Annotated in this window: 40 protein-coding genes, 2 pseudogenes and 1 CRISPR repeat array (1 of these 43 running past the window's edge); of the genes and pseudogenes, 17 read left to right on the forward strand and 25 right to left on the reverse strand. The window is 41.5% G+C overall.

The features are described from left to right. Positions 1–299: 299 nt before the first annotated feature. On the reverse strand, positions 300–1505 hold the full coding sequence (locus ACEYW6_RS25645) for a glutathione S-transferase family protein (RefSeq protein ID WP_412981971.1): 1206 nt from the start codon (positions 1503–1505) through the stop codon (positions 300–302). A gap of 351 nt (positions 1506–1856) precedes the next feature. Beyond that, positions 1857–3104 (reverse strand): alpha-L-fucosidase, encoded by a 1248-nt coding sequence (locus ACEYW6_RS25650; RefSeq protein ID WP_412981972.1) that lies wholly within the window; start codon positions 3102–3104, stop codon positions 1857–1859. A 338-nt stretch (positions 3105–3442) separates the two neighbouring features. On the opposite strand from ACEYW6_RS25650, the gene ACEYW6_RS25655 reads away from it, so the two are divergent. Continuing rightward, positions 3443–5782 carry a response regulator gene (locus ACEYW6_RS25655; protein ID WP_412981973.1) on the forward strand — a complete coding sequence of 780 codons (2340 nt, stop codon included), beginning with the start codon at positions 3443–3445 and terminating at the stop codon, positions 5780–5782. A 90-nt stretch (positions 5783–5872) separates the two neighbouring features. Beyond that, complete coding sequence (locus ACEYW6_RS25660; RefSeq protein ID WP_412981974.1) at positions 5873–6211, forward strand: hypothetical protein; 339 nt, start codon at positions 5873–5875, stop codon at positions 6209–6211. A 56-nt stretch (positions 6212–6267) separates the two neighbouring features. Here the strand turns inward: ACEYW6_RS25660 and ACEYW6_RS25665 are convergent, their stop codons facing one another. After that, positions 6268–9159, reverse strand: a complete 2892-nt coding sequence (locus ACEYW6_RS25665) for an NHLP bacteriocin export ABC transporter permease/ATPase subunit (RefSeq protein WP_412981975.1) — start codon at positions 9157–9159, stop codon at positions 6268–6270. Between the two features lie 7 nt (positions 9160–9166). Next, complete coding sequence (locus ACEYW6_RS25670; protein WP_412981976.1) at positions 9167–11413, reverse strand: NHLP family bacteriocin export ABC transporter peptidase/permease/ATPase subunit; 2247 nt, start codon at positions 11411–11413, stop codon at positions 9167–9169. Positions 11414–11425: 12 nt separating this feature from the next. On the opposite strand from ACEYW6_RS25670, the gene ACEYW6_RS25675 reads away from it, so the two are divergent. Beyond that, entirely contained in the window at positions 11426–11764 is a 339-nt protein-coding gene (locus ACEYW6_RS25675) for a hypothetical protein (protein ID WP_412981977.1), read from the forward strand. Here ACEYW6_RS25675 and ACEYW6_RS25680 read toward each other — a convergent pair. Further along, complete coding sequence (locus ACEYW6_RS25680; protein ID WP_412981978.1) at positions 11738–13177, reverse strand: NHLP bacteriocin system secretion protein; 1440 nt, start codon at positions 13175–13177, stop codon at positions 11738–11740. The two genes, ACEYW6_RS25675 and ACEYW6_RS25680, sit on opposite strands and share 27 nt — an antisense overlap. A 241-nt stretch (positions 13178–13418) precedes the next feature. Here ACEYW6_RS25680 and ACEYW6_RS25685 point away from each other — a divergent pair, with 241 nt between their 5' ends. After that, positions 13419–13874 (forward strand): hypothetical protein, encoded by a 456-nt coding sequence (locus ACEYW6_RS25685; protein WP_412981979.1) that lies wholly within the window; start codon positions 13419–13421, stop codon positions 13872–13874. Between the two features lie 94 nt (positions 13875–13968). Here ACEYW6_RS25685 and ACEYW6_RS25690 read toward each other — a convergent pair whose 3' ends face one another. The 4 genes from ACEYW6_RS25690 to ACEYW6_RS25705 all read right to left on the reverse strand — a co-directional run bounded on the left by ACEYW6_RS25690 (position 13969) and on the right by ACEYW6_RS25705 (position 18892). After that, a complete protein-coding gene (locus ACEYW6_RS25690; protein WP_412981980.1) occupies positions 13969–17277 on the reverse strand; it encodes a type 2 lanthipeptide synthetase LanM family protein in 3309 nt (1102 codons plus the stop codon). Positions 17278–17577: 300 nt separating this feature from the next. Continuing rightward, on the reverse strand, positions 17578–17868 hold the full coding sequence (locus ACEYW6_RS25695; RefSeq protein ID WP_229466911.1) for a Nif11-like leader peptide family natural product precursor: 291 nt from the start codon (positions 17866–17868) through the stop codon (positions 17578–17580). A gap of 237 nt (positions 17869–18105) precedes the next feature. Further along, a complete protein-coding gene (locus ACEYW6_RS25700) occupies positions 18106–18387 on the reverse strand; it encodes a Nif11-like leader peptide family RiPP precursor (RefSeq protein ID WP_190894266.1) in 282 nt (93 codons plus the stop codon). A gap of 214 nt (positions 18388–18601) precedes the next feature. Then, complete coding sequence (locus ACEYW6_RS25705) at positions 18602–18892, reverse strand: Nif11-like leader peptide family RiPP precursor (protein WP_412981981.1); 291 nt, start codon at positions 18890–18892, stop codon at positions 18602–18604. 337 nt (positions 18893–19229) lie between these two features. Here ACEYW6_RS25705 and ACEYW6_RS25710 point away from each other — a divergent pair, with 337 nt between their 5' ends. Further along, complete coding sequence (locus ACEYW6_RS25710; protein WP_412981982.1) at positions 19230–24785, forward strand: PAS domain S-box protein; 5556 nt, start codon at positions 19230–19232, stop codon at positions 24783–24785. A gap of 147 nt (positions 24786–24932) precedes the next feature. Here the strand turns inward: ACEYW6_RS25710 and ACEYW6_RS25715 are convergent, their stop codons facing one another. From ACEYW6_RS25715 to ACEYW6_RS25725, 3 genes are all read right to left on the reverse strand, one after another. After that, positions 24933–25415, reverse strand: a complete 483-nt coding sequence (locus ACEYW6_RS25715; protein WP_412981983.1) for a hypothetical protein — start codon at positions 25413–25415, stop codon at positions 24933–24935. A gap of 222 nt (positions 25416–25637) precedes the next feature. Further along, entirely contained in the window at positions 25638–26165 is a 528-nt protein-coding gene (locus ACEYW6_RS25720) for a hypothetical protein (protein WP_412981984.1), read from the reverse strand. Between the two features lie 166 nt (positions 26166–26331). Continuing rightward, a complete protein-coding gene (locus tag ACEYW6_RS25725) occupies positions 26332–26784 on the reverse strand; it encodes a cupin domain-containing protein (protein WP_412981985.1) in 453 nt (150 codons plus the stop codon). Positions 26785–26988: 204 nt separating this feature from the next. On the opposite strand from ACEYW6_RS25725, the gene ACEYW6_RS25730 reads away from it, so the two are divergent. From ACEYW6_RS25730 to nifH, 5 genes and pseudogenes are all read left to right on the forward strand, one after another. Then, a complete protein-coding gene (locus tag ACEYW6_RS25730) occupies positions 26989–28542 on the forward strand; it encodes an ATP-binding protein (RefSeq protein WP_412981986.1) in 1554 nt (517 codons plus the stop codon). A gap of 109 nt (positions 28543–28651) precedes the next feature. Beyond that, entirely contained in the window at positions 28652–29023 is a 372-nt protein-coding gene (locus ACEYW6_RS25735; protein ID WP_196510968.1) for a response regulator, read from the forward strand. Between the two features lie 55 nt (positions 29024–29078). Continuing rightward, a pseudogene (locus ACEYW6_RS25740) lies at positions 29079–29499 on the forward strand (IS1 family transposase); the annotation flags it as partial. Positions 29500–29928: 429 nt separating this feature from the next. Further along, a complete protein-coding gene (locus tag ACEYW6_RS25745) occupies positions 29929–31548 on the forward strand; it encodes an ArnT family glycosyltransferase (protein ID WP_412981987.1) in 1620 nt (539 codons plus the stop codon). Positions 31549–33395: 1847 nt separating this feature from the next. Then, positions 33396–34286, forward strand: a complete 891-nt coding sequence (nifH, locus tag ACEYW6_RS25750) for a nitrogenase iron protein (RefSeq protein WP_069074423.1) — start codon at positions 33396–33398, stop codon at positions 34284–34286. A 313-nt stretch (positions 34287–34599) separates the two neighbouring features. Continuing rightward, a CRISPR array of direct repeats spans positions 34600–35950; the repeat unit is 37 nt; unit sequence CTTTCAATCCCTAATAGGGATTTTGATGAATTGCAAT. A 268-nt stretch (positions 35951–36218) separates the two neighbouring features. Here nifH and cas2 read toward each other — a convergent pair. The 6 genes from cas2 to ACEYW6_RS25780 form a co-directional block, all read right to left on the reverse strand. Further along, a complete protein-coding gene (gene cas2 / locus ACEYW6_RS25755) occupies positions 36219–36506 on the reverse strand; it encodes a CRISPR-associated endonuclease Cas2 (protein ID WP_412981988.1) in 288 nt (95 codons plus the stop codon). 31 nt (positions 36507–36537) lie between these two features. Continuing rightward, positions 36538–37542, reverse strand: coding sequence for a type I-D CRISPR-associated endonuclease Cas1d (cas1d, locus tag ACEYW6_RS25760; protein WP_412981989.1), 1005 nt, complete (start codon positions 37540–37542; stop codon positions 36538–36540). 170 nt (positions 37543–37712) lie between these two features. Further along, a complete protein-coding gene (cas4, locus tag ACEYW6_RS25765; RefSeq protein ID WP_412981990.1) occupies positions 37713–38342 on the reverse strand; it encodes a CRISPR-associated protein Cas4 in 630 nt (209 codons plus the stop codon). Positions 38343–38350: 8 nt separating this feature from the next. Further along, positions 38351–38716, reverse strand: a complete 366-nt coding sequence (locus ACEYW6_RS25770; protein WP_412981991.1) for a four helix bundle protein — start codon at positions 38714–38716, stop codon at positions 38351–38353. A gap of 122 nt (positions 38717–38838) precedes the next feature. Further along, positions 38839–39720 (reverse strand): CRISPR-associated endoribonuclease Cas6, encoded by an 882-nt coding sequence (gene cas6, locus ACEYW6_RS25775; protein ID WP_412981992.1) that lies wholly within the window; start codon positions 39718–39720, stop codon positions 38839–38841. Then, positions 39710–40330 carry a 2OG-Fe(II) oxygenase gene (locus ACEYW6_RS25780; RefSeq protein ID WP_412981993.1) on the reverse strand — a complete coding sequence of 207 codons (621 nt, stop codon included), beginning with the start codon at positions 40328–40330 and terminating at the stop codon, positions 39710–39712. Before ACEYW6_RS25780 ends, cas6 begins: the two co-directional genes overlap by 11 nt. A 109-nt stretch (positions 40331–40439) precedes the next feature. On the opposite strand from ACEYW6_RS25780, the gene ACEYW6_RS25785 reads away from it, so the two are divergent. Beyond that, the gene (locus ACEYW6_RS25785) at positions 40440–40850 is read left to right on the forward strand and encodes a hypothetical protein (protein ID WP_412981994.1); all 411 of its coding nucleotides are present in this window, start codon (positions 40440–40442) and stop codon (positions 40848–40850) included. Here ACEYW6_RS25785 and cas5d read toward each other — a convergent pair whose 3' ends face one another. Genes cas5d through cas3 form a run of 5 tightly spaced genes read right to left on the reverse strand, consistent with a single transcriptional unit; the run spans position 40851 to position 48380 of the window. Beyond that, positions 40851–41558, reverse strand: a complete 708-nt coding sequence (cas5d, locus tag ACEYW6_RS25790) for a type I-D CRISPR-associated protein Cas5/Csc1 (protein ID WP_412981995.1) — start codon at positions 41556–41558, stop codon at positions 40851–40853. Beyond that, positions 41558–42628 (reverse strand): type I-D CRISPR-associated protein Cas7/Csc2, encoded by a 1071-nt coding sequence (gene cas7d, locus ACEYW6_RS25795; RefSeq protein ID WP_412982003.1) that lies wholly within the window; start codon positions 42626–42628, stop codon positions 41558–41560. Before cas7d ends, cas5d begins: the two co-directional genes overlap by 1 nt. A 47-nt stretch (positions 42629–42675) precedes the next feature. Continuing rightward, positions 42676–45960: a type I-D CRISPR-associated protein Cas10d/Csc3 gene (gene cas10d / locus ACEYW6_RS25800; protein ID WP_412981996.1), complete on the reverse strand. Its 3285-nt coding sequence runs from the start codon at positions 45958–45960 to the stop codon at positions 42676–42678. Between the two features lie 8 nt (positions 45961–45968). Next, a complete protein-coding gene (locus ACEYW6_RS25805; RefSeq protein WP_412981997.1) occupies positions 45969–46205 on the reverse strand; it encodes a DUF433 domain-containing protein in 237 nt (78 codons plus the stop codon). 36 nt (positions 46206–46241) lie between these two features. Continuing rightward, complete coding sequence (gene cas3, locus ACEYW6_RS25810; protein WP_412981998.1) at positions 46242–48380, reverse strand: type I-D CRISPR-associated helicase Cas3'; 2139 nt, start codon at positions 48378–48380, stop codon at positions 46242–46244. A 322-nt stretch (positions 48381–48702) separates the two neighbouring features. Between cas3 and ACEYW6_RS25815 the strand changes: the two genes are divergently transcribed. The 3 genes from ACEYW6_RS25815 to ACEYW6_RS25825 all read left to right on the forward strand — a co-directional run bounded on the left by ACEYW6_RS25815 (position 48703) and on the right by ACEYW6_RS25825 (position 52748). Next, a complete protein-coding gene (locus ACEYW6_RS25815; protein ID WP_412981999.1) occupies positions 48703–49569 on the forward strand; it encodes a WYL domain-containing protein in 867 nt (288 codons plus the stop codon). Between the two features lie 694 nt (positions 49570–50263). Continuing rightward, entirely contained in the window at positions 50264–51505 is a 1242-nt protein-coding gene (locus ACEYW6_RS25820; RefSeq protein WP_412982000.1) for a phosphotransferase family protein, read from the forward strand. A 154-nt stretch (positions 51506–51659) separates the two neighbouring features. Next, on the forward strand, positions 51660–52748 hold the full coding sequence (locus ACEYW6_RS25825) for a T3SS effector HopA1 family protein (protein ID WP_412982001.1): 1089 nt from the start codon (positions 51660–51662) through the stop codon (positions 52746–52748). Between the two features lie 40 nt (positions 52749–52788). Here ACEYW6_RS25825 and xth read toward each other — a convergent pair whose 3' ends face one another. Then, positions 52789–53571: an exodeoxyribonuclease III gene (xth, locus tag ACEYW6_RS25830; protein WP_196510982.1), complete on the reverse strand. Its 783-nt coding sequence runs from the start codon at positions 53569–53571 to the stop codon at positions 52789–52791. 455 nt (positions 53572–54026) lie between these two features. On the opposite strand from xth, the gene ACEYW6_RS25835 reads away from it, so the two are divergent. From ACEYW6_RS25835 to ACEYW6_RS25845, 3 genes are all read left to right on the forward strand, one after another. After that, positions 54027–55097 (forward strand): glycosyltransferase family 4 protein, encoded by a 1071-nt coding sequence (locus ACEYW6_RS25835; RefSeq protein WP_412982002.1) that lies wholly within the window; start codon positions 54027–54029, stop codon positions 55095–55097. 54 nt (positions 55098–55151) lie between these two features. Continuing rightward, positions 55152–55337 carry a hypothetical protein gene (locus tag ACEYW6_RS25840; protein WP_196510984.1) on the forward strand — a complete coding sequence of 62 codons (186 nt, stop codon included), beginning with the start codon at positions 55152–55154 and terminating at the stop codon, positions 55335–55337. A gap of 120 nt (positions 55338–55457) precedes the next feature. Continuing rightward, a complete protein-coding gene (locus tag ACEYW6_RS25845; protein ID WP_412982004.1) occupies positions 55458–56480 on the forward strand; it encodes a zinc-dependent alcohol dehydrogenase in 1023 nt (340 codons plus the stop codon). Positions 56481–56651: 171 nt separating this feature from the next. Here ACEYW6_RS25845 and ACEYW6_RS25850 read toward each other — a convergent pair. Further along, a pseudogene (locus ACEYW6_RS25850) lies at positions 56652–57671 on the reverse strand (chloride channel protein) (it continues 269 nt past the right edge of the window).

Raw genomic sequence — 57671 nt, forward strand, 5'->3', positions numbered from 1 at the left:
TCCACTAATGTATAAAATATCCTTTCCTAAATTTTACTCATCTCAATAATTTTTTTGCACTTGTGAGAAATCCGGGTAATAACCCATATCACTACTGTTTAAATATAAGGCGTTGCTCAACCAAGGGATGAAATTTTATGTAATGAAATCTAAACGGCAAATCATTTATTTATAAGGCTTTTGGGTGTCGGGTGTAGGGTTCTAGACTTGAATCGTGGTCTATAGCGGTTCTCGTTTACGTGAGGGTACACCCGTAGGGGCACGGGCACTGCCCGTGCCCCTAGGCTCATGCCTGAATCCTACTTGATGACAAAGTTAGACGGGTCTTGATCTCGTCGATGCTTAGTGGGAATGGGGGCTGGCTGCCCATCACCCGCAAGGGCTGCGGTTTTCTCCAGGGATTCCCTCAATCGCTTGGCTGCGTAGATGGACATGTCTCGCGGTACATTAATGCGATCGCGCAAATATCGGAGAGCGACATCAGATCCCGATGGAGGTACACAGTCTTCACCAGTCATCATGTGTGTTAAAGCACAACGTAGGGCTTGATCAAACAATTTATCATCTAAGGGGTTTACTCGGATAATATTGATGCGGTGCTCGATAGTTCGTTGAAGAGCTTCCATACGGGAGTTTTCCGGTTCTGGATAAGTAACATCTGGTAGCCCGAACCAAGGGCCGTTATCCACCCGCGCTTTATTGAGAAGCATCTGGGCTTCGCCGTTTTCCCAACAGCCCCCCATCTGGGGCGGCAAATCATGCACGTGGGTGTGAAAGTCGCTTTGGGTACCGCGGTAGGTCGGTCGGCTTTCCATTGCCGCAAACCATGCGCTCAAGCGAGGGTTTTCCGAACGCAGGGAGTAGCCCTTGTAGTAGTAAAGGCTCGCATTCATCCGTTCGAGATATGGCGTAAAAATCACATCGACGATGCCAAAGCTATCTAGAAAGTAAGGGCTTGGAGTGCGACCCAGAGCTTCCTCGACCTTAGCCACCACTCCGATAAATTGTTCTCGGTTGCGTTGTTCTTGTTGAGAGGAACCGGCTTTAGAGCACAGCCAAACGCACCAGGCTCTAAATAAAAGTCGTTCTAATTGACGTAGAGGAAGCACCGTGCCATCTTCCATCCCTTGGCTCAATGGAGCAAAAACTTTTTCCAAAGCGATCAAAATGTCATCGCTTTCCTTAATAATCCGTCCATCTAACTCGATCGCGGGGAGCATTCCTGATGGTACCTTACGTTTGTACCAACTTTCTTTCTCCCCGTAGCAGAACATTGTCACTTTTTCGATGCGGTAGGGGATCTGTTTTTCCTCTAGCCATAACCAAACTTTTTGACAGTAAGGACACCAAGCGTGGTTATCACGGTACAGCGTTACCCGCACATCAGATTCCGGCTGACCAAACAAGCGCAACCTGGCTCTAGCGTTGGTGAGACCATTAACGGTATCTATTTGATAGTCCGTGAGAGTTTCTAGTTCTTGCCAGCTTAAGGGTGCGGTAGTCATAGGGTGAGTTACGTAGGGCAATACTTAGGACTTTTCTTGACTCTACAATATTTTCAATTACATCAAGGCTTAATTTAACCAGTAGGTTGTTTAGGGTTATCGTATTTAAACACTTTTTCGCCCTCAGTAATGACTGCAAAGTGTTTCAACCCTAAGTCAATACCGTAAATTTTCCCTTCTGAGTTGACGTATTTTCTCCGTTAACTGTCGAATGAGATGATCGCTTTTCTGATTCGCATTAACCAGGAAACCGGGAAAAGAGGAGCAGAGAAGGACTGGGCATTAGATATGAGTTGTCAGATTGAGGCGCAAAGGATATCAATAATTTACGATTACTTAATTTATAATTACTCAAGAATTAATATCAATACAAATCACTGTAACATATGGATTAATTACTGATTCAGGTACATCAATTGTTAATTCTCCTAACGGATTAGAATTGAGAATAGAATCCATAATTGCACAGCGGCTTGTGTAGGTTAGTGCTCTGCCGTCAGCCAGAACAAACACCGATTTTACTCGTTTGATTGGTATACCCCTAACTGATATTGTTTCGTAAGGTTTCATTAATAGGTGTAGATAAATGCGATTACCCTTACGAGTTGAGGGGCCATAAAATTGCCACGGTTCTAATCCTGGGATTGTATCAAGGATACTTTCACTGTGACTCTCCATCCAATCTGCTATATCTTTGAGACGCTCTAACTGCTCAGGAGGGATTTGTCCATTACCCATTGGACTAACATTAAGCAAGAGGTTACCTCCTTTGCCTGCTACTTCGCAAAGGGTATGAATTAGCTGACGAGATGACTTAAAGCAATGGTCGTCTGAATTATATCCCCAACTTTCATTGATAGTCAGACAGGTTTCCCAACGATGAGTTGGTGGATGAGGAGGAATAAACTGTTCAGGAGTTTCAAAGTCTCCACAATTTGGAAGACGATCATTGATGAGAATATTCGGTTGTAAATCACGAATCATTTTTGCTAATTTTTGAGCCTGCCATTGCTCTGGAGTGCGTTCCCAACTTCCGTCAAACCAAATGATGTCAATTTGACCATAGTTAGTCAATAATTCTCGGATCTGATTGAACATAAATTGGATATATCGCTCCCACTGTTGCGCTGTAGGTTGAGGTAGCTGGTCAAAGCGATAAGGTTTATCTGCTTCTGTAAAAGCCGGATAGTCTGGATGATGCCAGTCACTAAGCGAAAAATAAAGACCAATACGCAATCCTACAGAGCGCATCGCTTCGATATATTCACGTATAATATCTTTTTTATAAGGTGCAGATGCAATTGAAAAGTTTGATTCTTGCGTATGGAATAGGGCAAAACCATTATGATGTTTAGCTGTTAATATGGCATATTTCATTCCTAGACTTTTTGCTAAATCTGCCCATTCTTGAGGATTGTACTGCTGTGGATTGAAAGTATTAGCTGTGTAGTGATATTTCTCAACTGGAATATCTTTGCAAAAAGGTAGGCTGAATACACCCCCAACTAACGGCCAAGATAACTCACATCCTTGTTGAGAACTATGTCCCCAATGAATAAACATCCCCAGTCGAGCTGTGTCAAACCAGTTATTCATCATGATGAAATTTGGCAATAATTTTGCTTAATAAAGGAGAAATAGCTCCCTTTGCATCTTAGTACATATACAGATTTTGGTTGTTATTAGTTATTGACTGAGGTGAAAATGCGTAGGCGTAGCCCGCCGCAGGCATCGCTATAAAGCGGGGCGTAGCCCATCGCCTCCCTTGCCTCCTTTCCCTAAGAACTAGAGATAAGCGTTTGCTTGTCGTGGGTATAGATAGCGTAGGGCGTTATGTAAAGATGTCAATACTTCTCGGTTAAGCATTTTTAACTCGGAATCGGGTTTGGGGTAAAGGGTAAAGGGTAAAAAAATAAATTTGTGTGGAGTAAGTTGCTATGAGAATCTTGCTGATTGAAGATGACGAAATTTTAGCGAGTGTTTTGTTGCAGTCTCTTACCCAACAACACTATGCTGTTGAAATCGCACGAGACGGACAAATTGGCTGGGAATATGCCCAAAGTACGAACTACGACTTGATATTAACAGATGTGGGACTGCCGAAAGTGGATGGCATTACTTTATGTCAGCGCTTACGCTCTAGTGGCTGTTCCACTCCTATTTTGTTGATCACAGCAAAAGATGAAACTAGCGATCGCATTCGTGGACTCGATGCTGGAGCAGATGATTATCTCATTAAACCTTTAAATTTGGGAGAATTCCAAGCAAGGGTACGTGCTTTGTTACGTCGCGGCGATAGTCCCCGTCCTCCAGTGCTAGAAGTTGGGGCATTGCGGTTAGATCCAAGTATTTGCGAGGTAACATACGACAATCAGGTTTTGGATTTAACACCCAAAGAATATAGTCTGCTGGAGTTACTACTACGGAATCCATTGCGAGTTTTTAGTCGGGGAGATATTATCGAACATCTCTGGACTTTTGACGATCCACCCCAAGAGGAAACTGTTAAGTCTCATATTAAGTGGTTGCGACACAAGTTGAAAGTAGTTGGAGCCGTTGACTGGATTGAAAATGTTTATGGTTTGGGATATCGCTTAAACTCCCAAAAAGCTACTAGTAGTGGAAATAGCGAAAAAAAAATAACTCAAAAAAATCCCGATCAAAATTCCTCCATACCCGATACTTCCTCATCCGTTGAACAGCAATTTAACCAAGCAATGAGTGGGTTGTGGAGTCAATACCAAGGGCTAATGACACAGCGAATGGAGGTACTGCAACAAGCAGCAACAGAACTCTCTAGCGGCACGCTAACTATAGAATTACGTAAATCGGCAGGACGGGAAGCGCACAAGCTAGCTGGTGTTTTGGGAATGTTTGAGCAAGAAACAGGTACTCAAATAGCGCGGGAAATCGAACAGATTTTAGACAAAGATGGTGAGTTATTACCAGCCCAAAAACGCCAGATAATATCGCTGATACAAGAGCTAGGCAATTTGTTAAACCTAATGAAGGTAGTTAATCAAACTGCTACCTCGATTGGGGAAGAGATAAATCCGAAGTTACTGCTAATTGACCATGATTTACAACTGGGTTCACAGTTGCAACAACTGGCATATTCTATGGAAATGCGTTGGCAACAAATAACAACCTTAGAAGCTGCAAAAAACTTCTTGCAAACCACATCACCAGATTTAGTAGTACTGAATGTAGATGAGATCGGGCAGCGAGAGGAAAGTTTAGCATTCATGTTGGACTTAGCAACACATACTCCTCCTGTACCTGTTTTGGCGCTGGCTGTCACTGATCAGCTAGTGGATCGCGTGACTTTGGCTCAGTCTGGGGCGCGGGGTTTTCTCCTCAAACCTGTCACAGCAAATCAAGTTTGGGAAACTGCGTCTCAAATATTGCAGTTTACCCGCTCTTTAACAGTAAATGTATTAGTAGTTGATGATGATCCACTGATTTTAGCGGCATTAGGCCCAATGTTAGAACCTTGGGGGATGCGAATTACTGCATTGGACAATCCCTTACGTTTCTGGGAGGTATTGCAATCTACTGTACCAGATTTGTTAATTTTGGATGTGGAAATGCCCCAAATCAGTGGTATAGAACTTTGTCAGGCAGTTCGCACAGATCCGCAATGGCAGGAATTGCCAATTGTATTTCTGACGGCTCACCGGGAGATGGAAACGGTGCAGCAGGTGTTTGCTGCTGGGGGAGATGATTATGTGGTTAAACCCGTTGTGGGGGCGGAACTGCTGGCAAGGATCACCCACCGCCTAGAACGCAGTCGCCTACTACAGTCACTCTCTACCAAAGACCCCTTAACCGGAATAGCAAATCAGTTACAGTCTAGCCGCGACTTACAGCACCTGATTGTTCAAGCCGAGAAAAATCAGCAATCGGTTTGCTTAATGATCTTGAATATCAGTGATTTACGTCAAATTAATATCCAGTATGGCCATGAGGCTGGTAATCAAGTATTGCAACGATGGAGCCGTCTATTCCAATCGGTTTTTTGCAGTGGCGAAATATTGGGCTATTGGGGTAACGGAGAATTTGTGATAGGAGTTTCTGGGTTGACTGAAACAGAACGGCTTGTCATCAAACATCGCCTCAGTGACATTTTAACCAAGCTCCGCCAGCAAGTCTTTACAGCTCCCAATGGCGATCGCTTCCAGGCAACTTGTAATTTTGCTGTGGTTGAGTATCCTAACGAGGGACTAAACATCCAATCTTTATACCAAGTTGCTAATTCTATGCTAAAGCAGAACTAAGGCAATACTTCTCGGATTTTGCATTTTTAACTCGGAATCGGGTTTGGGGTAAAGGGTAAAGGTTTTTTCTTTACTTTTACCCGAGAAGTATTGAGTAAAGTGCGTTATGGACACGCCGAAGTAACAAATGCGTTCGCCGAAATAACAAATGAGTTCGCCAAAATAACAAATGAGTTCGCCAAAATAACAAATGAGTTCGTCGAAGTAACAAATGAGTTCGTCAAAGTAACAAATGAGTTCGCCGAAGTAACAAATGAGTTCGCCGAAGTAACAAATTTGATCGCCGAAGTAACAAATGAGTTCGCCGAAGTAACAAATGCGATCGCCGAAATAACAAATGAGTTCGCCAAAGTAACAAATGCGATCGCATCGCCCAATACAGTTCGGATAAGCATTTTTCACTTTCCTTGTGGTCTGGGGAAAGGGTAAAGTAAAGGATGTATTCAAAACCTTTCCCCTTTAACCGAACCGTATTGCTTGCGCCCCTACTCGCCTTCTAACTGTTGGGCTACCAGTCTGGCAAACAACCCTGATTGGGCAATCAATTCCGAAAAATTACCTACCTGCACGACATCACCAGCGTCAATAACATAGATGCGATCGGCATTACGAATTGTGCTGAGGCGATGGGCAATCACTACTCTGGTAGCATTTAACTTCGCTAAACTTTCAGTCACAATTGCCTGGGTGCGGTTGTCTAAAGCACTGGTCGCCTCATCCATCAAGATAATTTTAGGCTTGGAAACAAGCGATCGCGCAATCAATAATCTTTGCCGTTGTCCACCGGAAAGATTACTACCACCCTCAGCGACGATCGTATGCATCCCCATTGGCATTTGCTTGATATCATCAGCAAAGCCTGCCATTTGTGCCGCTGACCAAGCTTCTTCTAGGGAAACTAAAGCCCCGGCGGTAATGTTATCAAAAACCGAGCCTGTACCGATTTTACCATTTTGCAGTACCACTCCTAACTGTCTTCGCACAGCCTGGAGTTCCATCTCTGCTAAATCTTTGCCATCATAATAGATGCTACCTGTCAATGGAGTTTCAAATCCTAATAACAACCTCAATATTGTTGATTTCCCACTTCCAGAAGACCCAACGATCGCAACAAATTCCCCTGGTTCGGCATGGAGGCTGACATCATTGAGGATTAAGCTGCCATTTTCTGAGTAGCGAAAGCTGACACGATTTAGGGCAATACGACCGTTTAATTGACCGGGGTTAACCTTAGTTGGGTCATATTCAGGGTGCGATCGCCAAATCGGTTTTGCTCGTTCCCATATTGGTACAATACTCCAAATTTCCGATACAGTATTGCTCAGGTCAATTACTCCTTTGATAAAAATAGTCAAAGCATAGTTGAAAGCAACAAATGTACCCAGTGTCAAGCGTGTCTCCATCAACAGCATGGCAGACCCAAACAGCAGTATAGAACTCACCAAAGGGAGTGCTTCGTTAAATACAGAAATACCATCTTTAATCTCTTGCCAACTTGCCTTCAACCGAATCTGCTGGCTGTACTTTTTTGCCCAAGCTGCAAATGCGCGTTCCTCTGCCATTGTCACTCGCAGTTTGGCAACACCGTTGATTAGTTGTACCGTGAGTCCCTGAATTGCACCATTGAGTTCTTGCTGTTTTTTCGATTTCTTCACTAACAGGAAACTAGCAACAGTCGTAACCATAGCGGCAAATATTGCTAAACCCACGCCCACAAGCGCTAATTGCCAACTGTAAATAAACATCAGCACTAAGTTGAATAAGGCAAAGACTCCACTCAACAATGTTCGTTGCGTAGCACCGCTGAGTTTTTGATGAATTTCCCTCACCGCCATAACGCGGTTGACTAAATCTCCAGAAGTGTACTGACGAAAAAAGCTAGGACTTAATCTGAGTAACCGATCCCAGATGGCTGGCTGTAATATGCTATCAGTGGCGCTTTCGACTCGTAGGGTAATAATGCTTTGGGCAACTTGAAAAGCTAACTGTGCAAAAGCAACTGCAAACATTACCAATCCGATCTGCCACAGCAAAGCGCGATCGCTATCGGGAATGGCATGATTGATTAAAATTGCTGTTGCTTGCGGTGCAACCATGCCCAATATTGTGCCTAGTAGTCCTACCACTAAAATACTAGCAATGTCTTTTTCATAACCCTTGATTCCAAATCGCACTAGGTCAATGGCGTTGAGCGCAACTTGGGGTAACGGTCGATACAGAATGTAGGCTAATGGTGACAGTGTTTTTGCTACTGATTCATTTACAGGTGTTCGAGTTCGGGCTACGGGGTCAAAGATCGTATAATCCCGATTATCTGTAGGTAACAATGCCACTGGGCGCTTTTCCAACTGAGTATAAGCTAACATCGCCCCTTGGTCTTGACGCCACCAGCCATCTGCTAAAGTTATCCGGCGGATACGAATTTGCGATGCTTGTGCGATCACGGCTACAGGGTCTTTAATAGAATTCAAATCCTCTGCTGGCGGACGAATCTCTATTCCCAGCGATCGCCCAACTGCCCCAAATGCTACCAATAAGGGCGGCCCTTCCTGAAAGGAAACCACCTCTTGCTGTGGCTGCAATATTGTTGCTAAGTCAGAGAGTGCCCCCTCTATTACTTGCTGATTAAATTGCTCACGTTCCTGAAACTGCCGAAATTCTGCTTCTGTTTCTTTGTTTGCCAGCAAACTGAAGTAGTGAAAGAAATAAGTATGTAAACTGGCTAAACCTGCCAGAAGTTCCTTGGAAATTTCTAAATCTGCCGTTGGTAACACTTGTCCAATAACTGCATCTTCTGCCTCCAGCCACATATCACTCGTGAGTGGAAACGCTGGTGAGGTCGAATTCAACGTTAATTCCTCAACTCCCATCCAATGAGTATTGCCTTGCTGCAACTTTACCCATAAGAGTGTTTGTTGTCTTCCCTGTAGCGTTTCACCAGACGATAATGAAAAATCTCGCTCTAATGTCTGCACAAGGTTTAATGGCGTTGTCAAAACTGTTTGCTGGGCGCTAAGAGATTGTCCTAAATGATTTACCCAACCTTCTAAAAGTTCTATACTTTGAGAGTCAGCCGCCCCAATTCCCTTAACCAAATCAACCATTGACATCTGGCATAATTGGGTGGGTTCAATTGCGATCGCTACAAAATTCCATTGGCTTTGTGTTATTACTTCCGGTAACAAGACTTCACCAGCGTTGACATGAAACAGATAGCGGCGATGCTCCTTTGGTAAACTGTTTTTAACTCTAGTGGCAAACACCGCCAATGTTCCAGACTGCACTATCCAGAATGTTTCTGAGTCATTCAACAGTACTGGTTCGTTTGCTTGAAAGGAGTACAGTTTAGAAGAAGAATTCACCTGCGGGCTACTCATTACTCAATTATGCCTCTGCCGCGTGAAGTAAGCGAACATAAGTTCCGCCTTGCTGCCATAATTCCTCATGGGTGCCACGCTGCACGATTTTACCTTGCTCTAGCACAATAATTTCATGGCAATCGCGGATTGTGCTGAGGCGGTGGGCTACTACAATACACGAACAACCACGCTGTTGCAAGTTGCGGTTAATAATCAACTCCGTTTCTGCATCCAGGGCGCTGGTTGCTTCATCCAGTACTAAGACTGTGGGATTTCTCACCAAAGCGCGGGCAATTTCTAAACGCTGGCGTTGTCCACCACTAATATTCATACCGCCTTCAATCAACTCAAAGTCATATTTTCCAGGCATAGATGCGATCGCATCATGAATCGCTGCATCTTGGCAAGCCTGCACCAAATCAGCTTCTGGCACAGTCGAATCCCAAAGAGTGATGTTTTCTCGGATAGTGCCGGCAAATAAAAAGATATCCTGTTCAACCATTGCCAACCAGTTAGCCAGAACAGAACGCTTAATTTGCGATCGCTCTACACCATCAAAGCAGATTTCCCCATCCCACGGTTGATAAAGACCGCAAATTAATTTGGCAACTGTAGATTTACCAGAACCACTTCCCCCCACAAGTGCTATTCTTTGCCCTGGCTTGACAGTCAAGCTCAAATTCTCAATCAACGGAGGTTCCACACGACTGTACCCAAAAGTGACATTCCGTAACTCAACATGACCCTGTAATTGCCACATTGGGCATTGGGCATTGGGCATGGGGACTACTTGTAATAAGTTCCCCTCTGCTCCTCTGCTCCTCTGCTCCTCTGCTCCCTTGCCTGGCTCCACTTCCAAATCGACGGGGTTTTGCAATACATCATCAAGCCGATTTAAATCAGCTTCTAAATCTTGGAGTGTACTGCCGAAATTAACGAGGCTATTGACTGGTTCTAAGAAGCTCAGTGTTAAACTTTGGTATGCAACTAGCATTCCAATGCTGAGATTGCCCTTCATTACCTGTAAACCACCAACCAGCAAAATAGAAGCTGTGGTTAGGGCTGTCAAAATTGTGGGTAATGTGGTGAGAATTTGAGTTTGTAAGCCTAATTGTTGTTGGGCGTTGAGTGCTTTAGCATAATAACCCGCAAACCGAGCAAATAAGTCTGACTCCAGCCCAGAAGCTTTGATAGTTTCTATGGTTTGGATGCCGCTAATCGTTACTCCACCCACCTTGCCATATTCCTGAGCTAGGCGCATATTTGTATCTACACGAGTTTGCGATAAAAATAGGAGGGCGAGAATGTTGATTAAAGCAAAACCGACTGCGATCGCACTCAGCAATGGGTCATACTGAATCATAATCAGCAGGTAAAATACCATCATCACCGCGTCAATTACTGTAGTTGCCAAAGGCCCTGAGAGTACTTCTGCCACCCGGTCATTCAGTTGCACCCGGCTACTAATTTCCCCAGCAAAGCGTTGGTCATAAAACCCAACAGGCAATCGCAGAATATGCCAGAGAAATTGTCCTGATGTGCTGACTGACAGCTTAACCATCAATCGCCGCAGATAGGTAAGCCGCAGTCTGGCAAGGAATGCCCGTAATAAAGTAGTTAACAGCATTCCTAACAGCAAAGGTCGTAGCCAATCTTGCCGATCTTGGATTAAAATCTCATCGATAAATACTTGAGCAAAGGCTGGCACAGCTAACCGAGGCAGTGTTAGCAATAACCCCGCTAGCAAGCAAAATAAGATAGTAACTCGTGAGTTTTGTAAGCGGCTACTTAAGGCTGAGACAATGTGATTTTTTGTGCCTCCCTTCTGAAAGTCTGCTCCTGGTTCCATTGTCAGCACAACACCCGTGTATGCGCGATCGAACTCTTCCCAACTCACTGTTCTGCGACCATTGGCAGGATCGTTGAGGTAGACGCGTTTTTTGCTATATCCTTCTACTACGAGAAAATGGTTAAAATTCCAAAAGGCAATGTAGGGTAGGTGGGTAGTTTTAACCTTTTCCAGAGACAGTTTTAAACCTTTAGCATTGAGTCCATAGTTTTTGGCAGCTTTGAGGATATTAAAAGCTTTACTCCCATCCCGCGAAACACCGCATTCTTCACGCAGTTTAGCCAGTGGCACAATCCGTCCGTAATAGCTCAGAATTATTCCTAAAGCAGCCGCACCACATTCGACCGCTTCCATTTGCAAAAGTGTTGAAGTGCGGACACGATTTGGTTTAAATTTTGGAATTGGGCATGGGGGATTGGGCATTGGTATTAGAACTTGAAAGTTGAGCCTCTGAAGGTGGAAGTTGAGCCTCTGAAGGTGAAAGTTGAGCTTCTGAAGGTGGAAGTTGAGCCTCTGAAGGTGAAAGTTGAGCTTCTGAAGGTGGAAGTTGAGCTTCTGAAGGTGGAAGTTGAGCCTCTGAAGGTGGAAGTTGAGCCTCTGAAGGTGAACGTTGAGCCTCTGAGGGTGAAAGTTGAGCTTCTGAAGGTGGAAGTTGAGCTTTTGAGGGTGAACGTTAAAGTTGTAACCATGCCCCATGCCCAATTTAATTACGAATTACGAATTACGAATTACGAATTACGAATTATTTTAATAAATCCCCGTCCAAGAGCGTAGCATAGGAATAATATAAGAAATCGGTGCTTTTTCGCCAACTTTTACTTGAACAGAGGTAGTTGTCCCAGAGGATATTTTTAAGGCTGGGCCATCAGAGGATGACCATTTGTAGCCACTTACTGATGTAGGGTTTTCTTTGAGTTGGACAAAAGCTTGCACCTGATTTTCACCTTTAGCGGCAAGGCTGGCGGCCATTTCTTTGTTACCAACGATCGCTGTAATATCTTGTGTACTTACCGGAAATGAAGAAATATCTGCGATCGTTCCGACAATGCCACCTTCGCGCTCACGTTTAGCAAAGCTGGGAGTCACCTGTACAGCCATCCCCGGCTTGATTTGCTTACCATCTTTATTCGCAAAGTAAACAAGACTCATAAGTTTTGAATTTGGCTGTTCAGCTTCAATTGAACCTAAGCGACTACCCGGATTCATCATTTGTCCAGGGACAGCGCTCAGTTCGAGAATGTGACCATTATATTTGCTAATAATTCTACTTTCTTGGGATAGTTGCAGTTCTAATTGAGCTATTCGCCGTTTAACTTCCCGAATTTGATTGGTTTTATCAATTGATTGCTTTAAGTCTTGTTCGCGTAACTTAGTATTTTGAGTATTAATATCTTTAATTTTGGTTTTAATTTCGTCAATTCTATTAAGATTTTCCAGATATTCTCGTTGCGTGGTGGTTTCTTGGATTTCAAGATCCTTGAGTTGCACGTCAATATCTGAGAGTTCGCTTTGAGTGTTAAAATATTCCTGTTCAGCTTGCACCAGCATATCTTGGCTGATGACATGCTGCTCAAAAAGCTGACGACGATTATCAACCCGTCCTTTGAGAGTTTTGAGTAAGTAATTAATTTGTTGTTTGCGGGAATTAATGCTTTGACGTTTTTGAGCGATCGCTCTTTGTGTTTGATCGCGTAACTTTGGCGCATCTTGCTCTCGGCGCAGATTATTTTCCAAATCCAGTTTTTGCTGCCCAAGGGTGATAATCTGTTGGTCAATCAGCAGCTTTTGTAACCTGTCAGTCTCTTGATTTTGAGTTTGCAATTGTTGCAACTTTATCTGCTCTTGCTGCAACTGCTGCTTTAGCGCTGATTGGTCGATAATACCTAGTACATCACCTTGTTTAATAATATCCCCCGCCTTGACCTTGAGAGTTAGTAGTGGGCCAGAACTGGGTGCTTGAAATTCTACAACATGATGCGGTTTAATCAAGATACCTTGACCTGTGACTGTGAGCGGAATTCTACCAAACACACTCCAAACGCCAGCTACAGCAACCACAAAACTCATTGCAGATAAAGTCAACCAAGCTTGGGGCTTGACGACATTTATCGCTTGATCCAGTTGTTCTGGTGAAGATAAGCGCTCTAGGGCTTCTTGGCGGAAAATGTGGCTGTGTTTTAGTTGCATTGTTCTCCTTCTTGCTGACAGCACCTAGAACCTTAAGTCTTCTAGACTTTTAAGATTAAAGTGTGATCGGGGAGAACTAGGGGAGAAATAAGGGAAGCGATCGCTTCTACTCAAATGAAATATTCCCGGTATTTCCTAGCTACCTCTTTTGATAGATTTTTACTTAAGTGTCTTAACTGTCCTTGTGTCGCTTTTTTAGCCGTGCTAGTTTACTTGAAATTTGAGATGGATACACAGAAATATGTCTGCAAAAATCATGGAAAGTGTTAATAGAATTACACAACGACTAATGTTAGTAGTCTTAATGTTGGTTGTAAGTGGAATGATGTTCTTATCATCTCCTGCGATCGCTGCTACTATAACAACTGTCAATCGAGATAATTTTGAAGCTGAAGTTTTAAAATCTGACAAGCCTGTTGTTGTGATTATGGCTTTTGATCCCGCATTATTAAATAATGAACTAGTATCAAAAGCTGAAAAATCTTTTGGAGATAAATACAAAATTGTTGTAGGTAGAATCGAAGATAACGGACAAGCATATTCTCGTGTAATTGCGCCACTCATATATCCGCCATTTCCCGGCGCTGTAATCTATAAAAATGGCGAAATACCAACACCGGGATTTGCTGTTAATGTAAATGATCCTACAAGCTCATTTGAAGGCATAAAAGAGAGATTTGAAAATTCACAAGCTTAAGATACCCAGTTCGTGATGCCCAAAAAAAGCCCTCCCCAACCTCGGTGGAAGGGCTTTTTTTTGAAAATGTGGTTTTTAGGTACGAACAACAAGCTCAATCCCACAACAATATTGAAGGCAAGTCATTGTTAGCCAAACGCAGCAATTGATAACCAATTCCAGATATACCGGGTAAAAAGCCAGGATTAAATACAGAATTCGGTAAGTTGGGGAACAGTTGATAAGCTCCAGTTCGCTTGGCTCTAGCCACAACATTTGTTACATTCTGGTGAGCAATTTGATGCCAATCAGGACGGGAACAGATTTTTGCGCCGACTAACAGCACTTCCGCCCGACCAAAGTTGCCACAGCACAAGTGATCGATCGCCTGTAAGCCAAAACTCTGAGTAGTTTGGAGAGCAATTTCAATTTCTTGTTGAATTTCCGGCGTTTCCACGATTCTCAAACTGCCTAAGCGTCCTAAACCAATGCCGGCTGCACCATGACACCACTTATTTGCAAAGTCAGGTTGCCCTGATTGTCCCATTCTGCGGAAGTCGGGCCAGTTGGCAGTGGACTGGCAAAAGACGCTACGCTCATACTCAATTCCTGCTAAACCTGCTTCTAAGTACTTGCCCTCCAAGGTGGCGGCATAAAGTCTGAGCAAGGCATAAGAGATGCCTGCGGCTCCATGAGAGAAGCCAGTTAAGGGCTTATCCCAATAAGTATGCCAAGCTTTGGGCGCACCGTTGTGGCTAACTTGACGGTTGATTAAATGTTGTCCACAGGCGATCGCTTTTTCTAAAACGGTTGCTTCTCCTGTGGCTTGATGCAGGGACAATAGCCCTAAAATTGCCCCAGATGCTCCACTCATAATATCCAAGTGTTCGTCCGCAGCAATTAGTTCTGGTGTCATCAAATCGGCTAATACTTGAGCGTCTGGCAACAACGTCGCATCGTTAAGGAATTGACTAATTTTCACTAGGCTATAGATCATCGATCCTAAACCTGTTGCACCCCCAACGCCCATGAAACGAGCCATACGTTCCCAAGTTTCTGGCTCAATGGTGTGGATTTGGCGACGCAGAGATTGCACTGTCCTCAATGCTAAATCACGGTAACGGGAATCACCAGTTACTTGACTTAGTGCAGCTAAAAACAAAGCAACTCCAGAGCGTCCGTCAGAGAGACAATTGTTCAATACTTGCAGTTGATATCGTTCGGCGCGAGGCACGAAGTCTAAGCCAATCCAGTTAACGCTGCCATCAGGATCAGAAATGGCTCTGGTTTCCAGTTGAGTGGCGATTTCCTTGGCTTCGGCAATAAATTGTTCTGAACTCAGCAACGGTAACGATTCGCCTTGCCATTGCCCACCTTGGCGGCTGGAGGTGGTTGCAATCTTGGCATCGAAGGAGCCTTGAATAATCGCTACTTGTCGAGCTAGGTCGGTTTCATCTAGAGATTGTAACTGGTTGAGCAGGTCTTGATAACTGGATTGCTTGAAGTAGTTGGGAATGGAAGAAGAACCGTTTAAACTCAGTTCATCAACCACTGCGCTAGCCGTGAAGAAGGGAATATCCAATTGTTCCATTGCTCGGAGTTCCGCGCTCAAAAGGGGAAAGGCGTTCGGTTTATCTTGAGCAACTAGAAAAGCACGACTGAGAACATCGAGTTGAATGCTGTAATCTACGCCATGTTTGAGGTAATCGGGTGCTAAAGCTTTTTGGAGGATGATGCCATAAATGCGGGTGTTGCGGAAGATAAAGCGCACCTGCTGATTTTGCATAGCAGATAGCAAACTTTGGCGTGAAAGTAAGAAATCTTTGTGCGCCATCAGAAAGCGATACATCTGCTCAAATCCAGTGGTGATTTGTAGTTGATAATCGTTTGGAGACAGAACAACTTCACCCAAAAATGGCACATTTTTCCCAATCGGCAAGGTTACAGGCTCAGATAACAGGTGCATATTATCTGTATTAATGTTCTGCCAGCGCGGCACTTTGCGGGGAGATAGTCGAGGATCTGTGCTGCCTAGCCCGCTAATATCATAAGCGACACTGCGATCGCCACTAAAGTCCCAACGCGGTAAAAGTCCGGTGCGGAGTACGGAATCCCAAAATTGTCGTGTGGCGGTTGTTTCTAAATCTTGGGTAAGCGGTGAGTCTTCAATGAGATTCGGTTCATGGTGCAGCAGCGTTTCCATGTCAATCAGCACCAGATGTTCGCCATTGGCAATTAAGTTTTCGTAATGGCAATCTGTTCCCCGCAAAGCGTAAAGCACACACAATAACATCCCAGAACGCTGATAAAATCGTTTCGCAGCGGCTTCATCCACACAAGGCAACTGTTCAACATGTTCTACCCAACCATAACCGTTGCACTCTAGCACCTGAATGACTTTAAAATCTAAAAGATTGCTGTGTTGATTGCACCAATCCAAAAATTGGTTAAAGACAACCTCTAGTCCTAAGTCTTTGGGTTTATAAACAAGTTTAAGTCCAGACTCAAAGGTGAGTAAAATCACCGTTCGTCCGCGTTTGTGTGCATCGGAAATGGATGTTTGAATTTCGGTAACTTTGTTTTGAGAAAATGGGATAATTCTTTCATCAAAAGTTCGTTGAATATCTGTTCTATCTGCAACTAAACGTTCGAGGAATTCAGCAGTAAACTCAACCCAAAAATTGACTGCTGTTGCCACTAACCGACCGAGAACTGGATACTTCTGGAAGAACGTCAGCATTCCATCTTCTAGGAGTTGATTGACGAACTTGGTGTAGTGAGTGTTATTGTTTTGTGTTTCCAGTCCTAGTAAGCCGAGCAAGCTTTGACCAAAGGGACGCACCTGAGAAAATTCAAAATCTAATGTCTTAGTGCAAAGTCCTGCTAGTCGTTTAAGTAGACCACGTTCTAGAGAACTGTAAGCAGTTTGGGAAAGAATCGATAAGGGAAGACACTCTTGGGTAAATTGGCTGTCGCAGCGAGTCAGTAATTGCTGTCTAGCTACCAAGATAGCAGGCAAAAGGATATCTTCAAAGGTAATCGGATCTTGTGAATCGATTGGTAGAAATACTTCGGTTGCAGAATTGAATCCTGTAGCGGTTTGGATGATTTGCTGCAAGGTTTCTGCCCACTCAGGCAAAGGTTGATCAGCAAGTAACTCAATGGTTCCCAATCTGGAACTAACAGTATCGAGGTTTAGCCCTTCCCACTGTAAGCGTTTGTGTAACGTATCCCATTTACCTTCTGCTGCAACTTCGCACCAGCGATGTCTACGACGGTTAATTTCTTGTTCGTTGACTCGATCGACATCAATTGCAAATCTGCTTTCATCAAGGCGTTCCCAGATAAAGCTAGCGTTGGCTGCGATCGCCCTTAAATTGTCTGATGTTTTCTGTTGGGATAAGCGAACAACTTGTTGAACCATAGCTGGATTTCTCATAGTGGGAGTTAAAACAGAGGTATCAATGGAATAAGGCAGAAAATAGGAGTCAGAATTATATTTTCTTAAAGTTGGTGAGAATTATGAATGAAATTCCCTCTTTACCTTCATAAAAAAAGCCAAGAAGGAATCTGTTATGCAGCAATACTTGTTGGGTTTTGAGGGAAAGGAAAAAGGTTAAAGGGTAAAAAACCTTATATATCGAGCCTTCCGCTCCTTTTCCCTTTAACCGAGCAGTATTGTGTTATGCAGCATCTACTTCTGCATTGAACCTACATACTTTTTTTAGCAACAACCAGCGTGTCCACCACCGCAGGAATCTGTATGACATAGTTTGGGCGCACTATCAGCCATCATCCCGCCGCTAACACTGAGTAATTCCTCTTCACTCAGTTCGTTGGAGTCTACAAAGGTCAACTCTGCCAGTATTTGAGCTACGCTTTCAACCGTGAAGTTATAACCTTTTTCTGTACTGGCAATTAACAACAGTTTGATGGCTTCTGTTTGGGTAACTGCTGCTTGCATGTTCTCACGCAACTGGGTGTTTTGGAGTAGGTTTTTAATTTGTGACAACATAATTACATTCTCCTATTGGTGGTAATAATTATTCATGAGATTTCCTCTCCCCCTTGCTCAAAGAAGCAAAGAGGGAATTTGTTATGCAGTATCTCTTTCTGAGTTGAACCTCAGTGCCAAGTATGGAAATTATCCAAATTAAAATATTGGCAAAGTTGGATCTAAAAAGCTCTTTTAGAAAAACAACTGACCTTGGAGACTACAATGCCAAAGAGAAAGAGAAGCTACATACCTTTTTTAGCAATGTCCGCCACCACAGCCTTCTGTATGACATAGCTTAGGCGCGCTATCAGCCATCAATCCACCACTAACACTAAGTAATTCTTCTTCACTCAGTTCATTGGAGTCCACAAAGGTCAGTTCTGCCAGCATTTGAGAGATGGCTTCAACTGTGAAGTTATAACCTTTCTCTGCACTAGCGATCGCTAGCACTTTGATGGCTTCTGCTTGGTTAGTTGCTGCTTTGATTTGCTGTTGTAGTTGGGCGTTTTGAAGCAATTCTTTAATTTGGTGTAGCATACGTTTGTTCTCCGTTTTTGTTGACTTATTGACACGGCAGAGATGTGCGCTTATTTTGGTCGGTGTTCTCTGCTTTTCTGATTTGAATTTAGAGATAAATAGGGGAGAAATAGGGGAGATAGTTACAATTGCAGAAAAGTTTTTCAGCACAGATTAATTGGAGGATTGAAAACTAGGTATTAGTTATTTCTACCCCTACCCTCTCTATCAGGCATCATTGCACCGAGCAGTGTCCGCCACCACAGCCCGCTGTATGACATAGCTTAGGCGCACTATCAGACATCGCTCCACCACTTACACTAAGTAATTCTTCTTCACTCAGTTCGTTGGAATCCACAAAGGTTAGTTCGGACAGCATTTGAGAGATGGCTTCAACTGTGAAGTTATAACCTTTCTCTGCACTAGCGATCGCCAGCACTTTGATGGCTTCTGCTTGGTTAGTTGCTGCTTTGATTTGCTGTTGCAGTTGAGCGTTTTGAAGCAATTCTTTAATTTGGTGTAGCATACGTTTGTTCTCCGTTTTTATTGACTTATTGATACGGCAGAGATTGTACGCTTGTTTTGGGCGGTGTTCTCTGCTTTTCTGATTTGAATTTAGAGATAAAGAGGGGAGAAATAGGGGAGATAAGTGCAATTACGGAAAAATTTTTCAGCACAGATTAATTCGGGGATTAGTTATTTATCCCCCAGCCCCTCTCTATGATGCTGATATCTGCATTACTGCTGTAATATTTGAAGCAAATATGTAGTTTTGCTGTAGTTAAATATCCTAATGATCAACTAAAGATACAATCGCTATACCAAATTGATTGATCTATCTAGGAGATATTAAGGAGTTGGTGATGAGCGCTAAACAATTGGAGCAGGTAAAGCAATTGCAAGCTACCCTCATCAAAATGGAAGTAACATTAGGTGCGATCGCTGATGCTGTAGTCTGGGTAGGAGAAGACCGATACATCCAATGGTGCAATCCTAGCTTTGAGGGTTTGGTGAATCAACCCCACAACACTGTCTCCGGTGCGAAGTTAACTGACTTGCTACCCCTAGCACAAGCAGGACAACCAGTTGCTTTACCAGCCTATCCTGATGTGCGGATACTCAATGGTGAGTACGAAACAGCAAATTACCAGTTCCAGCAGGGTGAGCGGACTTTAACACTACAAATCTCCGGTAACTGTAGCAGACTGACTGATGATCAATGTGCAATATTGGTGATTCGGGATATCACGCTGGCGAAACAAACTCAAGAATCCTTACAAGAGATTGAGGAGCGTTTGCAGACATTAATTAACGCTACACCCGATATTATCTGTTTAAAAGACGGCGAAGGAAAATGGTTGCTGTCAAACCAAGCTAACCTGGAATTTTTACAGCTACAAGGCGTTGATTATCAAGGCAAAACAGATTCAGAACTAGCAGAATTTAGCAATTTTTATCACGATGCTTTGCTCAACTGCGACAAAACAGATGAACAAGCTTGGCAGTTGGGATGTGTGCATCGGGTAGAAGAAGTTATACCCCGACCTGATGGGACGGTGAGCAGTGTAGATATGATTAAAGCTCCCCTATTTCACCAGGATGGTAGACGCAAAGCTCTGGTGGTTTTAGGGCGGGATTTGAGTGAACGCAAACAAACTCAAGTAGCTTTAGAAAACTCTTTGTCTCTGTTAAGCGCTATCTTTGAATCGATTCAAGACGGTATCTTAGTAGTCGATAGCTTAAGTAATATCACTAGTTACAACCAAAAGTTCTTAGAAATGTGGTCAATTCCACCAGAACTTTTAACAGAACCAGATCATCCTAAGCGGTTGGCGTATCTGGCAAACCAGCTAAAAGAACCGGATGTATTTTTGCAACGAGTCCGAGGATTGTACTCACAGCCAGAGCTAGTTAGTTACGACTCATTAGAATTGCGCGATGGCAGAGTATTTGAGCGCTATTCCTGTCCTCAGCGTATCGGTGAACAGATTATTGGTAGAGTGTGGAGTTTCCGCGACATCACCCAACGCCAAAGGGCAGAAGAAGCACTGCGACAAAGTGAGCTACAATATCGCAGTATTTTTGAAGCTATCAATGATGGACTATTTATTACTGAAATAGAAACTGAAAAAGTCGCCGAAGTTAATCCGGCGGCTTGTCAGATGCACGGTTACTCTTATGAAGAATTTCTCACGTTACATCCATCTGTTTACATTCACCCAGACTCACATTCTGTTTTTTTAGAGTTTCTCGAAACAACGCAATCTGGTGAGCAATTTTATGGGCCAGCAGTTGATATCTGCAAAGATGGCACTTTGATAGATGTGGAAGTTAAAGGGACAACTTGCATTTACAACGGTAAGCCGCACATCTTGGCGATAGTGCGCGATATTACTGCTCGCAAACGTACTGAGGAAGCCTTGCGACAAAGCGAAGTCCAATATCGGGATTTAGTACAAACAGCCAACTGCATCATTCTACGTTGGGATGGTAACGGCGACATCATATTTTTAAATGATTATGGTCAAAGGCTTTTTGGTTTCGATTTAGATGAAATTATCGGGCGTAATGTTATTGGCACAATTGTTCCAGAAACAGAAACTTCTGGGCGCGACTTACAGACATTAATGGTTGATATTTGTCAACATCCAGAAAACTATCTATTCAACGAAAATGAGAACTTATGCCAAAATGGCGATCGCGTTTGGATAGTCTGGGCCAATAAACCCATATTAGATGAACAAGGAAACTTAGTCGAAATACTTTCAGTAGGCACCGATGCCACAGAACGCAAACGCGTCCAAGCAGCCCTCCAAGAAAGTGAGTTAAAATTCCGCAGCATTGTTGAAAATGCCAATGATCTGATATTTGTCCTCTCGCCAGAGGGAATTTTTACTTATCACTCGCCGAATGTAACTGCAACTATGGGTTACAGCCTGGAGGAAATCGAAGGTCATTCGGTGGTGGAGTTTACCAAACCTGAAGATTTAGAAATTAGTGTTGCCGCCTTACAAAGGGCTATAACTGGCGAAAGGCTGACTGATATTGAAGTGCGATTGCGACACAAAGACGGTAGCTGGCGATGGTTCAACTTTAACACTTCCACAATCAACACTCCCAGTGGTGAAATTGCGATCGCGGGTGTGGGACGCGACATCACAGAACGCAAGCAAGCAGAAGAAGCTTTGCGTCGTAGTGAAATGAAATACCGCAACATCTTTGAAAATTCCCAAGTGGGGATTTTCCGTACCTGCCAAAAAGATGGATTGATTATCGATGCTAATCAACGTGGTGCTGAGATATTAGGTTTTACCTCTGCTGCTGACTTAATCGGCAAGTATTTTACAACTGACTTATATCTCAATCCAGACGATCGCGTGCAGATGTTAGCAGAGTTAGAAGAAGACGGTGAAGTTCGCAATTTTGAAGTAGCACTGCGACGCTTGGATGGATCTGTTGTTTGGGTACTGTTGTCACTCCGTCTCAACGCAGAAGAATCCTGTTTGGATTCTGTCTTTACAGATATTAGCGATCGCAAACGGCAAGAACAGGCTTTACGCTTAATTGTTGAGGGCACAGCAGCAAAAACAGGTGATGAATTTTTCAATTCCTGCGTTCGTTACCTTGCCGAAGTATTGCAAGTTCAATATGCTCTAGTCACTGAGTTTGGTGATGAGCCAAAAACTAAAGTCCGCACTTTAGCATTTTGGTGTGGCGGGGCTATTAACGAGAATTTGGAGTATGAATTGCAAGGTACTCCTTGTGAACATACCTTGGAAGGTAACCTCTGTCACTACCCTCAAGCAGTACAAGCCGCTTTCCCCCAAGATGCAGATTTAGTGAAGATGAATGCCGAGAGTTTTTTTGGCGTTCCTCTAACTAGTTCATCCGGCGAAATCATCGGACATCTAGCAGTGATAGATGTCAAACCAATGAAGCACGATCCGGGACGGGAACTCATTCTTAAAATCTTTGCTGCCCGTGCCGGTGCTGAATTGGAACGCAAACAAGCAGAAGCCGCTCTACAGGAAAGTGAGTTAAAGTTTCGCACTATCGTTGAAAAGGTCAACGATATGCTGTTTGTCATCAGTCCTGATGGGGTTTTCAACTATATTTCTCCTAATATATTGAACACTACAGGATTTGCCCCCAGCGAAATGGAAGGTAATTCCTTGGCATCCTTTACTCATCCTGATGATTTGCCAATATGTTTTGAAGCCGCCCAAAGTATCCTGGCAACAGGTGAGGGAATTTCGGGAACTGAGTACCGCGCCAAACATCGAACTAAAGGCTGGGTTTGGCTAACTGCTAATGCAGTCCGCACACAAGATGCCCAAGGTAATTTTCAGATTGTGGGTGTAGCTCGTGATATTAGTGATCGCAAACAAGCAGAAGCAGCTTTGCAACGTCGGACTCAAGCCGAAAGTTTACTCAGTAGCATTTCTCGCCAATTTATTGACCAAAATTTAGAAACAGCAATTAATTTTACACTTCGAGCGATCGCTGAGTTTATTAGTGCCGAACACAGTTGCATCTTTGAATGCTCCCAAGATCAACGTGAATTCCACCTCATCCATGAATGGTGTGGTGAAGATGTTGCACCATTGATTGATATTGCAAAAGGTTCGCCTGTGGAAGTTTTCCCTTATTTCTACGAACCGATTCTCCGTGGTAGGCATAGACAAATCTCTTGTGTGGAGAATTTACCACCCCATCTACCTGAGCGAAAAGTTTTTGAAAGTATGTCGTTTCAGTCTTTACTAGCAGTGCCAATGGTTCATGCTGGCAAAGTAGTGGGATTTGTTGGTGCAGCGATGATTCACTGCTCGAAAACCTGGAACCAAGAAGATATTAATTTACTGAAACTGGTAGGTGAAATAATTGCGATCGGTCGAGCTAGGCATCAAGCAGAAGAAGCATTGAGAATTGCCAAAGAAGCCGCCGAAACTGCCAACCGTGCCAAAAGTGCTTTCCTCGCTAACATGAGTCACGAACTCCGCACACCTTTGAATGCGATTCTGGGTTTTTCTCAGTTAATGGAACGAGATACTAGTCTCAACTCAAACCAACGTGAATCTTTAGCTACGATTAACCGCAGTGGCGAACACTTACTCAACCTAATTAACGATGTTCTAGAAATGTCCAAAATTGAAGCTGGACAAATCATTTTCAACCCTGAAGACTTCGACCTTTATCTGCTGTTGCAAACATTACAAGAAATGTTTCAGGTAAGGGCACAAACAAAGCAATTGTTCCTCAGATTTGAAATTGCTCCCAATCTTCCCCGTTATATCCAAACAGACGAGGGGAAACTCCGCCAAGTTCTTATTAACCTTTTAGGTAACGCCGTCAAGTTTACTCAAACAGGGGGAGTAACGTTACGAGTCAGGTTAGGGAGTGGGGAGCAGGGGGAAAACTCCTCTCCTCTGCCCCCTGCACCCTGTCCCTCTGCCTCTTCCCCATCCCTTCACTTTGAAGTCGAAGACACTGGACGGGGAATAGCACCAGAAGAAATGAATAACCTGTTTCAGCCTTTTGTCCAGACCACAAGCGGTATCCAAACCAAGGAGGGAACTGGGCTAGGTCTGACTATCAGCCGTCAATTTGTGCGGTTACTGGGGGGCGATATTCACTTGACGAGTAGCGTTAGACAAGGATCTACTTTTAGTTTTGAAATCCAAGTGAATTTAGCCGCAGCTTTGAAAGCTACACCAAAATTGAGTAAGGGACGTGTACTCAAGCTGGCAGCAGACCAACCATCTTACCGTGTTCTGGTAGTGGATGACCGCAAAGAAAACCGCGATTTAATTGTGCAACTTCTTGGTAGCATTGGCTTTGAGATTAAAGCTGCGAATAATGGACAAGAAGCGATCGCAATTTGGCAAACCTGGCAACCTCACCTAATTTGGATGGATATGCGGATGCCTGTAATGAACGGTTACGATGCAACAAAAGAGATTAGAGCCACGGAAAGAAATACAAATGCAAATCACCGCACTATAATTATTGCCCTAACCGCCAGTGCTTTTGAAGAACAACAGGCAAGCATCTTAGCCGCAGGTTGCAACGACTTGGTTCGTAAGCCATTCCGGGAGCAGGTAATTTTTGAAAAGATAGCTGAATATTTGCAGGTGCGTTATGTTTACGCAGAAGAAAGTCGTGAAGAAGCAACAGACAACAACCTAGAAAATATTCAATTTTCCATCTTGGATCTTCGCTCTGCAATTACCGTTATGTCTGCCCAATGGGTAACAGAACTTAATCAGGCAGCAGTTGAAGTCGATGCTGAAAGGATTTTCCAACTAATTGAGCAAATTCCACAAACACATTCTGCTTTGGCAGAAAAATTGGCAAATTTAGTCCGCAGCTTCTGCTTTGATGAAATTATCAGTCTAACGGAGATAACTTGTAATTCGTAATTCGTAATTCGTAATTCGTAATTAATCAAGTGAGATTTAATTAGCGATCGCAATTTTTATGATAGAACTTTTTTAGCAAATATAGAGTAAAAATAAGCATTTAATTTGTATGGACTGTAACCATGCAAGTTAAATGCTTAAAGTTTATTAATTTGTGACTAATGCTGGTTCTGGCAAAAAATATTTCAGATTTTCTTGCTGAGTCGCAAATTTCAAATACTGAGATGCCATTTCTGGTGTTAGCAATTCTATCATTAATCTGTTTTCCACCCAGAACTCAATCACATCAAAGAAAGAGTCGCGGTTACAGCGCACTACACGCCAACCTTCACGGACACCGATTTGTTCAATTTCTTTCTGACTAATGGGTACAGAAATAGCTGCATGAATATCTGTATACATAGAGGTAATTGCAGTACGGACAAATACGCATTCTTCATCATTTTCACCAGGTTCAATTTGAGAGCCTAAAGGATAAAGTTCAATGGCTGTACCGTATTCATCAAAAGGTATAACCATATAGCTTCCTGGGTTAGGAGGAAATGCAACAGCTTGCGCTTTTAAGATTTCTGCCAGAACTTGAGCAACATGGCTAGGGTTTCTAACAGCAATTGAAATATGGTGAATCATGGGATAACCTCAGTTCGATATTTTGTAGATTAAAAAACAATCGGGGAGAACTAGGGGAGGCAGGGGAGAGTAGAGAAAGAAAAATGTTTAACCCTTGAATAGACTTCTTGCACAAGTCGGGAAAAGGGGAAGGGGTAAAGGTTTTGTATTTAACCCTTCCCCCTTAACCTTTACCCTTTCCCCATAAGAGTGTAAAAAACACTTTTGCAAGAGGTTTAATGCTTATTGAGGTCGCCCGTAATGACTTCGCCCCTTACCATCGGCAGTCTCAAGTACTAAAACTTGCTGCCCGTACTCATTCGTCTCAATCGACCACTGATAAGTCTCAGGCTTTGCTGTATTGCGGCTGGAGTAAGTGCGCCCGCTATTGCAAATTTGCCCTTTAGATGTGCTGTCACTGGGTTGGAAAGTCAGGCGTTGGGCCTCAATCTTAACTTTGCCTTTTTCCTCTATGAATAGGTTAGACGCACAGTTGTAAGTGTTGATTTGAAGCAGCCTATTTCGCTTGTAGTTTCCGTTAGATGCAAGTTGAAATTGATCGCTAGAACCGTTCGGGGCGGCTGACTGCCCTGTGTAACTATCTTGATATTGGATGGACGAGATTCGACCATATCGCCACTCACCCTGGAGTTCAGCAGGGACTCCAGTGTCGTTTTTACCCGCCTGACTCGCGCTTGGGTAAAAAACAAGGCTAGCGGTGAGGCCCAAACTCAGGGAACTAGTAGCGAAAAGGCGGACAGCTTTTAGCATAGAATAGGGTTGCTTGTTTGTTATTGAGTACATAGGACTTTTGTAGAAATTAATTAATTTATTTATTTATCAACAAAGACGATTTGGAATGCGAAGTCTGCGTGTTTATATATAGCCCGTCTTAGTAGGGGCGTACAAATGTGCGCCCTGCATCCAAATGAAAAGCTCACGCAAGAAACTGCAATCCATATTTGTTCAAAACAGGCTGTACTTTTTCCATGTTTAGCGATGAGCTATCTGCTACTTGACCCATTTCTTCATAAAAGTTCTTCGCGCCCTTAGGGGAAATTAAAACCAGAAATTTAGCAGTAGCAGAACGAATTTTGAAGGCATGTGGTGCATTGTGGGGAATGTTAACGAAAAAGCCTGGTGATGCCAAAATTGTTTCTGTACCAACTTGGATTTCTAGTTCTCCTTCTAGAACATAAAATGCTTCTTCCCAAGGGTGAGTATGCAGTGGCGGCCCATTTTCTTCTGTATCTGTAATTTCATAAATTGTCCAAGCTTGATTTGTCTCTTCCCCAGTTACTTTTGTTGTGAAATGTGAACCAAGAATTGAGAATTGATTACCTTCTCCTGGTGCAAGAATAGTTGGTTTACGTATGGTTGAACTTTGCATATAAGTTACTCCTTGTTATGTAATTGGGTAGTGTAATCTACAAACTTGATTTGATGCTTTTAACATTAGAAATTAATCGGGGAGAACTAGGGGAGATAAATGGGTAATTGATATTTTTTTTGTAACTGATTATTAAGACATTGAACTAAGGTTAAAATCTCTAAGAATAATTAGTAGCCTATTCTGGCTAAAGTCGATATTGCCATGCCTAAAGAGCCATTCAACTTGCCCAAAGCAGACATACTAGTGATTGATGACACGCCAGAAAACCTGAACCTCCTATCTGCCATGCTGACGGAACAGGGGTATAAAGTTCGCAGCGTAACTAAAGGCTCTACGGGGTTACGGGGAGCAAATGCAGTTCCCCCCGACCTGATTTTGTTGGATGTGAATATGCCGGAGATGAATGGCTATGAAGTCTGTCAACACCTGAAGGCAAACGATCGCACCCGCGAAATTCCAGTAATTTTTATCAGTGCTTTGGGTGATGTGCTGGATAAGGTGAAAGCTTTTGCAGTTGGTGGGGTGGACTATATAACTAAGCCTTTTCAACTAGAAGAGGTTTTAGCACGAATTGAAAATCACTTGACGATCTGGAAACTGCAACAACAACTCCAAGCTCAAAATGAGCGGTTGCAGCAGGAAATTTATGATCGCGCCAAAGCAGAAGAGAAGTTTACTAAAGTTTTTCGCTCTAGTCCCAATCCAATCGCGATCGCGACCATTTCGGAAGCTCGCTTTATTGATGTCAATCCCAGTTTCTTGAAGATGAGCGGCTATTGTCTAGAGGAAGTGATTGGTGATACGGTTGCTGAACTTAATTTAGGTAAGGATGCAGTAGCAATCGCTCAGACCATCCAACTTTTATCTGATACTGGGTCACTCTATAATCAGGAATTTGAATTTTCTACCAAGTCTGGAGAGGTCAAGACTATACTGCTATCTATCGAATTGATTGACCTGGGTGGGGTGCAATGCGCTTTATTGATTGCCAACGACATCACCGAACGTAAACGCTTGGAAAACGAGTTTATCTCTCTAGTCAGTCACGAATTACGTACACCTTTAACCTCTACAATGGGAGCGTTAGATTTATTGGGTGCAGGACAATTAGGAACTCTAACTGAACAGGGACAAAAAGTTCTGAGCATTGCTACCACTAATACTGAACGGCTGATCCGATTAATAAATGATATTCTCGATTTAGAGCGGATGAAATCAGTCAAAATCTTCATGCAGAAGGTGAAGTGCAACGCTGCTGACCTGCTGATTATGGCAACAGAAACAATGCAGGCAATGGCAGATAAATTGCAAGTTAAACTGATTGTCCATCCTCTAGCAATTGATCTTTGGGCAGACCCCGATCGCCTACTGCAAACTCTGACCAACTTAATAAGTAACGCTATTAAGTTTTCTGAACCAGGTGATACCGTGTGGGTAAGTGCCACACTCGCAGAACACAAGGGTGTTGGGTTTGGAGAAAATGAGCATTCTTCAACACAAGGCACTCCATTACCAAGTTTCCTGCTAATTACCATCCGAGATGAAGGGCGAGGAATTCCTGAAGATAAATTACAACTAATCTTCGAGCGCTTTCAGCAGGTAGATGCATCCGACTCCCGCAAAAAAGGAGGAACAGGTTTAGGACTGGCTATTTGCCGAAATATTGTCCAGCAACATAACGGTAAAATCTGGGTTGAGAGCACTTTGGGCGAAGGTAGCACGTTTTATGTACTGTTACCTTTACCAGCTTTCTAATAAAGGGCTTCTAACTGCTTAATTATCCCCTGCTTTTCCCTGATTTAGCTTTAGAATATCTCAAGAGCGATCAAGCAAATCAGCACTTACATTGTGCAAGAGTGTCATTATGAACAGAAATATCTTGATTGTTGATGATGAAGAAGATGTGCGGGCGATCGCAAAGTTGGGATTAGAAATGGGTGCGGGCTGGAATGTTTTGACGGCTAGTTCTGGTCAAGAAGCCTTAAACGTAGCTGTTAACCATAAACTAGATGTCATCTTACTAGATATGATGATGCCTGATATGGATGGGCGTGCAACTCTACAACAACTGAAAGCTAACCCCGCAACTAAAAAAATTCCAGTAATTTTATTAACAGCCAAATTTCAGCAATCGGATCGAGAGAGATTTACTGATTTGGATGTTGCTGCTATTTTTGCCAAGCCTTTCCGTCCATTGAAACTGGCAGAGCAAATTAGTGAAATACTGGGCAGTTAGGCTGACTTTGATAAACGGCAAAGAAGGCGCTGCATAAATGCAGAATCATTTAATGAAAGAAGATGTAATTCCAGAAGTTGGAGAACTTGATGAATTAGAGACATTTGTTGGCTCAAAAAAACAAAATTTGGTTATGGACAGCAGTAAATCACTTTACTCAAGGTATTTTAGCCTGGGTTTTGGGACGACAACCAGTGCCGAAATTTTTGAGCCATTGTGGAAAATTGCGCTCACAGTGGAAAAGCTATTTTTATGTGACAGACGGCTGGAAAGTTTACCCAAGTTTTATTCTAGATGGAAACCAAATTGTTAGTAAAACATATATGACACGAGTTGAAAATGAAAACACAAGGCTTAGACATTATCTGGCACGTATTCACCGAAAAACTTTATGCTATTCCAAGACAGAAGAAATGCTGAGATTCTCAGTTAAATTGATACTTCATTGTTTGAAGTATCAAACTGTACCTACATAAATCGATTCATCCCTTCATTCAGCAACGCCATACTATTCAAAAGTGTTATGGGTAATTTCTTTAAGTGTTCAGCACATCATTGAAGTAGTGTAGCAATTTTCACTAAACTCCTGAAGTTAACCAGATAAAAACTAAGTAGAAAAATTTCAACTAAGCGCCACATTAAAAATAAAATACAAGTTTATTTACGGACTATATAACAGGTAATAAATAATTTATTAGATGTATTATTTTTATCATTTATTAGCTGAAATGTTATTTAAATAACCAATATAAATTTTTCAAAAAATAGCGCTAATTATAGAAAGTTGAGTTAATCTTGGAAACTAGCAATTGTTAATAACATACGTTGTTACTGGGTGACAACATTGGAGATTCGCTTTGGTCTCTATGTAATCAAACCAGCAAGTAAAATGATTACCATAGAATATGCAAGAAGGAAGCTTTATTTGGAGTCATCTAGAAAAACAGCATCGCACGGTTGGCAAATGGATTGATTGGGTATGGCTAATCGTGTTGCTGTTTGCAGCAGTTTTACTGTTTAGCATCAATCTGGGAGGATTGCCGCTGCGAGATTGGGATGAAGGGACTGTGGCACAGGTAGCTCGTGAAATTTGGCACGCTCCAGCAGGTTCTATGCGGTGGCTTTACCCAACGCTAGGAGGCGAACCATATCATAACAAGCCGCCTTTGATGCATTTGCTAATTGCTTGGGCTTATTCTCTTGGAGGCGAAAATGAGTTGACAACGCGCCTGCCTGGAGCAATTTTAACAGCAACATCTGTACCTTTACTGTATTGCATTGCTCGAGAGATATTTCGCCAACGTTGGGCTGCTATTTATAGCGCCTTGATTTATCTAACAATGCTACCTGTAGTGCGTCATGGGCGGCTGGCAATGTTGGATGGGGCGATGGTAAGTTTTTTGATGGTAATGATGTTGTGCGTGTTGCGATCGCGCCGGGATTTACGTTATTGCCTTGGTGTTGGTATTAGTTTTGGATTTATTTGCCTGACTCAAGGATTACTAGGCGTATTACTAGGTGCGATCGCGATCGCGTTTCTGTTTTGGGATACGCCACGACTGCTCACCTGTTACTATCTGTGGATAGCAATCTTAATTGGCATTTTGCCTGTAGCTGCTTGGTATGGTGCCCAACTAATTCACTATGGTTACACTTTCGCCCAAATTGGGATTGTAAACCCATCACTCGGCCGAATTGGCTCATTTGTGGAGGGAAATTCTGAACCACCTTGGTACTATGTTATTGAACTTTTAAAATACACATGGCCGTGGCTATTATTCTTACCACAAACTGTCCGCTTAACCTGGGAAAACCGCAACCTTAGCTGGGCAAAACTAGTAATGGCGTGGAGTGGTGTTTATCTGCTGGTAATTTCCTTCATGATTACCAAAGTTCCCTGGTATTTATTCCCAATTTACCCAAGTTTAGCTTTAGCTTTTGGTATCCAGTTATCAGATACAGAAAATTCGCCTTTACTCTCATCCTATCCCCGTGCTTGGGTCGCTGGTTTAGCGATACTTGCTGTAGCCGCTTCTGCTGGTAGTATTTATTTCAGTTGGGGTACAACACCAAAAACAGATTTACAACTGATTTTTGCAGCAGTAGCTTTAACTATGACCTTAGCAGCTATTTTGGCAGAACGAGGCGACGCGCAATTTCTGAAGATTTTGTTTTGGGGAAGTTATATTTCGCTGCTACTGTTAATGAAATCTAACTACTGGGTTTGGGAATTATCTGAAGCCTATCCAGTTAAACCAGTCGCCGCCATGATCGCGCGGGCAAATCCAGCTACGAGGAAGATTTACACATCCTTTCCCTACCATCGTCCCTCGTTGGATTATTATAGCGATCGCACCATCATTCCCGCTTCTGTTGGCGAACTGGAATATTATTGGCACTACAACGGGCAACCCTACTTTCTACTTCATGCATCTGCTTTTAACAATCTCCAACTAGAGTCGATGAAGCTAATTGACCAAGCTGAAGGCTGGAAGTTAGTTACAAAAGATACTAATCGTCTATAAATGTAAGGGATAAGGCACAAGAGGCAGAGGAGCTGGAGGGAGAATTAAAATTACCTCTTTCCCCTCTGCTTCCTAAATCTGTTTTATAGCAGTAGGGGCACAGCAGTGCCCATTGGTGTCAACTTAAGCTAAAAGCTTTTTCAAATCTCGTTTCCAGCCTCTGGGCTGGAAATGCTGCTCTTGGCGGCTCTGCCGCCAGCAAGAGAGGCAGCAGCCCCAAGGACGGCATTCCCAGTCGGAGACTGGGAACGAGACAATCCTAAAAGCTGGTTATAGACTGGTTTTTACGTTAAGTTGACACCAATGAGCAGTGCCGTGCTCCTACGGGTGTACCTCACGTAAACGAGAACCGCTGTAATAAGGAGAGAGATTGTCCGTCAGGACTCTTTATAAGGTTTTAAAGATTTTTAGATAATTAGATGATTTGTATACACCACCGTAGCGACCCCCTTTTTAAGGAGGTCGCTATAGGGGGATCTTATCCGAACTATATTGATATCTGTCTTGCGAAAGATTTATCGTTAAAACCGTAGAGGAGAAAGAGTTTTGAATTATGGGTAATTAAGCGAACTTGATATTCCCAGGTAAAATTTTGTGAGTTATTTAATAAATAAAATTTTGATTCCAAAAATAATTAACTATATTTTCGTTAGAAAACATTAGCTTTAAATACCTTTATAAAATACCCAAAAGTATCTAACTGCACAAATTGGTTATGATAAATAATTTCATTAGCTATTAATCTATAAACGCGTAAGTTATGACTATTAAAGGTTCCAAGGATAATGTTCTATTAAATAGATAAATATTTTGAGATTTGCCAAATAAATTAGTGAGATGTATGTTATGGTTTTTATAGGAATCAAACAAGTTAAAAGCACAAAAAGACTTCAAGACAAGTTTGAGGCAAGCTCAAGAAAGTTTTTTTGCTCTGGTAAGTCCACTTCAATTAGCTACATCTTTTTTTGACGAAAATCTAAAACTAGATTGAGTAAGATAGTAGCCTTTGTAACAACTTGAAGTCAATCGAAATTTATCTGGGTATGAGCCAATAAGAGTTGGCTAACCTAGCTAGAGCATTACCCGCCAAAGGCAATTACTCTTGGAGTCTGGGAAGAAAGACTCTTAGTACAGCCTGACAATTCAATAGGAATACAGAATATTTACTAACTTCGTCTTGCGGAAGTAAACGTTTTCAACCGCAAACTAAGTTGAAGCAGTTGCTGACTTTTGGAACGAAAACTTCAAGCAGAATGGTGTAGTTCCACAATTTATAGGAATTTAACCATACTGTCAAAAGTCATTAAGATATTGTCTAAGCCAGAGTGTTAGGGATTGCCTGTGCAGGCATTATATTACTGCACCTGTAACTGCTACTTTTGGGTTGGAATTTATCCTGCTGCATCAATCACGAAACGAGAAGCTTTATGGATGTTCTTGGCGACTTGACATCAGCAAAATCAGAAAAGTTGTAGCGACCATTTAAGAGTGGATTGCAATTTGGTTGGTTGTGTGGTTCAGGGAACAAATCTGCGTTCGTTTGAATTCCTGCTGCAACCACTCTTGAGGCTTGAGCAACCATTTGGGATTCTGTTACAACAACTAACAATGCTGAAGTCAAAGTTTTAAAGGCTTTGTTATTAGGAAATAGAGATTTCTCTATCCCTTAAGCCATCGCTTCGTGGGTAAATATGTTCTGATTTTAACTGTTTTTGCCAGGATGCGATGTCTAGTGACAAGTTGCTATGCATATACGCCAACAGGCTCTACTTCCCTACGACGCCAAGGGTGAAGATTTCACATCAAGCTTACGACCCATCAACTAAATCATTGTAGGAAACACAACCATGACTGAGCAAAAGATTAGACAAATAGCTTTCTATGGTAAAGGCGGTATTGGTAAATCTACCACTTCTCAAAACACCCTAGCAGCAATGGCTGAAATGGGTCAACGCATTCTGATTGTCGGTTGCGACCCTAAAGCTGACTCTACTCGTTTGATGCTACACAGTAAAGCTCAAACAAGTGTTCTGCAATTAGCTGCTGAACGTGGCGCTGTAGAAGATATTGAACTCGAAGAAGTAATGCTGACCGGTTTCCGCGATGTACGTTGTGTGGAGTCTGGTGGCCCTGAACCTGGTGTGGGTTGCGCTGGTCGTGGTATTATCACCGCTATCAACTTCTTAGAAGAAAACGGTGCTTACAAAGATGTTGATTTTGTAAGTTACGACGTTTTGGGTGACGTTGTGTGCGGTGGTTTCGCTATGCCTATCCGTGAAGGTAAGGCACAAGAAATCTACATCGTTACCTCTGGTGAAATGATGGCAATGTATGCAGCTAACAACATTGCTCGTGGTGTTCTCAAATATGCTCACACTGGCGGTGTGCGTTTGGGTGGTCTGATTTGTAACAGCCGTAACGTTGACCGGGAAATCGATTTAATCGAAACCTTGGCAAAACGTTTGAATACCCAAATGATTCACTACGTACCTCGTGACAATATTGTTCAACACGCAGAATTGCGTCGGATGACTGTTAACGAGTACGCTCCTGACAGCAATCAAAGTAACGAATATCGGACATTGGCTACCAAGATTATCGACAACAAAAACCTCACTGTCCCTACCCCAATTGAGATGGAAGAGTTAGAAGAGTTATTGATTGAATTCGGTATCCTTGAAAGCGACGAAAATACCGCAATGCTTGTTGGTAAGTCTGCTACTGAAGCACCTGTTTAAACTATTGCTAAGTAAATAATGGTTTAGGGTGGGCAGCAGCTCACCCTTTCATTTTTACATTTTTTTGTTTGAAAGGAATATACCGCGATCGCTCGTTTGTATGCAATACACTTTGACCTCAATACGGTTCGGTTAAGGCAAGAGACGCGATAAATCGCCGTCTCTACAAAGGACTGATTATTGCAAAGACGGCGATTTATCGCATCTTTGCGATTGGCGGCGTGTCATCAAAAAACCTTATCCGAACTGTATTGATTTTGACCTCTCTCCTTTTATAAGAGAGGCTTTGAGGTTGACTCTTTTTTCTACACTAGTTTCAATCCCTAATAGGGATTTTGATGAATTGCAATTTATGAAATCAGGGAAGGCGAAAAATTTATAAAATCTCTTTCAATCCCTAATAGGGATTTTGATGAATTGCAATCCTTCCAGTCCCCAGGCTGCAACCCGGTCATACTGCGACCTTTCAATCCCTAATAGGGATTTTGATGAATTGCAATCCGCAAGCAATGGCAAGTCTGCCGGAGCGGAGTCCCTTTCAATCCCTAATAGGGATTTTGATGAATTGCAATAATTTACATTCTCCAGGGTCGAGGTGAGATTGGAGGCAGGACTTTCAATCCCTAATAGGGATTTTGATGAATTGCAATACAAGAAGCATAAAAAGGTATATATGCATAAGAACTTTCAATCCCTAATAGGGATTTTGATGAATTGCAATTCTATTGCTGGAATCAGTTAGTTGATGGTTTAGCGATCGCTCTTTCAATCCCTAATAGGGATTTTGATGAATTGCAATAGGAAGCCTTATGGAAGTTATCATCATTTTCCTACTTTCAATCCCTAATAGGGATTTTGATGAATTGCAATTTGGCTGATCAGGTGTACCAACCATCTGAGAAATCTTTCAATCCCTAATAGGGATTTTGATGAATTGCAATGTCTACTTGAGTTATTGGAAGAAAAGGATTATTTCTTTCAATCCCTAATAGGGATTTTGATGAATTGCAATTCATCAGGAGTAAACCACTCCGAACTCGCCTTATGTCTTTCAATCCCTAATAGGGATTTTGATGAATTGCAATCAGGAGACTCATAAGGAACTCTGCGAGAAATACCTTTCAATCCCTAATAGGGATTTTGATGAATTGCAATAAGATGCAGAGCGGCTGCTACAACTTCGGTATCACCTTCAGTCTTTCAATCCCTAATAGGGATTTTGATGAATTGCAATATTACACCAATGCTGGGGTTTTGCCGGGGCAATTCTTTCAATCCCTAATAGGGATTTTGATGAATTGCAATTTTTGATGTACTGCTGTAATAAATTCTGCCATCAGCTTTCAATCCCTAATAGGGATTTTGATGAATTGCAATTTTCCTCTTCGGTTGTTCTTCCATAGTATGCAATCTTTCAATCCCTAATAGGGATTTTGATGAATTGCAATTCGAGGATTCAATAATTGCTGTGTTTAGTTTCCCCTTTCAATCCCTAATAGGGATTTTGATGAATTGCAATCCTATCGTTTTCTAAGTCGCAGACAGCGACATTCGCCTTCTTTCAATCCCTAATAGGGATTTTGATGAATTGCAATAGCTGATAGCCGCGCTAAATACCAATTGAAGGCTTTCAATCCCTAATAGGGATTTTGATGAATTGCAATGGCGGGAGTCTCAAACCCAAGCTGTATTTAGTTTTCAAGGTTCGGTTGCGCGATTCAAGGGCAATCATAGCATTAGGGAATTCGTTTGGGAAGAGTGTTAGGAAAATTTGAAGGCTGAAATCGAGCTTTGATAAGCATTTCAGAGATTGCGCGGATGACGAGTAGGAGAACAATGGGTTGAAAGCTTTACTGTAGCTGGAATAGGGGCACTTTTTTGGGGCTGTCGAATTTGTACACCTACCCCTCCGCGCATTTGAAATACAGAAATCTAGCTAGAAGTGGACTCAGCAAAGAAAATTGTTTCGTCCCGTGGCTGTTCTCCGCCAATACGTTCGACTTTTCGCTCACAACAGCCACAGAGAAAATAAAAGCGCACGCTATCAGTGTCAGGTTTTATTAATTTCGCTAAACGCGATCGCAGTTTAGCATACTGAGTGGGAGTGATATCGCACTCAAACACACTCAGTTGCATCCATTGTCCGTAAGACTTGAGAACCGAATGGATTTTAGTCCGACGTTTATCTTCTGGAATGTCGTAGCTGACAACAATATACATAGCAAAGTACGGGAGAGGAAGAAATGACAACTTATTTAAGAACTAGGGGAGGATATTTATCGATTTCGTTCATGAGGTACTTACTTAATAATCTCGCTTGAATTTCAAAGGCTTCTTGATAGGTGCATTTGTTTCCCATGACTGGATGTTTGAAACTCGATAGTTTCTTTTGTTGGTAGGCGCGGAGAAATGTATGCAGTCCTTCTTTGGTTAAAGTTACGGCACCACTGAGCGGTTCGGTGGTAAAGTCAGTTAGGGTTAGCGATCGCTTGTTAATCAGCGACAATACTACAGCATCCACTATTAAAGGACGAAATTCTTCCATCAAGTCCAAGGCTAGGGAAGGTCTACCATAACGTTCAACGTGTAAGTATCCTAGATAGGGATCGAAGCCAACAATATTTAAAGCACTTTGCACATCATGGCGTAGTAATGAATACCCAAAACTCAGTAGGGCATTAACCGGATCGGTTGGTGGACGGCGGTTTCTGGCTTCAAATCGAAATTCTGAGGTTTTGATTAGCTGTTGAAAGCAACCAAAATAGGCTGCACTACCAGCACCTTCTAAGCCTCTGAGGGAATCAATACTGTTAGTTTTTTCGATTGGTGCGATCGCGTTTTCCAATCGAGTAATGTTATTATTCAAGTCAGTATCAGAATGTTCTCGCTGAGTGCGAAGTAATGTATGGCGGTAATTTTTTAATTTACCTCGCACAAATCCTCTGACTAAATGTATTGCTGGTTCTGATTCTCCCACAGCTTGCCATTGGGCTTTACGAACAAAGATATTTTTAGTAGTTTCTGGTTCTAAACGTCCTAAATATCGTCCGTTTTGTGTGAGAAATGTTAAGCAAATGTGACGTTCTAAAAGTTCATTAACGACGGCGGGAGAAATAGTAGCCCGTCCTAGTACTACAATTCCTTCTATTTTAATTAAAGGGATATCCAAGATTGTTTTTTGTTCAGCTTTGACGGTGAGACGTTCGTCAACTTTACCGATAAAAGCATCGGCTTGTGTTACGTAAAGTGTTCCCATTTTTGATTCTTCCTAGTAATAATTGGAGATTGGGTGAATAGATTTATTAGGTATAATTCAATATGTTTGGCAAGGGTTGTTGGTGTAGATAATTGGTTTTTCAAGACGCGATAAATCGCGTCTCTACATGATGGTTTTGTTGCTCATTCTGAACTGTATTGGGGTATGATTTAATGTACTTCTTGATAACTTTTGACTTTATCAGTTGCTTTGGGCAAACATTGCGAATAAAGGCTGCATCCTTGGCAGCGTTTACTGTAAACTGGTTTTGGCATTACTCCTGTTTCTAGGAGATTTGTCACAGATTGAATAGTAGCGATCGCACTTTGCCGTAACTCTTGATTAATCTCTACTAATTGCCGTTGATGGGAGTGGGCATAATAGATATATCCAATAGTAACTGCTTGTCCCGTCATCTCTTCTAAACATAAGGCTTGGGCACAAACTTGCAACTCATCGTTATCCCATTCGCCTTTGCGTCCCCGTTTGTATTCCACTGGATAAACTTCACCTGATTCGGCTTCAATTAAATCGGATTTGCCAATGAGTTTATATTGCTCCGACTTGAGCCAAATTGCCCGAACTTGCCAAGTTTCTCCTCGCTGTACATCGCTTGTCGTGTGGACGCGATCGTGTAAAGTTGTACCTTCAATTGTGTATTGATTATCGGTAAATTCGCCTGCACAAAACATTCGCCAACAGCGATGCGGACAATAGGCATATTGATTCAATGCCGCAATGGAAATATATTCTAATGAAGGGGATAGGTGAGAGGTTACAGGGGACAGAAAATTTTTCATATTTTTACTCATTGCGTATTGATTAGTCGATTACGAAGAGTAGTAAGCATTTTGCTGATTTCTGTAATCAAAAATAAAGTAGAGTTTGCTTGTGATTGAGGTATATAATTCAACCTTACAGTCAGCATTAAAAAAGTTTCTGTTTCCATTAACGAGCCTTTAGCGATCGCTAAAAAGTTTGCATAATCTTTTTTCGTTCCTCGTGCATGACCCTCAGCTATATTTGCTGGTACTGATACTGCTGCTCTAGTGATTTGCGAAGTCAATCGATAAGTTTCTGTTACTGGAAATTTAGCAGTTAATTGATATATCTGCACTATTATATCCATTGATTTTTGCCAAACAATCAAATCTCGATGCGACTCTATTTTCATAGGTGATAGGAAAGAGGTGATAGGGGACAGGTGACAGGTAACAGATGACTGATGAAGTTTGGTTCTGTTTTATACATTATTTATAACTTATCCACTATCCCCTGTCCCCTGTTCTCTGTCCCCTATCCCCTATCCCCTGTCCCCTGTAACCTACGTACCATTCCCATACCCATTGTTGTTTTTCTGCCGACACCAGTATATAAAGCAAAGTCAGCTAAAGCGTTAATTTGCTTAATTTGTATTGGTTCAACTGTCCCTAAAATTTTATAAGTAACTTCGCCAACAATGCCGATAAATTTGCTGCGAGAGTCGGCTAATATTTCTGTGTGAATGTTGACAAATGACGGAAATATTAACTCGATCGCAATCTGAGATAATTCTATGCCACTGTACTTATTCCACCGCGAAAGTAGGGAATTGAAAACAGATTCTCTGGTAGGAAGGGTACTATCATACTGTCCTTGACGGAAGGCGGTAGGCGTAGAAAAGGTAAGGTTTATGGAAGAATTGCGATCGCTAGCTTCTTCGTATAATTGAGCGTAAGTACTGGCATTCGCCCAAGGTTGAATAGATTGGGGTGTGCCTTGAATGCTGGTAATATACAAGTCAGCCGGGCCAAGATGCCAAGGGCGATTGGGATTAAGATTTAGCCAAAGTTGAGTAAGTTTACCAAATAGAGTGTCATCTAATAAAGAGATGCGCCACCAACAAGGTGTCCCGGCAGGAATGGGTTGTTGATGTGAGTACTGCAAACTACTGCTAGTAGAAATTTTAGATTTATATTTACCCCGATCCTGTCCCCTATCCCCTATCCCCTCTCCCCTAATTTGCAGGGGGGAAAGGGTGAAAGCTTTATCTGCGGTGGAATCGTGCAAGCGATCGCCTAATGTGCTATCTACAGAACTAACGAGGGTTAAAAATAAGGCGTGGAGATGTCTACCTGTAAGATACTGTGGTGGAATGGGCGATTGAGGTAGCAAATTCAACACTAAACTATGAGGCATACTTTCTTTTTTTGGTTGTAGACTGAGTGATTCTTGACTCTACAGTGAACTCAGGGATTTCTTGGAGTTCAGCATCACTCAAACTATACTGTTCACAAACGAGACTCAGACGATTTCCTGGGGTTTTGACAGCGTTAACCGAATGGGTTAAATCACCTTGAAAATAAACTAAAGTATTGAATTGGGGCTTAATTTGCCCAAGTTGGCGTTTGTGCGATCGCAATACCAGTTCTCCCCCTTCCATATCCGCAGGTACGCGCACATAGAGAACACTGACAACCGCAGGCGGTTCAATGGTTTTGGAGTAGGAACGTAAGGAGCGATCGATATGCGGATCGACGCGGGAGCCTTCCTTTAGCTGTAAAGGATTGAGGTAAAAAGCATTACAATTCGGCTGGAGAGCCAAATCGAGGTAAAGCTTGAAGTAGGGAAACTGCTGTTCTACTTTTGCTAATCCAGAACGCTGAAATACTACAGAAAATCCTTTAGTGGCGACAAAATCGCGGTTGAGGTTGTTGATAGCAAAGTAAGGACAAGCTTGGATTTCTCCCCACAAGTTGTTTAGGTAATCGCTGGGGAAGGCGTTGGTTTGTTGTTGATAGTGTTTCACGGGTGATAGAGGAGCGATCGCTGAATGTGGTATCTAAAATTTTAAAGAATGTCGAGTGATGATCGTAGTATTCACTTAAGTTAGAAGAACTACATAAGGAGAAAGACCAATGAGAATTGATGATTACAATGCAGCAAAGGCACTAACTGAAAAACTTAAAGAGAACTTACCCATTAAAGCACGAGCAGGCAAGGAGTTTTTGAAGACATTAAAGCAAAAAGGAGTAAACGCCGATCCAGACAGAGAATTTGAAATTGATTTCGTTGGCTATTCAGGAGATGAAGGCGGGATTATGTGCGGACTAAAAGATCCAAATAATCCCGAAAGTAAAGAACAATATGTTTCTTCTATTACTCATCTAAAGATTGATCCTAATCATTCTCTAGCTGCTGAAGTGCAGACTTACCAACGCCAGCGAATACGTAAATTAATGTTGCAAGATGCCAGAGGTTTTAAAGCAGAGCTAATGAAACTAGAGCCAGCAAAAAATAAAACCCGTAGTAAAGGTTTTGGGAAGTGATTAATTCCGAAAACGATATTCTATCCGAACTGGAATTTTTAAGTTTTGAATGCCATCAAATTGATAGTATTGACCTCGCATTTGGACATTCTGAATTAAGCTAACTGGAGGCATATTCACAACATCATAGCTAATCACTTGATTAGTGAACATGACATCTAAAGGATTTAATGGATGTGTACAAGTGAATATACCTTCAGCAATTTTAGGTTTCGGTAATTGTTCAACCGTAACTTCAGCTTTGCTCATCCATTTACCCAAACGAATCCACTTTGGTAGTTTGAGTTCTTTTTGGGAAATGACAAAAAACTCAAATACACTTTCTGCGGCTATTTCTTTTGCTCTGCCAAAACTAGGGATATTTTTTTGTGTTTTCTCCATTTCAACGTGGTAGTTGTTATTAGCATACTTCCAGGTGTTGAGGATAGAAGAATGATTGAGCGATCGCGCCGGAGTTACGTAAATTCCTTGTTGATTGAGTGGCGTTAGATGCTCCTCATATTTTGGCACTTGTTCGGGGCAAAAATAGCGATAAGAATGTTCTTCAGCAACGGTAGTAGAGTAGATTTGGCTATCAACTAAACCCAGTGCATAACAGAGAGCGTAATTGTGAATTATTGGCTCTGTTTCATACAATCGCCCGATTTCACGAGTTGCGTAATAGAGGCTGTCGTGCAACTCCAATTGACAGCGATAAATAAACACCATTACTCTTTCCCCGCTTTAGCATTTCTAGCTACTTTTGGTTTTGTTTCTTTTGTATCTTCAGACTTCCCTTTAATATGTTTCTTGGCATATGCCTTAGCTTCATCATTAGCTTGCTTCAAAACTGCTGTTATGCTTTCGGCGTTGGATGTAAGTTCCTTAACTTCACACAGTAAGGAAGTAAAATTATCTCCTATAAAATCAGTGTGAACTACGACTTCCTTAGACATTAAGTTTACAATGGCAGTTTTAGCAGCATTAATTACATCATCCTCATTTAAAGGATCAAGAGAATGGAGAGCATCATCTGGCATAATATCGTAGATTGCTTGAGTCCAATGCAGGTTGCTAGTGATTTCACCGTCTGCGAATATGACACCAATCAGTTCATTCCTGACTGTACCTGTGCGGGTAGTTTGCGCTCCGTAGCGTTTTGTCCTCAAAATGTTGTTGAAAACATATAAAAAACTGGCTTCAGTTGGGTCTTTGAGAGTCACAATACTAGGGAAGAAAATTTGTGGCTTGATATGATCCTGTTGATTAATTCGAGATGTAGTCTCACCTATTTTGCCATCTAGTTTACCATCTGATTTTTTCTCACCCTTGGCAGCCATTGTTCCATTTTCATAAGGTGCATTGAGTGTAAAGTTTTCATGAGAATCATCAAAAGCTGTAATGGAAAATGCAGTATCAACTACTACCTTAGATTTTTCAGATCCAGCATCTCCAATTGCAAATCCATAAACAATGCAATCAGCATTATCTTTAGCAAAACCTACATTATATTCACACTCTTCAGCAGTCATAAAACCGTATGCTCGTAATAGTTCACGTCCAACTAGACGTTCTGGAGTAGATTGCTTGCGCTTGAACATAGCAAGACGAGTTATAGAAAACTGGTTTTCAAGTTTGATTCCTGCTCTGACTTTGGCTTTATTAAGTTCTTGATCAGTTTGAAAAAGTGGGTATGATTCTGTAATACGAATTGTGAGAAAATGAGCATATTTACCCATCGGTTTGTAAGGAAGTTCATTGTGGAAAAACTTAGCATCAACTGTTTTAAGAAAGCTCATATTTATGACTCCGTTGTTTTGTGTGTACAATGATAATGATTAAGCAGCTATACTGCATCTTCAGGATTTAAATCAGGAATATCATCTGGTTCATCTGCTGGACGATTTCTGTATTCTTCATCTTCTTCTAAACGATAAAGGTATTCACAGGTATCTCGAATTAAATTTAGTTGAGTACCAGCTAAACGAGCGCGATCGCCTTTAAAACTTCCAATAAAAATCACCTCCACAAAATACTTAGCAAACTTGTAAATCTCTTGACGTTCTTCTTCTTGAGTGAGAGCAGGTTTCCATTTACCCTCAATCAGAATCAGGGTAGGTTTACCCTCAGCTACTTTACGTCGTACATTGTTCATAAGTTTTGATAAACGTGCAGCCACAACATCTGTTAGAGATTCATTGTCATTGGTTAGAACTTTGTCAACTTTTAATATGACATCACCAGCTTCATCAATTGGTTTTAGAATTGCATTTGCTTTAGCATATTTAGTCTTAGCTCGGTAAAAGACACGGTAGAGTCTAGTCAGTTCTCGTAATTGATTCACAGCTTTCCCCTCTAGATCAAAGTAGTTGTAAAGTTGAAAATATAGTTTGATTTTTGCAACAGGTACAGAGTCAATTTTTTCTTGTTTTCTTAACCATTTATTTAGGTAGTAAAAGACATAAAGAGGACTGGTTTCTAAATCTCTTACTAAATCTGCTAATTTTCCCCAATCTGGATCGCCATCTTTTTTACGGTTAACTTCCAAGTGAATAGAGTAAGCAGCAGTGAGAGCATTTAAAGGTGAAAACTGTCCAGATTTGCGAGGTAAGATACTATCTAAGCGATAATTATCTTGTTTAATGAGAGAACGAATTGCTTGATGTTCTCCATCAATTAAAACCGTTTCTTCAAAATCAGCGCCACTAATGAAAGGTGGTACAGGTGACTCTGACGCAACTACTTTTACATCGAGAACAAGCGGTAACGCAAATGCTAACCAAGCTGGCATTATCCACGATTCTGTATCTGTTGGTTCTCTTCCTGGCGGTAAACCAATGAAGAAGAAAGTTAATGTTTCATCATCGGGATAGCTAATTTTAAATGTCTTATCATCTTCTGGTGAAATATCCTGCTTAATCAACAAATCATCAACTTTTTGATAGTTATCAGGTGTAAAATTCGCAACTTGTTCTTTGGAAACAAAATGTTTGCGAAGTTCAGCATTAAATCGAGTTTGAGATATGGCATTATAAGCTTTTTGCAAAAACTTATTTGTTTCTGGAGTAAAGAAATAAGCAGGATAGAGATAGAGATAGCGATATTTACGACCTTCAAAGTCTGCACCAGTTGCGTTAGTCTTACTCATCATAATTTGTCTCAACATGATTTCAATTGACCAGATTGAGCAAATTTGCCGCTTTGCAGCTTGAGCATTAAATAAAATTTGGCGATTGCTGTAAACTTGTGGTGCAAATAACGTTGCTGACTCCATTTGCTCCGTTACAGTGTAGGGAGAACTAGATATAGCACAAACATTTTCTCTACCTCTTCCTGTCACTTTTGCAGCGTTATACCTACTTATTTCTATCAAAAATTGGTCTGGCTTAGGTTCGACAACTGCACCTGTTGGTAAAGAAATAACTCGACTTACATAAGTGCGTAAATCACTCCAACCATCAGGAATTGCAAAATCTTTTAAAATAGGTTCAATGAGGTTGGAAGTATATTTAACCATACCTTCCATCAATTCAATATTTTGCGCTAAATTTTTACCTAGATTTTTCTGGTAATATTTAGCCGATAAATAATACCAATCTAAAGGAACACCTCCTGTTTTCTTAAGAGATTGAATTTGTCTTAGAGCTGGTATTTCCTCTAGCAAACCCAAGTATTCAGCTAGTTTTTCAGTCAGGTTTAAATCAGGAATATTTTTACGTTCAGCTTTAGGAAATTGTTTTTGGTATTCATTGGCGCGTTCTTGCCATTTACCCCAAATACCTCGACATATAATATCTCCAAATTCAGCTAATCTATCAATTTGAATTTCATTACCAAATACAACATCTATATTTTGTGGTAATTCTCCTTGTGTCTGAAAAGTTTGTAAACTTTCACTCCGCTTACCAGATGAGGCTAATTTAGTATCAGGCAGTATACTGATAGCTGCATTAATGCTGACTTCCATTAACTCATTAGCACGGAAAAATAACCAGTAGTAATCAGCGAACTTAAAACCTTTACCATCTCGACTAAAACCTGTTTGTCGCTTTGTTAACTGCTTACTGCATAATGTTTTAATTTTATCTACAACTTGATTGGGAATATCAGCAGTATGAATTGCAGGTGCATCGTTACTGGCAAGGTATACTACACCATCTGGTAAATACAATAACTGTGTGTAGTATTGCTGAGGATGTGCATCCATCAAAGCATTATTAATAATATTCGTCAGCACACCACGATTATCTGATAATGCATGGTAGCTAAATGTTAACTGGCTATTACTTAAGTCGTTTAATAACTCAGGTAATTTCTCATTTCTGCCATCACTTTCTACATCACGAGGATGCTTTAATAATGAAGCAAATAAATCAGACATTTTTAACAATCTGTGCAGTATATTCCGCACTCGTCCATCTAAATTAGGACGCAAACCACGAATTTCTAAACCTCGATCAGCATCACTTCCATCACCAGCATTACTACTCAGCCACACAATATCATCGATACAATTTTCCCAATCTTCACCCAAAAAACTATCTAAACTAAAATCCTGAATTTTTTGTTTTACATACCCGCGTCTTAAATTTGGCGCATCTGATTTCTTTGCAGGGTCTTTACGCCAATCACGGTTTTTAAATACATCATCTGTATCATTTTCTTCCAACCAAATCGGATAGTCAGGGAATTTTTCAAAGTCATGTAGAATATATGCAGCTACAAATAAACGAGTTTCCTTTTCTTCACATTGACGCTTAACAGGATTAGTTTCCAGTTCTGATGACTTTAATTTCTGAATAATCCGGTAGGTAGGGAATAAACCATTAAGCAGATGAGATAATAAAGATTGGTCATGTTTACTACGTTCAACATTTTTACCTTCGGATCTACGGTCTTCTGTAAATTGACCTCCCTTAGCTGTTGCTCCTACTAATTGATGAATTAGTTTAGGCAACACATTCTCTGCAAAACTAATAATTATGGAATCTCCCTGATTTTCTGGTATTTCTTTAATTGCTTTTTTGAAGAGGCTAATAGTTAAAAGTTCACGTTTAACAGGAGTATCTTTTTCGTCTTCATCATAGTCATCTAGGTCTGGAAGTTCAGGATATTCATCAACTTTATTCATACTCATTTCTATTCCCCGTCTTCACTATATAAATCTTTAATTGTCTTAGCAGCAAATACAATACACGCTAAAATATCTTCTCGTTCTATACCTATATATGCCTCCAAAATGCTCTCAATAGTTTCTCCACCAGCTAATAAATTTAAAATTAAAGAAACCCAAACACGATGTCCATTAATGCAGGGTTTTCCAAAACAGATGTTTGGGTCAATCGAAATTCGAGAAAGCAAATCATCTTCAACCATTAGTATTCCCAAAATTTGATGTTATATAACTACTTTCTAACAAATCCAGCCATCATCCTTTTTCGGCTTCCGAAACCAAAGTAAGGTTTCCAGCATTAGTGCAGATTTACCAAATGCTATAGTGTACGGTGGTGACTTCTTATCGTCGCTACTATATTTATCTGCTAAGGAGTATGCTTGAAAATGGATAGGTAAACCTAACTTGGCTCTGAGGTAAGTGCGATCGCAATCTGAAAGAAAGCATACTAAACCCCTACCCGATACGGCATCACTTATTTGATTAATCCCGCTACCGTGGGGTTGGCGAATTTCTAAACCTTTTAGAACCTGTACTTTACCAGATTTGGCAATTTCGCTGATATCTTCTGGATAGTAAAATTTCCAGTCTTCTCTTACTTCTCGATAGCCAGTCAGTTTCAAACAGCATAAAGCTTCTTGAAAACGAGTGATTGTAACTCTAGATTTTTCAGCTTGTTGTATAAATTCCTTTCTATCCATCCATTCAAACTTAAAGTTGCTGAGAATACCCGGTAAGTTATAAATTTTAAAACGTTCATTTTCTGGTTCTTCTGGATTTGTTGAATCATAAATTGCACAATCTAACTGGCTACTTCCCCGAAAACTTCGTGCTTCGTCAATGACTTTCTTTTTCTTTTCTTGTAAACATTGATTAATCTGTCCATATTTTGTCCAAATATTGACATCAAGTGCTTTTTCAATAGTCTCTTTAAAGTTTTTTTCAGCATCGGGATATTGATGAGTCAGCCGTCTTAATTCTTGATGAACACAAGCTGATTGAATAGCACCCCAGCGTTTAGGGTACTGCTTAAATTCATTCACAAATGAGTAACTTAAAGGAGAACGAATAGCTTGTGTAAAGGTTACTCGGTCGTAATTTTCGGTATCTTGTAAAGGGTGTGAATCAATTTCAAATAATCTTTGCACAATAAACTTAGGAATCAAAGCATAAGCATGATAAGGATGAGGGTGAAAATCTTTATGTCTGCCTATCCGTCCAAACCGTTGAATAAAATTACCTGAATCTGTACCTTCAAATACCAAAAAATTGATTTTAAAATCCACACCTACATCAATAGTCGATGTCCCTAAAAGCAAGTCTGCTTCTGTAACTGATGCGGCTTTCTCTGTTTCACCTGTTAAACCAGTATTTTCTCGGACTTTTAACCCTAAAGGCTCAAAAATGCCCTTAAAATGCTTAACTAATTTCTTAACCGCAGCAATCGAGTTGAGAATAATTGCGCCTTTACTGCCTGGATAATCTTGAAAAAACTTTAAAATTACTGATTCGGAATTTTCTATCAGCCAATCATAACTAGATGAAAAATTAGGTTCTAGTGTTTGCGGAAAAAATAAAGTTATTGGTTGACTAATTTGCCGCCATTGAGTGCCATTTTCTGAAAAACAATATTTTCCTTTTTTGGCTGGATTAATTTCTTTATAATTAATGCCAGATTTATCACAAAAATCTAGCAATAAATCATCTGGTGTTGCCGATAAAAACAAAAATTTCTTGCTTGGAACGGTATACTTAATTAACAATATTGCATTGAATATACTTGCAACTTGAGCCGAGGAAAATACATGAAACTCATCAAATATAAACAAATCGTAGCTATTATCTATCTTCCTGAATAGCTTATCGGCGTTTTCTCCCTTGGTTTTACCATCTTTTTTAAAACGCCTAAGATAGCGAAAATCGTGAATATAGTAAAAAATATCGGGATTAGTCAGCAAAATTTCTGCTTGGTTGGAAAGATTAGTTAATCCAGACTGTTTAGTTGGTAATTTATTCGTTTCGATAAAATCTTCCAGAATAGCTGCATTCAGACGATAAATCTGTGGGTTTTTCTTTGGCTGAAATTCGTCCTTATATTTTTGTACTTGCTTTTCCTGATCTCTCGCTAACTCGTTAGTCGGGTAAGTTGCCATTGTGGATACACCATCTGTCATAGCCAGAAGAAAAGCAGCCAAGCTTTTACCATCCCCAGTTATGGCAGTGTTGAACACTATATCAATATTTGGATCGCGTAACGCCTCCAAAGTTTCCACTTGATGCCAAGAAAGCGACCAATCTTTAGGTAATTTCACCCCGTCAGGTTTAGGGACGGTTTGAGAATAAACAGGTTTGAGATTTATGCTGTAATTTTCAGACATATCCTTGATGATTCCTTGTGAATGCTTGGTTTATCGGAAATTTTATGCAAAAAGAATGACAGACTTCGTAAATCTAATCAATTTCTGCCACCAATGGCGGCAGTTTTTATATATGTGCTAAGAAATACCACTTACAAATTTCTGCAACCATTGGTTGCAGTTTTTTAGATGGGTATAAAACATTTCCAGCCTATTTCTCGCACCATTGGTGCGAGTTTTTCAATTTACTTAAAAACTGTCCGTAACTCGTTGTTATTCCTTATAATGCCATGCAAAATAGAAGTTGCCAAGATATATCCGTATAAAAGTGTCCGTATAAAATATGAGTCGAAAAGGTCAATCTATTACACTGTCGATATCAGAACGTGATAAAGCCGAGCTAGAAGCGATCGCTCGTGAATTCGGTATGAGGTGGGGAGAAGAGCCTAACATCTCTAAGTTAATTAAAGCGATCGCTCAACGTAAGTTACTCATCGGTAACAATAATAATTGGAAAGAACCACGCATCAGAGCATTACATAGATGTATCAATGCGTTGACAGACATCGGTCAAATTGAACAAGCCCAAATCATTGCAAACTTACTTCTCGAACGCAGCGAACTATCATTACCGTTGCGAGGCGAAATCGAACGTTTCTTAGAGAATTTGCCCCCACCTTGGCGCTTGGAAATAGACCGTTATATCTTGCGCGAACAGCCCTTTCAGCTTTCCTATCAAGATGCAGCGCAGCGTGTGTTTAATTTTACCGTTCACTATGCCAAAGTTACACCCCACGAAAAACGGCAATATCTTGATTGTTGGTGCGAAGAGACAGAAGGAAACTTTGATATACCAGAACTAATTCACAACTGGAGTTTACGATTAGACAGGATTACAGAAGCTGCTGTCATGCCAATTTCTGGTAAGTGGCGAACTAATTTGGCTGAAATAGAAGTGGAAATGCATCTATTTGCTGGCTTGGCTTTTGCCTATCAAGCTAAACCAGAAGACAATATTAATGAGTGGCTACCAGATAAAGCGCGAGTCCGGCGAGTCATCAGGCGAGTATCTAGTACATTTTGGTTTATGCGCGAAGTCATGCAGTATGCGCCAGATTGTGTAGTGATATTACCTGAGAATGTGCGCGATCGCCTTAAACAAAAACTCCTCACCCTCTGCAATTTATACGATATCGAAACCAAGTCTTAACTCTTTCCCTCTCCGACTCGGAGAGGGACGGTTTTACGTAGTAAAACCAGGGAGAGGTCTTTTCATACTTGACAAAAGTACACTTCCATAAGAGGCACTCATGTAGCCGTTATTTGCGATCGCCTATAGTCATCTAAAATACGTAAGTAAGACAAATGACGTAATAACTAGGTTTCCAGACATCAATTCTGAAAATTAAAGAAAAAAATAATTACTAATTGCCTAAAAAGTCCGGTTTTTTTGGCTTTGTGATGATAAATAAAAATAATAGCGTTGAATGTCATGCTTCCTTCCACGAAGGATTACTGAAATTCTTCGCTGCTTTCAGGATGACTACTGAACATTAAACAACATCTGCCGCCAATCAGTTTTGTGCTGGGGATGTATCTGCGCCACAAACCTGGAGATGCAGCTACATCAATGGGCTTCTACCACAAAACTTGCTCTAGATGTATCTAAGTAACTATGCTGATAAAGTGTAAAGATGTGACGGTATCTGGGAGCAAATTTTAAAGCAATTGTAAAGGACTTGGTGCCATTTTGGCAGGTTTTTATCGGCAAGATGGGATATTAGTAGATTGTACAAATCTTTATTCTTATTCCCACACTAGTTACTATCTACCGATAACTGCTAAGTACAAGCAAATACCAACACAGATAAGTTTAAGTAATTTAATGAAGTAGGAAATAATACATGGTATTATCACTGTCTTCTCATAACGTTATCCAGTATCTGCAAGACGCGGGGCTGTGTAGCTCAGAAGATGACGCATCAGATAAATCTGAGTTGCCAGGAAGTAGTAAGAACAATTTCGATTTACTAGTGACTTTAGCAGATAATCGAAAACTGCTCATTAAACAAGAACGTAACGTTAAAAACAATGACGGCGAGCCTCATGAATTGTTTCAGGAGTGGCTATTTCATCAGTTGCTCCAGCAGTTTCCAGTTCTTGGCAATATTTCTGCGATCGCACCATTAGTAGTGCATTTTGACGAAGAAAATTCTATCCTCGTCCGCAACTACCTGAGTGAATATCATGAGCTTGCGACACTATACCACAATAATGATCTTTTTCCACAAGAAATTGCCACTGCGATCGGCACGACTTTGGCGGGACTGCATCGCGCAACCTACAACCGCCGAGAATATAAGGATTTTATGGCAACTGCTCCGCAAGGAGAGTTTCGCTATGGCTTTTACAATCCGGCGCAAGGGTTAGGGTCAATTGGGCCGGAGATTTTTGGAACGGTTCCCACAGATGCGCTGAAATTCTATCTACTCTACCAGCAATCGGAGAGTTTGGAATCTGCGATCGCTGATTTGGCATATGACTGGAATCCTTGCTGCTTGACTCACAACGACCTGAAATTGAACAACATTTTGGTTCATTCCAGGTGGGAGAAACTAGACAATTGCCTAGTAAAACTAATTAATTGGGAAGCTTGTTCTTGGGGAGATCCAGCCTTTGATTTAGGAACTTTACTAGCAAGCTATTTAGGAATTTGGCTCAAGAGCCTTGTCGTAGACCCCACCATTGAATTACAAGAATCTCTAAATCTAGCATTGACACCGTTGGAGAGTTTACAACCTTCAATTCTTGCCCTAATTAGGGCTTATCTAAATGCTTTCCCCATGATTTTGGAATACCGCAGTGACTTTATTGTGCGCGTTATCCAGTTTGCAGGGCTGGCACTAATTCATCAAATTCAAGATATGATTACCTGCCAAAAATATTTTAATAATGCTGACATTTGTATGCTCCAAGTGGCTAAAAGTTTACTCACTATGCCGCAGCAAGCTGTACTGACTATTTTCGGGATATCAGAATCAGAAATTCTGAATCCTGTAGCAAAAATTCATAAGCTTCCTCAACCTGTCAAAGAGCAGCAGTTACTTCGTATTTATTACGAAAAAACTCAGCTTCGCGGTTGTTAATGGCAGGGAGCAGAACAATTTAAAAGCCAGATTTTAACTGCAATTAGACATTTTGAATTGTTCTGCGTATTTTCCTATCATAATTTTCCGAGGATTTTTGCCCCAGAGGGGTTTCATAATTTTGGATTTTAAAGTTTGAATTCTAAATGGATTAATGCTAAATTACTCTACCAATCAACCGCTAACTTCTCTATCCGATATTGCTAAGAATATCCAAATTGAGTCAAATTTTTGTATTTATCATCCTAATTATCAACCCTTTGCTCTGCCGACTAAAGTAGCCGACAGATTTCAGCAAAACTCGGCAGATTTACAACAGAAGTATCTCACCTTATTACTGCGCAACTTTCTTTATGGGATCTATTACAATGGCTCCCTACAAAGTACTTTAGCAGTCAATAGTGATAGTAGTAATTGCCCGCCAAAGCAGAATTTAACAGATAATTCCATTTTGGAGATTGATTGGGAATTTTACGAGCAATTGCACGCCAGTAATCACGGCATAGGTTACTTTGACCCTCGATGGCAGGTGTTGCGGAAAGAACCTGATGGGACTATGGCGGTGACTAAAGGCGGTTTAACACTTTATGTTGAGCCAGACTGCCATCTAGAATCCAGTAAGAAATCTACCAAAGTGGGTGAGATGGTAGCAATCTGGATGCCGAAAAATAGAATGCAAAATGGCTGTTACTTGGCAGTTAGTAATGTCGGACAGGAACGGCAAAGTAACCCCGATGCTGATTTGGGAGCAGGGCGAATTTACTTTAACTTTACGCCATCTGGTGCGATCGCTCTCATGGAAAGCTTGACACTGCAATTGAATGCAGCCTCGATTCCCTTTTGCTTTCAGGTTCTCCACAATCCCAGTGCATACGGACGCTATGATTCGGGGCTACTCTACTTTGAACTCCCCGACTATCCAGCAATCCGCACAATCCTTCAGGCTATTTATCCAGAAAATCAATCCTATTTCCAGCCCGAAATTCCCTTGTTTACCAAATTTTTAGCACCAGGATTAGGTTTAGCGGAAGAACCAACCCAAAAATTTGCGGCGCAAGAAAGTTTCGGGATGAACCGTTGCCAAATTGTCGCTAATGCTTTGTTAGAAGCTTGGCAAAAAGGTAAAAATGCAATGGAGGAACGGATGAGGACAATTGACCAACACTTTGCGCGACACCTAATAGATTTACAGCGTCCTTATCTTAATCCCAGTTCTAAAGATATATATAAGCCGTTAAATTGATGACGAGTGGGTAGTGGGGCAATACTGCCCCACTACCCATTCAAAATTCCACAATTACCGGCGTATGGTCGCTGGGTTGGGTTAATTTCCTGGGCGCGACATCGATAATGCAACTCGTAGCACGCTCATACAGGATAGGTGTGAGATAGTGATGGTCAATCCGCCAACCTAAGTTGCGACGGAAGGCGGCGGCGCGATAATCCCACCAGCTATAATTTCCGCCTTCTGTATTGAATTTGCGAAAAGCATCAGCAAATCCCAATTTCAAAATATCGCGTAAGGCTTGGCGCTCTGTTTCTGTCGCCATAATGTGATTTTCTGTACTCACTTGCTCGTGAATATCCTTATCTTCCAGGGCGATATTGAAGTCTCCGCACACACAAATTGCAGATTCTGACAGTACCAACAATCGCAAATACTCGTGTAACGCTGTCAACCAGCGCAGTTTGTATTCGTATTTTTCAGTTCCTACCGCTGCACCATTGGGAACATATAAGTTAACAATCCGAACACCATCAATTACACCTGTAATTACCCGCTTTTGCTCATCCCATTCGTGGTGTAAATCTGGCAAAATCGCCCTAAACCCGCTACTTACGTCTACGAGTGGCTGGCGGCTAATCAGGGCTACGCCGTTATAAGATTTTTGTCCTGACATATAAAGGTTATAGCCTAACTGCTCAAAAGGCGATCGCGGAAACTCAGCATCCATAACTTTGGTTTCTTGTAAGCAGAGAACATCAACAGGATTGGTAGTTAACCAATCGGTAACCTGTTCTAGACGAGTGCGAATTGAGTTGACGTTCCAAGTAGCGATTTTCATTAGTTATCAGAATTTTTTGAAAATTAATAATTACAAATTATGTAATTATTGTACAATTACTTAATATTTAAAATTTCTTTTCTATTTCCCAATTACGTTTAAACGAAGCTTAAATGACTTGATCCCATTCAATATTTTAGTATTTTCAGCTACAAAATATTCAAATTTGTAAGTTACGCTACAAAATATTCTACTTCATTATGATCCCCAAGACAGATGTAACAAGCAATAGATTTGTTATAGGTTAGAAGTGTAGCTCAGGGTTGACTTTTACCGATAGTCCGTTAGATTTGTCGGCAGAAAATTTCCGGTCTGGTTAACCGTTATTGTGCTTTTAGTAGCCTGTTAGGTTAATTTAAATGTCAAAAGAGTAAGTACAAATGCTCTTTACTCATAAAATAATGATGCAACTCATTATATTGAGGACAATTTCATAGACTGAACCAATAAAACTTATGAAAATCGCTCAAGTTGCCCCCTTATGGGAAAGGGTTCCACCTCCTAATTATGGAGGAATAGAACTGGTAGTGAGTCGCTTGACTGATGAACTTGTTCGTCGCGGTCATGAGGTAACGTTATTTGCCTCTGGTGATTCTCAAACTTTGGCTCATTTAGAAGCAGTTTATCCACGTGCATTGCGCTTAGATCCAAATGTCAAAGAGTATGCAGTGTACGAAATGCTAGAACTGAGTCAAGTGTACCAACGTGCTGCCCAATTCGATATTATCCATTCTCATGTAGGGATTTCGGCACTACCTTTAGCGAATTTGATAACAGCAACTTCTACAGTCCACACGCTGCACAATAATTTTACAACGGATAACCGTCACGCATTTAGCTATCACCAAAAGCAACCATACGTCAGCATTAGTAACTCGCAGCGTCAAATCAATCTCAATTATATTGACACGGTTTATAACGGAATTGAGCTAGCAGATTATCCATTCGTAGCCCAACCGTCAGAACCTCCATATTTGGCTTTTTTAGGTCGTTTTTCGCCAGAGAAAGGGCCACAACATGCGATCGCTATTGCTAAACAGACCGGTTGGCGCTTGAAGATGGCAGGAAAGGTTGATGTTCAAGACTCTAAGTTTTTTGAACAAGAGATTGCCCCTCTCATAGATGGTCAGCAAATTGAATATCTAGGCGAAATCAACCACGCCGAAAAGACTGAACTTCTGGGCAATGCTGCCATAACTCTTTTTCCCATTAGCTGGCAAGAACCTTTTGGGTTAGTAATGACTGAATCGATGGCAACTGGGACACCAGTGATTGCCATGAATTTCGGTTCCGTACCTGAAGTGATTGACCACGGTAAAACAGGTTTTATCTGCAAAAGCTATGCAGAAATGGCGGCAATGATTCCACTAGCTTTGGAACTCAATCGTCAAACCTGTCGAAAACATGTAGAAAACAATTTTAGTGTTATCCAAATGGTTAACGGATATGAAACTGTTTACAGACAAATTATTAAAGACCGCATAGAATCGAATGGCCGCATTCATGCAGCTAACATCCAGTTTTAATCAACTGCTTTTTTTACTTAGTTTAAACAATAATTTTTTAAGGAGGACATTGGTATGAGTACGAGAGCCAACACTTGCCCATGCTGCGGTGGTTCCCTCCTGCGTCATGCCCGACATGGTGAACTATATTGGTTTTGCCTGTCGTGCCGACTAGAAGTACCGCTATTAACTGTTACTCGCTTGCCTAATGCGGAAACCCGGAACACCGGAGTGGTTCCACAGCCAGCGGTGAATACCTAGTTTTACAGCATTTTAGATTAATAAAAGCCTACTAGATAGAAATCAAGACTGATTTTTTTAAACCTATCAACTAGCTTCAACTGGTAAAATCGGATGGAGCTAATTGATAGGTTTAAAGCTTTGTTAGCAGCGTTACTTTATGGTCAAGAAGATTTACGCCTAGAGAAAGTTGCTGACCCCACTCCGCTAGCTGGCGAAGTTGTAATTCAAGTGGGGGCAGCAACAACTTGTGGTACAGATTTGAAAGTCTGGCGGCGTGGTGGTCATGCCAAAATGCTGATCCCACCGACACTGTTTGGTCATGAAGGTGCTGGACGAGTTGTTGCCTTGGGTGCAGGCGTTACAAATTGGCAAGTAGGCGATCGCATCGTCGCTAATAATTCTGCACCATGCATGAAGTGCTTTTTTTGTCAACGCCAAGAGTATTCATTATGTCCAAATTTGACCTGGAATAACGGGACTTTTGCCGAATACCTAAAAATTCCTGCACCGATAGTACAACATAACTTGTTGCAGATTCCCGATGAGTTGCCGTGGGAATTGGCAGCGATGACGGAACCTTTAGCTTGTGTATTGCATGGTATAGCCCGTTCTAATATTAAGCCCAAAGATAAAGTCGTCGTTTTGGGAGATGGGGCAATTGGGTTGATGTTTGTGGCGGCGTTGAGTGGTAAAGCTGAGGTATTACTGTGGGGAGGTAATAACCATAGGCTAGAAATTGGTCAGAAATTGGGTGCAGCCCAAACCTTTAATTATCATCAAATCCCAGATATTCCCAGTGTGGTGAAAGAACTCACCCAAGGATGGGGCGCAGATGTAGTGATTGAAGCAACTGGTGTACCAAGTGTTTGGGAAACTGCGATCGCCTGCGCCCGTCCTGGTGCAACAGTCAACTTATTCGGTGGATGTCCACGGGATACCAGTATTACCGTCAATACAGAACAGCTACACTATAGCGAACTTACCCTGAAAGGAGTGTTTCATAATACACCAGAGTATGTGCGGAAGGCGCTGGCACTGATCGCTAGTCGCAAAATCCCCTTTGAGTTACTTATTAGTGAACACCGACCATTAAAAGATTTAGAACAGGTGTTTTGTGAGATGAAGGCGCGTCAAGTAATAAAGGTAGCGATGATTCCTTAGTTTTGTACGGGGTACAGCAGATATTCCAGCCAATGCAACACTATCTCTACTACGGCAGCCCTATCTCTTCATACTCTTGTTAGCAGAATAAAATTCAGCTTTATTTTAAAAGAGTTTTTGCTTTGGGACTAGCTGAGTTAGCTGTCCGATCAGGGGCACACAGCACCATAGTTAACTACCCTTTAATTCAGTAGCTTCTCTCTGTAACTTCAATTGAGATGCAATCAGGGGAACTTTGGGCGCGAGAAAAAATCCAATTAAACTGGCAAAAAGGATTGGTGTAAAAGGACTTAAGTTAGCCAGTTTTGACAGTAGCAAAGTCGTACTGATAGGTGTGCGCGTTACGGCTGCATTGACAGCCGCCATTGTACAAATCATGGCAAGGGCAGGATTAAGCCCCGGAATTAAGACTGCTACTGCTTTACCAATACAAGCACCAGTGAAAAACAGGGGGATGATGAATCCACCCCGCCACCCACCAGTTACCGTAAGGCTAATGGCAGCCATTTTACCAAGAGCAAGAGTTAAGAGAAAAACAGCACCAAAGCTAGTAGTGAGGACTGACTCTAATTCTTCATGTCCAAAATAATGGGTTAGGGGTAATAAAACTGCTAAAGTGCCAAGCCCAAATCCTGCTAATGTTGTACGTACATAAATGGGCCCGGGAATTCGAGCAAACAAGTAATCGCAGCCCCGAAAAATGCCCATAAAAATCCATCCCGCCACCGCCCCAATGATTCCGAATATGATAGCGATCGCAAAATCATCAATCTTGTCTAAGTGGTACTGAGGAAAATGCCAAGTGGGTGCAATTCCCAAATGTGTAATTGCTGCAAATACCAGATAACTAGCGCAACTTGAAACAATGGCTGGCATCAAGGCTTGGTAGTATTCCACAATATGCTCATGGTGTAAAATCTCTAGGGCGAACATTGCACCGCCAAGAGGTGCGCCAAACAAGGCAGTGAAGCCAGCCGCCATCGCCGCTAAACTGATAGTTCTGAGGTCTTCACCTTGGAGTTTTAGGCGATCGGCAACCCAAGTACCAAAAGAACCTGTTACTTGTACTAGTGGTGCTTCTGGGCCAGCACTACCGCCTGCCGATATGCTGATTAGAGAAGCAAGAATCATTGAGGGATTTTTGCGAGCATCTAAGCGTCCGCCGCGAAAATGGATATTATCAACAATCAC

Origin of the sequence: Nostoc sp. UIC 10607 (assembly GCF_047228265.1) — a bacterium.
Taxonomy (GTDB): Bacteria; Cyanobacteriota; Cyanobacteriia; order Cyanobacteriales; family Nostocaceae; genus Nostoc; species Nostoc foliaceum_A.

Bases quoted from the DNA above. Each gene is read 5' to 3' on its own strand.
- ACEYW6_RS25645 (WP_412981971.1), bottom strand. From the start codon at position 1,505: ATGACTACCGCACCCTTAAGCTGGCAAGAACTAGAAACTCTCACGGAC.
- ACEYW6_RS25650 (WP_412981972.1), bottom strand. From the start codon at position 3,104: ATGATGAATAACTGGTTTGACACAGCTCGACTGGGGATGTTTATTCAT.
- ACEYW6_RS25655 (WP_412981973.1), top strand. From the start codon at position 3,443: ATGAGAATCTTGCTGATTGAAGATGACGAAATTTTAGCGAGTGTTTTG.
- ACEYW6_RS25665 (WP_412981975.1), bottom strand. From the start codon at position 9,159: ATGAGTAGCCCGCAGGTGAATTCTTCTTCTAAACTGTACTCCTTTCAA.
- ACEYW6_RS25670 (WP_412981976.1), bottom strand. From the start codon at position 11,413: ATGCCCAATCCCCCATGCCCAATTCCAAAATTTAAACCAAATCGTGTC.
- ACEYW6_RS25680 (WP_412981978.1), bottom strand. From the start codon at position 13,177: ATGCAACTAAAACACAGCCACATTTTCCGCCAAGAAGCCCTAGAGCGC.
- ACEYW6_RS25685 (WP_412981979.1), top strand. From the start codon at position 13,419: ATGTCTGCAAAAATCATGGAAAGTGTTAATAGAATTACACAACGACTA.
- ACEYW6_RS25690 (WP_412981980.1), bottom strand. From the start codon at position 17,277: ATGGTTCAACAAGTTGTTCGCTTATCCCAACAGAAAACATCAGACAAT.
- ACEYW6_RS25695 (WP_229466911.1), bottom strand. From the start codon at position 17,868: ATGTTGTCACAAATTAAAAACCTACTCCAAAACACCCAGTTGCGTGAG.
- ACEYW6_RS25700 (WP_190894266.1), bottom strand. From the start codon at position 18,387: ATGCTACACCAAATTAAAGAATTGCTTCAAAACGCCCAACTACAACAG.
- ACEYW6_RS25705 (WP_412981981.1), bottom strand. From the start codon at position 18,892: ATGCTACACCAAATTAAAGAATTGCTTCAAAACGCTCAACTGCAACAG.
- ACEYW6_RS25710 (WP_412981982.1), top strand. From the start codon at position 19,230: ATGAGCGCTAAACAATTGGAGCAGGTAAAGCAATTGCAAGCTACCCTC.
- ACEYW6_RS25715 (WP_412981983.1), bottom strand. From the start codon at position 25,415: ATGATTCACCATATTTCAATTGCTGTTAGAAACCCTAGCCATGTTGCT.
- ACEYW6_RS25720 (WP_412981984.1), bottom strand. From the start codon at position 26,165: ATGCTAAAAGCTGTCCGCCTTTTCGCTACTAGTTCCCTGAGTTTGGGC.
- ACEYW6_RS25725 (WP_412981985.1), bottom strand. From the start codon at position 26,784: ATGCAAAGTTCAACCATACGTAAACCAACTATTCTTGCACCAGGAGAA.
- ACEYW6_RS25730 (WP_412981986.1), top strand. From the start codon at position 26,989: ATGCCTAAAGAGCCATTCAACTTGCCCAAAGCAGACATACTAGTGATT.
- ACEYW6_RS25735 (WP_196510968.1), top strand. From the start codon at position 28,652: ATGAACAGAAATATCTTGATTGTTGATGATGAAGAAGATGTGCGGGCG.
- ACEYW6_RS25745 (WP_412981987.1), top strand. From the start codon at position 29,929: ATGCAAGAAGGAAGCTTTATTTGGAGTCATCTAGAAAAACAGCATCGC.
- nifH (WP_069074423.1), top strand. From the start codon at position 33,396: ATGACTGAGCAAAAGATTAGACAAATAGCTTTCTATGGTAAAGGCGGT.
- cas2 (WP_412981988.1), bottom strand. From the start codon at position 36,506: ATGTATATTGTTGTCAGCTACGACATTCCAGAAGATAAACGTCGGACT.
- cas1d (WP_412981989.1), bottom strand. From the start codon at position 37,542: ATGGGAACACTTTACGTAACACAAGCCGATGCTTTTATCGGTAAAGTT.
- cas4 (WP_412981990.1), bottom strand. From the start codon at position 38,342: ATGAAAAATTTTCTGTCCCCTGTAACCTCTCACCTATCCCCTTCATTA.
- ACEYW6_RS25770 (WP_412981991.1), bottom strand. From the start codon at position 38,716: ATGAAAATAGAGTCGCATCGAGATTTGATTGTTTGGCAAAAATCAATG.
- cas6 (WP_412981992.1), bottom strand. From the start codon at position 39,720: ATGCCTCATAGTTTAGTGTTGAATTTGCTACCTCAATCGCCCATTCCA.
- ACEYW6_RS25785 (WP_412981994.1), top strand. From the start codon at position 40,440: ATGAGAATTGATGATTACAATGCAGCAAAGGCACTAACTGAAAAACTT.
- cas5d (WP_412981995.1), bottom strand. From the start codon at position 41,558: ATGGTGTTTATTTATCGCTGTCAATTGGAGTTGCACGACAGCCTCTAT.
- cas7d (WP_412982003.1), bottom strand. From the start codon at position 42,628: ATGAGCTTTCTTAAAACAGTTGATGCTAAGTTTTTCCACAATGAACTT.
- cas10d (WP_412981996.1), bottom strand. From the start codon at position 45,960: ATGAATAAAGTTGATGAATATCCTGAACTTCCAGACCTAGATGACTAT.
- ACEYW6_RS25805 (WP_412981997.1), bottom strand. From the start codon at position 46,205: ATGGTTGAAGATGATTTGCTTTCTCGAATTTCGATTGACCCAAACATC.
- cas3 (WP_412981998.1), bottom strand. From the start codon at position 48,380: ATGTCTGAAAATTACAGCATAAATCTCAAACCTGTTTATTCTCAAACC.
- ACEYW6_RS25815 (WP_412981999.1), top strand. From the start codon at position 48,703: ATGAGTCGAAAAGGTCAATCTATTACACTGTCGATATCAGAACGTGAT.
- ACEYW6_RS25820 (WP_412982000.1), top strand. From the start codon at position 50,264: ATGGTATTATCACTGTCTTCTCATAACGTTATCCAGTATCTGCAAGAC.
- ACEYW6_RS25825 (WP_412982001.1), top strand. From the start codon at position 51,660: ATGCTAAATTACTCTACCAATCAACCGCTAACTTCTCTATCCGATATT.
- xth (WP_196510982.1), bottom strand. From the start codon at position 53,571: ATGAAAATCGCTACTTGGAACGTCAACTCAATTCGCACTCGTCTAGAA.
- ACEYW6_RS25835 (WP_412982002.1), top strand. From the start codon at position 54,027: ATGAAAATCGCTCAAGTTGCCCCCTTATGGGAAAGGGTTCCACCTCCT.
- ACEYW6_RS25840 (WP_196510984.1), top strand. From the start codon at position 55,152: ATGAGTACGAGAGCCAACACTTGCCCATGCTGCGGTGGTTCCCTCCTG.